This window comes from Flavobacterium sp. TN-1, assembly GCF_052828645.1.
Map to the genome: position 1 here is coordinate 346,029 of NZ_CM128253.1, position 57,671 is coordinate 403,699.

General features: G+C 30.1%; 44 protein-coding genes (2 of these 44 cut by a window edge). 12 read left to right on the forward strand and 32 right to left on the reverse strand.

Annotated features, from left to right (window positions below):
• On the forward strand, positions 1–265 hold the 3' end of the coding sequence (locus ACUXZJ_RS01400) for a peptidase U32 family protein (protein WP_063744147.1). It extends 1,607 nt beyond the left edge of the window; 265 of the gene's 1,872 nt are visible here — the last part of the coding sequence; the start codon falls outside the window, past its left edge; it ends in the stop codon at positions 263–265.
• 318 nt (positions 266–583) lie between these two features.
• Here ACUXZJ_RS01400 and fabD read toward each other — a convergent pair whose 3' ends face one another.
• Positions 584–1,453, reverse strand: a complete 870-nt coding sequence (gene fabD / locus ACUXZJ_RS01405; protein ID WP_060381616.1) for an ACP S-malonyltransferase — start codon at positions 1,451–1,453, stop codon at positions 584–586.
• Positions 1,454–1,585: 132 nt separating this feature from the next.
• Here fabD and ACUXZJ_RS01410 point away from each other — a divergent pair, with 132 nt between their 5' ends.
• On the forward strand, positions 1,586–3,211 hold the full coding sequence (locus ACUXZJ_RS01410) for a hypothetical protein (protein ID WP_063743255.1): 1,626 nt from the start codon (positions 1,586–1,588) through the stop codon (positions 3,209–3,211).
• A 362-nt stretch (positions 3,212–3,573) separates the two neighbouring features.
• Here the strand turns inward: ACUXZJ_RS01410 and ACUXZJ_RS01415 are convergent, their stop codons facing one another.
• The 14 genes from ACUXZJ_RS01415 to ACUXZJ_RS01480 all read right to left on the reverse strand — a co-directional run bounded on the left by ACUXZJ_RS01415 (position 3,574) and on the right by ACUXZJ_RS01480 (position 15,124).
• A complete protein-coding gene (locus tag ACUXZJ_RS01415; protein WP_145915570.1) occupies positions 3,574–4,212 on the reverse strand; it encodes a hypothetical protein in 639 nt (212 codons plus the stop codon).
• Positions 4,213–4,426: 214 nt separating this feature from the next.
• Complete coding sequence (locus tag ACUXZJ_RS01420) at positions 4,427–5,098, reverse strand: hypothetical protein (RefSeq protein WP_063743257.1); 672 nt, start codon at positions 5,096–5,098, stop codon at positions 4,427–4,429.
• A gap of 1 nt (position 5,099) precedes the next feature.
• Entirely contained in the window at positions 5,100–6,077 is a 978-nt protein-coding gene (locus ACUXZJ_RS01425) for a hypothetical protein (RefSeq protein ID WP_060381612.1), read from the reverse strand.
• A gap of 12 nt (positions 6,078–6,089) precedes the next feature.
• Positions 6,090–6,458, reverse strand: a complete 369-nt coding sequence (locus ACUXZJ_RS01430; RefSeq protein ID WP_060381611.1) for a hypothetical protein — start codon at positions 6,456–6,458, stop codon at positions 6,090–6,092.
• 2 nt (positions 6,459–6,460) lie between these two features.
• Entirely contained in the window at positions 6,461–6,673 is a 213-nt protein-coding gene (locus tag ACUXZJ_RS01435) for a hypothetical protein (RefSeq protein WP_060381394.1), read from the reverse strand.
• Positions 6,670–6,885: a hypothetical protein gene (locus tag ACUXZJ_RS01440; RefSeq protein ID WP_060381393.1), complete on the reverse strand. Its 216-nt coding sequence runs from the start codon at positions 6,883–6,885 to the stop codon at positions 6,670–6,672. Before ACUXZJ_RS01440 ends, ACUXZJ_RS01435 begins: the two co-directional genes overlap by 4 nt.
• 31 nt (positions 6,886–6,916) lie before the next feature.
• Positions 6,917–7,303, reverse strand: coding sequence for a hypothetical protein (locus ACUXZJ_RS01445; RefSeq protein ID WP_145915571.1), 387 nt, complete (start codon positions 7,301–7,303; stop codon positions 6,917–6,919).
• Between the two features lie 79 nt (positions 7,304–7,382).
• Positions 7,383–8,189 (reverse strand): hypothetical protein, encoded by an 807-nt coding sequence (locus tag ACUXZJ_RS01450; protein ID WP_060381610.1) that lies wholly within the window; start codon positions 8,187–8,189, stop codon positions 7,383–7,385.
• Between the two features lie 91 nt (positions 8,190–8,280).
• The gene (locus ACUXZJ_RS01455) at positions 8,281–8,727 is read right to left on the reverse strand and encodes a hypothetical protein (protein WP_060381609.1); all 447 of its coding nucleotides are present in this window, start codon (positions 8,725–8,727) and stop codon (positions 8,281–8,283) included.
• On the reverse strand, positions 8,705–10,147 hold the full coding sequence (locus tag ACUXZJ_RS01460) for a hypothetical protein (protein ID WP_063743259.1): 1,443 nt from the start codon (positions 10,145–10,147) through the stop codon (positions 8,705–8,707). Before ACUXZJ_RS01460 ends, ACUXZJ_RS01455 begins: the two co-directional genes overlap by 23 nt.
• Positions 10,148–10,152: 5 nt before the next feature.
• Positions 10,153–12,066 carry a type VI secretion system Vgr family protein gene (locus tag ACUXZJ_RS01465; RefSeq protein WP_063743260.1) on the reverse strand — a complete coding sequence of 638 codons (1,914 nt, stop codon included), beginning with the start codon at positions 12,064–12,066 and terminating at the stop codon, positions 10,153–10,155.
• Positions 12,067–12,099: 33 nt separating this feature from the next.
• Entirely contained in the window at positions 12,100–12,489 is a 390-nt protein-coding gene (tssD, locus tag ACUXZJ_RS01470; protein WP_060381384.1) for a type VI secretion system tube protein TssD, read from the reverse strand.
• Positions 12,490–12,712: 223 nt separating this feature from the next.
• A complete protein-coding gene (gene tssD, locus ACUXZJ_RS01475) occupies positions 12,713–13,099 on the reverse strand; it encodes a type VI secretion system tube protein TssD (protein WP_060381383.1) in 387 nt (128 codons plus the stop codon).
• Positions 13,100–13,696: 597 nt separating this feature from the next.
• The gene (locus ACUXZJ_RS01480) at positions 13,697–15,124 is read right to left on the reverse strand and encodes an RtcB family protein (RefSeq protein ID WP_060383795.1); all 1,428 of its coding nucleotides are present in this window, start codon (positions 15,122–15,124) and stop codon (positions 13,697–13,699) included.
• Between the two features lie 342 nt (positions 15,125–15,466).
• Between ACUXZJ_RS01480 and ACUXZJ_RS01485 the strand changes: the two genes are divergently transcribed.
• Entirely contained in the window at positions 15,467–16,075 is a 609-nt protein-coding gene (locus tag ACUXZJ_RS01485) for an HD domain-containing protein (RefSeq protein WP_060381606.1), read from the forward strand.
• A 23-nt stretch (positions 16,076–16,098) separates the two neighbouring features.
• Positions 16,099–17,121: a helix-turn-helix transcriptional regulator gene (locus ACUXZJ_RS01490; protein WP_060381605.1), complete on the forward strand. Its 1,023-nt coding sequence runs from the start codon at positions 16,099–16,101 to the stop codon at positions 17,119–17,121.
• 479 nt (positions 17,122–17,600) lie between these two features.
• Here the strand turns inward: ACUXZJ_RS01490 and ACUXZJ_RS01495 are convergent, their stop codons facing one another.
• Together ACUXZJ_RS01495 and ACUXZJ_RS01500 are read right to left on the reverse strand one after the other, a co-directional pair.
• Positions 17,601–18,788 (reverse strand): pyridoxal phosphate-dependent aminotransferase, encoded by a 1,188-nt coding sequence (locus ACUXZJ_RS01495; RefSeq protein ID WP_060381604.1) that lies wholly within the window; start codon positions 18,786–18,788, stop codon positions 17,601–17,603.
• An 88-nt stretch (positions 18,789–18,876) separates the two neighbouring features.
• On the reverse strand, positions 18,877–19,971 hold the full coding sequence (locus tag ACUXZJ_RS01500; RefSeq protein ID WP_060381603.1) for a fatty acid desaturase family protein: 1,095 nt from the start codon (positions 19,969–19,971) through the stop codon (positions 18,877–18,879).
• 105 nt (positions 19,972–20,076) lie between these two features.
• On the opposite strand from ACUXZJ_RS01500, the gene rsmG reads away from it, so the two are divergent.
• Positions 20,077–20,697, forward strand: coding sequence for a 16S rRNA (guanine(527)-N(7))-methyltransferase RsmG (gene rsmG / locus ACUXZJ_RS01505; RefSeq protein ID WP_060381602.1), 621 nt, complete (start codon positions 20,077–20,079; stop codon positions 20,695–20,697).
• 516 nt (positions 20,698–21,213) lie between these two features.
• Here the strand turns inward: rsmG and pruA are convergent.
• The 6 genes from pruA to map form a co-directional block, all read right to left on the reverse strand.
• Positions 21,214–22,839 carry an L-glutamate gamma-semialdehyde dehydrogenase gene (gene pruA / locus ACUXZJ_RS01510; RefSeq protein ID WP_063743261.1) on the reverse strand — a complete coding sequence of 542 codons (1,626 nt, stop codon included), beginning with the start codon at positions 22,837–22,839 and terminating at the stop codon, positions 21,214–21,216.
• A 123-nt stretch (positions 22,840–22,962) separates the two neighbouring features.
• Positions 22,963–23,349, reverse strand: coding sequence for a Co2+/Mg2+ efflux protein ApaG (gene apaG, locus ACUXZJ_RS01515; protein WP_060381600.1), 387 nt, complete (start codon positions 23,347–23,349; stop codon positions 22,963–22,965).
• Positions 23,350–23,418: 69 nt separating this feature from the next.
• A complete protein-coding gene (locus ACUXZJ_RS01520) occupies positions 23,419–24,666 on the reverse strand; it encodes a type IX secretion system plug protein (RefSeq protein WP_060381599.1) in 1,248 nt (415 codons plus the stop codon).
• Positions 24,667–24,744: 78 nt separating this feature from the next.
• Complete coding sequence (locus ACUXZJ_RS01525; protein WP_063743262.1) at positions 24,745–27,624, reverse strand: DEAD/DEAH box helicase; 2,880 nt, start codon at positions 27,622–27,624, stop codon at positions 24,745–24,747.
• A gap of 99 nt (positions 27,625–27,723) precedes the next feature.
• Positions 27,724–28,494, reverse strand: a complete 771-nt coding sequence (locus ACUXZJ_RS01530; RefSeq protein WP_063743263.1) for a class I SAM-dependent methyltransferase — start codon at positions 28,492–28,494, stop codon at positions 27,724–27,726.
• Between the two features lie 929 nt (positions 28,495–29,423).
• Positions 29,424–30,248 (reverse strand): type I methionyl aminopeptidase, encoded by an 825-nt coding sequence (gene map / locus ACUXZJ_RS01535; RefSeq protein WP_060381596.1) that lies wholly within the window; start codon positions 30,246–30,248, stop codon positions 29,424–29,426.
• 122 nt (positions 30,249–30,370) lie between these two features.
• Here map and ACUXZJ_RS01540 point away from each other — a divergent pair, with 122 nt between their 5' ends.
• Both ACUXZJ_RS01540 and ACUXZJ_RS01545 read left to right on the forward strand, forming a co-directional pair.
• Positions 30,371–31,645, forward strand: a complete 1,275-nt coding sequence (locus tag ACUXZJ_RS01540) for an acetyl-CoA hydrolase/transferase family protein (protein WP_060381595.1) — start codon at positions 30,371–30,373, stop codon at positions 31,643–31,645.
• Between the two features lie 236 nt (positions 31,646–31,881).
• The gene (locus tag ACUXZJ_RS01545; RefSeq protein WP_354017827.1) at positions 31,882–34,641 is read left to right on the forward strand and encodes an outer membrane beta-barrel protein; all 2,760 of its coding nucleotides are present in this window, start codon (positions 31,882–31,884) and stop codon (positions 34,639–34,641) included.
• A 601-nt stretch (positions 34,642–35,242) separates the two neighbouring features.
• On the opposite strand, the gene ACUXZJ_RS01550 is transcribed toward ACUXZJ_RS01545, so the two are convergent.
• Genes ACUXZJ_RS01550 through ACUXZJ_RS01565 form a run of 4 tightly spaced genes read right to left on the reverse strand, consistent with a single transcriptional unit; the run spans position 35,243 to position 40,295 of the window.
• Entirely contained in the window at positions 35,243–36,619 is a 1,377-nt protein-coding gene (locus tag ACUXZJ_RS01550; RefSeq protein ID WP_446195620.1) for a TolC family protein, read from the reverse strand.
• Complete coding sequence (locus tag ACUXZJ_RS01555) at positions 36,619–37,971, reverse strand: HlyD family secretion protein (protein ID WP_060381592.1); 1,353 nt, start codon at positions 37,969–37,971, stop codon at positions 36,619–36,621. Before ACUXZJ_RS01555 ends, ACUXZJ_RS01550 begins: the two co-directional genes overlap by 1 nt.
• A gap of 3 nt (positions 37,972–37,974) precedes the next feature.
• A complete protein-coding gene (locus ACUXZJ_RS01560; protein ID WP_060381591.1) occupies positions 37,975–39,627 on the reverse strand; it encodes a peptidase domain-containing ABC transporter in 1,653 nt (550 codons plus the stop codon).
• Positions 39,624–40,295, reverse strand: coding sequence for a TetR/AcrR family transcriptional regulator (locus ACUXZJ_RS01565; protein ID WP_060381590.1), 672 nt, complete (start codon positions 40,293–40,295; stop codon positions 39,624–39,626). The genes ACUXZJ_RS01560 and ACUXZJ_RS01565 overlap by 4 nt, the downstream gene beginning before the upstream one ends.
• Before the next feature lie 187 nt (positions 40,296–40,482).
• On the opposite strand from ACUXZJ_RS01565, the gene ACUXZJ_RS01570 reads away from it, so the two are divergent.
• On the forward strand, positions 40,483–42,717 hold the full coding sequence (locus ACUXZJ_RS01570; RefSeq protein WP_060381589.1) for a DUF5686 family protein: 2,235 nt from the start codon (positions 40,483–40,485) through the stop codon (positions 42,715–42,717).
• Here the strand turns inward: ACUXZJ_RS01570 and ACUXZJ_RS01575 are convergent.
• Positions 42,700–44,970: a cation:proton antiporter domain-containing protein gene (locus tag ACUXZJ_RS01575; protein ID WP_060381588.1), complete on the reverse strand. Its 2,271-nt coding sequence runs from the start codon at positions 44,968–44,970 to the stop codon at positions 42,700–42,702. The two genes, ACUXZJ_RS01570 and ACUXZJ_RS01575, sit on opposite strands and share 18 nt — an antisense overlap.
• A 172-nt stretch (positions 44,971–45,142) precedes the next feature.
• On the opposite strand from ACUXZJ_RS01575, the gene ACUXZJ_RS01580 reads away from it, so the two are divergent.
• From ACUXZJ_RS01580 to rpoN, 4 genes are all read left to right on the forward strand, one after another.
• Positions 45,143–47,563 carry an efflux RND transporter permease subunit gene (locus ACUXZJ_RS01580; protein WP_446195623.1) on the forward strand — a complete coding sequence of 807 codons (2,421 nt, stop codon included), beginning with the start codon at positions 45,143–45,145 and terminating at the stop codon, positions 47,561–47,563.
• An 83-nt stretch (positions 47,564–47,646) separates the two neighbouring features.
• A complete protein-coding gene (locus ACUXZJ_RS01585) occupies positions 47,647–49,416 on the forward strand; it encodes a MutS-related protein (RefSeq protein WP_063743266.1) in 1,770 nt (589 codons plus the stop codon).
• Between the two features lie 787 nt (positions 49,417–50,203).
• The gene (gene asnS, locus ACUXZJ_RS01590) at positions 50,204–51,649 is read left to right on the forward strand and encodes an asparagine--tRNA ligase (RefSeq protein WP_060381585.1); all 1,446 of its coding nucleotides are present in this window, start codon (positions 50,204–50,206) and stop codon (positions 51,647–51,649) included.
• Between the two features lie 78 nt (positions 51,650–51,727).
• On the forward strand, positions 51,728–53,197 hold the full coding sequence (gene rpoN / locus ACUXZJ_RS01595; RefSeq protein ID WP_060381584.1) for an RNA polymerase factor sigma-54: 1,470 nt from the start codon (positions 51,728–51,730) through the stop codon (positions 53,195–53,197).
• A gap of 168 nt (positions 53,198–53,365) precedes the next feature.
• Here the strand turns inward: rpoN and ACUXZJ_RS01600 are convergent, their stop codons facing one another.
• From ACUXZJ_RS01600 to ACUXZJ_RS01615, 4 genes are all read right to left on the reverse strand, one after another.
• Complete coding sequence (locus ACUXZJ_RS01600) at positions 53,366–53,776, reverse strand: hypothetical protein (protein ID WP_060381583.1); 411 nt, start codon at positions 53,774–53,776, stop codon at positions 53,366–53,368.
• Positions 53,777–54,287: 511 nt separating this feature from the next.
• Positions 54,288–56,282 (reverse strand): heavy metal translocating P-type ATPase, encoded by a 1,995-nt coding sequence (locus ACUXZJ_RS01605; RefSeq protein WP_060381582.1) that lies wholly within the window; start codon positions 56,280–56,282, stop codon positions 54,288–54,290.
• A gap of 11 nt (positions 56,283–56,293) precedes the next feature.
• Positions 56,294–57,496 (reverse strand): efflux RND transporter periplasmic adaptor subunit, encoded by a 1,203-nt coding sequence (locus ACUXZJ_RS01610; protein WP_063743267.1) that lies wholly within the window; start codon positions 57,494–57,496, stop codon positions 56,294–56,296.
• Between the two features lie 11 nt (positions 57,497–57,507).
• Positions 57,508–57,671, reverse strand: partial view of a CusA/CzcA family heavy metal efflux RND transporter gene (locus ACUXZJ_RS01615; RefSeq protein WP_060383794.1) — the end only. 4,150 nt of this gene lie beyond the right edge of the window; the window shows 164 of its 4,314 coding nt (coding positions 4,151–4,314); its start codon lies beyond the right edge, outside the window — the gene reads right to left on this strand; the stop codon is at positions 57,508–57,510.

Sequence of the window (57,671 nt, forward strand, 5' to 3'; positions counted from 1 at the left end):
TGGAGTTACTGAAATAGAAAAAGCGTTTGAACTACAATGGGATCCAGGAAAATCACGTGTAATGACAACAAAATATTGTATTAAATACGAATTAGAACGTTGTCCTAAATACCATCGCGAAAACATGGATCAAAAACTTAAAGAACCTTTAGTCTTAAAACAAGGCGAATTAGAATATAAATTAAAATTCAACTGCAAACCTTGTGAAATGGAAATTTGGGAAAAAGATGCCGAATTTGAAATTGAAGAAGATCATTTTAATTGATAAAAAAGTAGGGGGTTAAAAAGTAGTAACTCAACGTTTAGCCTGTTTCTTCAATGACAAGAGAAATCACATTATTAATACTATCTGATTTTCTTTACCTGTTTAATTCCTTCAAAGATCCCTTTGATCGAAAATAGAAGATTACAACCTTTTAAACCCCTACTTTTTTAATATAAGACCATTTCTGTCTAATATGTTTTACCCTAATTCTAAATAAAGTAAGAGTTTTTACACAAAATACTATAATTAAGCTCTCTTAATTATTTGTTATTTTAATCAAGATAAAACACATAAGCCTTTTTATATAAAAGAATACGATTAAGCAGAAAGAGTAGTCATTTCTTTATTGATTTTGTTTACTAATCCTACTAATACTTTGCCTGGCCCTACTTCCGTAAAACTAGTTGCCCCATCTGCAATCATCTGGTTTACAGACTGAGTCCATTTGACAGCACCTGTTAACTGAGCAATTAAATTCTTCTTAATTTCAGTTGGATCGCTTACCGCATTAGCCGTTACATTTTGATATACAGGACAAGAAGGAGTGTTAAAAGGAGTTGCCTCAATAGCTGCGGCTAATTTTTCTCTTGCAGGTTCCATCATAGGAGAGTGAAAAGCTCCTCCTACAGGTAAAATTAAGGCTCGTTTTGCACCTGCTTCTTTCATTTTCTCACAGGCCATTTCTACTGCTTTTAATTCGCCTGAAATAACCAACTGCCCAGGACAGTTGTAATTAGCAGCAACTACCACACCGTCTATAGAAGCACAAATATCCTCAACAACGGTATCTTCTAGATTTAAAACTGCTGCCATTGTAGAAGGAGTAATTTCACACGCTTCTTGCATAGCTAAGGCACGTTGCGAAACTAATTTTAATCCATCTTCAAATGACAATGTTCCATTAGCTACTAAAGCAGAAAATTCGCCTAATGAATGCCCTGCTACCATATCAGGTTTTACATCTAAAACTCTGGCTAAAATGACTGAATGTAAAAAAACAGCAGGTTGCGTTACTTTCGTTTCTTTTAATTCTTCTGTAGTCCCTTCAAACATAATGTCTGTAATACGGAAGCCTAAAATTTGATTCGCTTTTTCAAATAATTCTTTCGCTAATTCGGAAGATTCGTATAAATCTTTACCCATTCCGGTAAATTGTGCTCCTTGACCTGGGAAAACGTATGCTTTCATTAAAATATTTTTTTATGTTTAAATGTAGAATTATTGAAAATAATTCGAAACAAAAATACATAAAATTATTGAAACCAATTTTTGTAACTATTCTCTATGAATTGCGTCTAACGGCTAATCAAAAAAATGTGTATGAATTATTTTATAAAAGGATTTATCCTAATTGTATTGGGCTGCCTACTTGTTTATTTTAATTTACCGGTATTAAATTACGGTTTTGTTGAACTTCCTTTTTTACTTTTAATTCTAGTTTTTGTATGGATGATTCTTTCTACAAAACTTCAGATTTCTCGCGATGGAAAGCAAGTTAAAATGATAAATCTACCTTCAAGTATATGGTTGTATATTATAGGAATATTATTAGTATATATATTTATATTCCCTATTTTTAGTTCCCGTTTGATACAAACTGAAAAACATCAAGAATTAATAGGTAAAGTAAGTAATGGCGATAAAATTTCAAAACATATAGCACCTATTTCATTAAATGAAATTCGTGTAGTAGATGAAGATCTTGCTTATTTATTAGGCGAAAAAATACTAGGTTCGCAACCTGCTTTAGGGAGTCAAGTGCATTTAGGCGAATTTTATATTCAAAAAATAAACAATAAATTGTACTGGGTTGCTCCTTTACTTCATTCTGGTTTTTTTAAATGGTTAAATAATACAGAAGGAACTGATGGTTATGTAATGGTTTCAGCAACAAATGAGCGCGATGTGCAATTAGTACAAAATAATAGCGGAAAATCCATTAAAATTAAATATCAACCAAGTGCCTATTTGGGAGATGAAATACGTAGACATATTTATTTTAATGGCTATACGTCTACTGGATTAACAGATTTTACTTTTGAAGTAGATGATACAGGAAAACCATTTTGGGTGGTAACTAAATATGATAAAAAAATAGGATTTACTGGAAATGATGCTACTGGTGTCTTGGTAGTAGATGCACAGACAGGCATTATAAAAGAATATGCTATAACCAATACTCCTCAATGGGTAGATCGTATACAACCTATTGGTTTTATTGAAGATCAGTTAAATGACTGGGGCGAGTTCGTACATGGCTATTGGAATTTTTCTAATGCTGATAAACTAAAAATTACTGAAGGAATGAGCTTAGTATATGGTAAAGATAATAAATCTTATTGGTACACGGGTTTAACTTCTGTAGGGAAAGATGAATCATCTGTAGGGTTTGTATTAGTAGATACTCGTACTAAACAAGCTACATTTTATAAGCAGAGTGGAGCAACGGAATTTGCAGCACAAAATTCAGCCCAAGGAAAAGTACAGGAAAAAGGATATAACGCGTCATTACCTATTCCGTATAATATTAACAATATCCCTACTTACGTTATGACGTTAAAAGATAGAGGCGGTTTAGTAAAAATGTTTGCTATGGTTTCTATTCATGATTATACTATCGTTGGCGTAGGAAATACAATGCGTGAAACCCTAATGGCTTATAAAAATGCTTATAATATGTCAGGTGATGGGATAAAATTAGAAACCGCAACAGATAAAAAAACGGTTAAATCAGTAGTCACTCGTATACAAAACGATGTCAAAAATGGCAATAGTTTTTACTACTTTACCATACAAGGAGAAAACAAAATATTTATTGGTTCTTCACAATTGTCTAATCAATTGCCCATTACACACGTGGGAGATCAGGTAGAAATCACTTATGATACGGATACTGAAGAGGTTATAGATGTATCTAATTTTAAAAATCTTTCGTTAGAAAAATAAAACAGGTTCTAAACGAATTAACATTTCAACTTCCAATCTTAAAGAGAAGTTAAACAAATTAGGATTATTATCTGTAATTTATTTAACTTCTCCTTTGGGTTGACTAGAAGAATTTATGAAGAATCATTTTTTAGATGTAATATGTAATAGCTACAACTTAATTCCATTTTGTATTTCTCGTTTGCATTTGTCAAAAATTTGTGGATCAGGTTCTATCCCTAAGGCATTTGTACGCTCATTAAGTCCAAATGCATCTGCGCGACAGACCAATAAAAATAATTTTGCCACAACAGTCACCCTATAAAGATATGCTGATAAATATTATTAAAAAGGCTTCCAGTTATTTTTGGAAGCCTAATTATTTATTTTTCTTCTGTTACTTTTCCAGTTTTGCCATCCATTTTAAAAACTATAGGTAACCAGCCACTTGGTTCACCAATACTATTGTCTGGTGGTGTTTTTATTACTTTTCCTTCAACTACTGTGATGTACCATATATTCTCAGACTCACTATAATCTAATTCAAAAACAGGACTTTGATTTTCATTTTCTCTTCCTTTTCCTGTTTTTAAATCGATATAGCCCTTTTTGTCTAAAAAAGTTAAACAATCGGTATATTTAATTTTACCAAATTTTTCGTCTTCATTTACTTTTTTATCTAAAGTACCGTCTTCATCATAGTATTCAGAAATGCCTATTTTGACATTTTCTCCTATGTAAGTTTCTTTACGTTTGAGATTACCATTCGCATAAAATTCTTTGTACATTTTAAGAAATGAAGGCAAGGGTAACATTTCATCTTGTGAACCTCCTTTATTTTCAGTAAATTCCATACCAATTATACAATTTCCATTTTCCTTCGAATATCTTTTCAAACCATATTCTGTTTTTTTATACACTTCAAAATCAAATTTTTCAATCATAGTATTTTTAGTTTGTCCTTTACAAGTTACTAAGCTTATTAGGAGAGTTAAAAGTAAAATTTTTAAAAATGTTCTCATCGTTATAAAATTTTGGAATTTAAAAGTTTCCATTGCCAATGGTAAATTATTTTCCTTCTGATATTACCAAATTGTGGCTGATGGGAATAATCCATAATATTATCTTTTTGACCAGCCATATATGTAAATTTTGCAGTGATAGAAAGTCCATCAAATGTATGCTATGAAATATCATTAAAAAGGCTTTCAGTTATTTTGAAAGCCTAATTATTTATTATTTTTCTTCAGTTATTTTTCCTGTTTCTCCATCCATTATAAAATCTAAAGGCAAAGCATCTAGTGGTTCCCCTAGACCTGTAGGTATCGCATTATTGGGCTTTCCTTTGATAATAGAAATTACCCAAGATTTATGCCCCTCTTCATCATTGAAATAAAATTCGAAGAGTGGTCTTCCATCTTTGTCTTCTCTTCCTTTACCTGTTTTTAAATCGATATAGCCCTTTTTCTCTAAAAATGCTAAACAATCTGTATATTTAATTTTACCAAATTTTTCATCTTCATTTATCTTTTTATCTAAAGTACCATCTTCATCATAATATTCAGAAATGCCTATTTTAACATTTTCTCCTATGTAAGTTTCTTTACGTTTGAGATTACCATTCACATAAAATTCTTTATAAATTTTAAGAAATGATGGATTTGGGAGTTTTTCTTTTTTAACATATCCTCCTTCTGTTTTACTTCCAGACAAATTATACGAAGAACCATCATTAAATTGTTTCTTAAGCTCATACGAATATTCCGTATTATTTATTGGTGTTTTTGTGCCCTCTTTTTCTAATTCTTTTATATCTAATTTCTCTATCATTTTGTTTTTATTTTGTCCTTTACAAGCAAATAGGCTTGTTAGGAGAGTTAAAAGTAAAATTTTTAAGAATGCCTTCATATTATAAAATTTTGGAGTTTAATACTTTCCATTGCCAGTGATAGATTACTTTTCGATCAATGGGAGGAGTTAATTGATGACTATAATCCATAATATTATCAGTAGTTCTAGCTTGGTAAGTAAATTTAGCTGAAGCTGATACCCCATCAAATGTATGTGCTAGGCTCATAGCGTGCATTAATTCGTGGGCTAGTGTACCTCTGTTATGACCATCAAAATAAACTCCAAAAGTACTATTGAAATAGGAGAAACCATTCCAGTCCGCTTTTTCGCCTATAAAAAACACAGTATAATAACCGTTATATTTATTACCAAATTGATCTTTTAATTTTTGCTCTAAATAACTTCTAAGCCCACTATCTTTAGTTACTTTGTACCCTTTTTTGTTTTTATTAATTTGTCCATAGGTACAAAATTTATTTTTAAAAGTATTCCATAGTAAGTTTCCTTTACAATCTATAATTGCAGTTTCTATTTTAGGGGTTATCAATGCTTGATTTAAACATTTTTTAAAAAAATCTTGTCCACCAGCTATTGGTTCTCCCTTAACTTCAACCTCGTTTATATCCGTTTTTACTTTTACAAACACCACATTAATCTTCTTTTGAAATTTAGGAGTATTGGGGTGTATTTTTAAAGTGCCACAAATTTCACCATCTGCTTTTACATATAAGGTTTGCGTTGTGTCAAAGGCTTTGTTACAGGTTATTTTTAAAAAATTAGATTTGGTGTTCTTGCCTTTATTCAAACCGCTTATTTGCTGTACATTTAATGACAAATATTTTGTGGCTTCTTTTTCTTTAAACTCCAATGTTAGTTTTTTGGGTAATTCCTCTATTTCTATTTTTAAATTGAAAGTTGCCGTTTTACCTTCTAGTAAAGTTATTATTGGTGTGGGGTATATAAAAGCATTTTTTCCTATTTTTTGTTTCCAAGGAATGTTAAAAAGGGTATAATCACGTAGTAAACGATCATACATTCGAAGGTTTTTTTAAAAATTGACATTCCAATGATTAGTGTCTTTAAAAACGGTTACATTGTCGCTTTCATAATATTTTCCCATAATATTACCAAACCAAGTATCTCCTTTCTTTTTTGTATCTCCAGTCCGAAGCCAATCAAAACCAAATTCACCATCATAATTATCGTGTGGTCTAAAATAGACTAAACATTTAGGTTTAATCTCGGGGTTTGGGCCTATAGGAGGGCTTTCAGGCTCACCATATTTTATATCTTTTTTGGCGGTTATATTAACACTTCCTTCTAAAGAAGTTAAAGTAATAGGTCCTTCAGAATAAATGTTATATTCACCTCCAACAATTTCTGTAATTTTCCCTCCAACAATTCTAGTTCTACTCATAATTAATATTGCTTAGATTTATTAGCTGAATTTATTTGAACTTCTTCGCCTGAATGTTTATTTAATTTTTTTGTACTTGTTATATCCATTCCTTTATCTGAGCTAACGGAGGTCTTGCCTTTTTTAGTCTCACTATGCACATCTCCTTGAATAACTTCCGTCAACTTACCTGTTACTATCGTCATCATATCCATTGCAACTGTAGTATTTTTCATGGCTCCAATGGTTTCGTTTTTGTAAAGTTTTTTGGCGCATTCACACTAATATTCCCTTGTCTATCCATTGTCCAAGTGTTGCCGCTTGGGACTTCAAGGTGAATGCTACCTTGTGCGTCGTTAATGATGACTTTACATCCGCTTCGCGTTTGTATTACTTTATTGTCATTTCCGCCTGTTTCATAACCAGAAATTTCACTGTCAATGTACATTGCTCCTAGTACTAACTGTTTTTAGGTGTTGTTATTTCTTTATTTTTAATGAAGATTTTGAATCCAATACAATAAAAGAATCTTCCCCTTTTATAATTTGATTATTTACTGTAGCATTGATTTTATAAAAAATAGTATATCGTCTTCCTAAAGTAAATGATAAATGGGTAGTGTCTCTAATTGATTGTATATTTTCAAACTTATATTTCAAACTATCGTTTATTGTTAAAACAATATCCGAATTTATTTCTCCTTCATTTTTGAATTTTGGAGTTAAATATAATATTTTTAGGAATTTATTGTTTTCAATAATAAAATCAGAATTTTTAGATTCAACTATTTTGAAGTTACTTCCTTTTTTGTATTTAAAAAAGTCAATTTTTAAAGAATCTTCATCAGAATCCCAATTTGTTATCATTATAGAATTAAAAGAATCGTTTATAGTTTCATAATTATCACAACTTAATAAAATAAAAAAAAATGATAAATAATAAAATTTAATATACCTCGATATAACCATAATAGTTGGATTTAAAAGATTTAACTGAAATTCTGTTATTACCCAAAAGAAAAACACTATTTTTATCCCACATTGGTTTCCCTTTTTCATTTTTGTAATCCACAGGGTTATATCCCCACGTAAAAATTCTAAAAGTTAACGAGTCAACATCATCTAATACTGACGTTACTTTTCCATTTTTATCATAAAACTGTAAGCGACCTTCATAAACTACCCAGTGTGAATCATTTCCAATATCTACAAGAGAGTTGTAACTCGATTTGTTATCAATCATATCGGCATCAATCATCATCAAGTTTGTATGCCCTAATTTATGACTTTTATCAATTTCTATTAATTTTTCTAAATCACTATCTGAAAAATAGTCGTAAACTCTACCTCCCAATGGTCTCTTCTTTTGTTGAATTAAGAATTTGTTTAATCCAAAAAATTCCACGGTTGAAAAGTTAGCAATACTTTTTGTCATTTGTTGCATCATTTCAGGCCAGTTTACCGCGGTTATCATATCCATATTGCTTTTTTCAATTCCTTTATAAACTAGTTTGTTAAATAAGAAAGCTTCACGACTTCTAGTCGTTGCTAATACAATCCAATCAACTTCAGGTATTTGCACATTTTTATAATCTGAGCTTTTAGGGTTCATATTATACATAGTATACGCCTTTTCGTGCGGTTTAATTTTAAAATTATTAATAGTTATTTCACCCTTTCCAAACAATTCTTTGGCTATTTTTAGATAAATTGATGTATCTTTTTTTATCAATACATTGTATAATGAAGCCATTCCACATAGTGAGGCTCCATCTTGACCAATTCTCCATGTTCTTTTGCTCTTGCTTCTGCTTGCTCATAACAAATTACTTTTATTTGTCCTATTACTTTTTTATTATAATTGAAGATTTTAAATCTAAAACAAGTATTTCGCTATCACCTATTTCAGAATACCAGTTGTTTACTTTCACTTCTATATCTCCTCCTTGATTAGAAGATCTAGTTTTAAAGTCATAAATTTTATAATAAATTGTATCATTAATTTTTAATTCATATTTATTACTAGTTGATAATTTGTTTTGAGTTGATTTAAATTTTATTAATAAATATTTATTCTTATTTAATGTGTCATAAGCAATTCTTGTGTAATTAACTTTATAGCTTATTGTAGTTTTATTTTTATCATAAGATAATAATGAAATAGTTTTGGGTATTGATTTATTATTCCAATCTGAAACCCATATTTCACTTTTTATATGTTTTTTAGAATTATCACTACAAGAAAAATTAAGAGAAATTAAGAAAAAACTAATATACTTCAATATATCCATAATAATTTGATTTAAATGATTTTACTCCTATGCCTGGCGATGTTTGAATGTTTATTACCTCTTTGTCAAAATCTGTCTTCCCATCCATTCTTTTATATTCTCCAGTTTTAGGATTTCTTCCCCACGTAAAAATTCTAAAAGTTAACGACTCAACATCATCTAATACTGACGTTACTTTTCCATTTTTATCATAAAACTGTAAGCCACCTTCATAAACTACCCAGTGTGAATCATTTCCAATATCTACAAGAGAGTTGTAACTCGATTTGTTATCAATCATATCGGCATCAATCATCATCAAGTTTGTATGCCCTAATTTATGACTTTTATCAATTTCTATTAATTCTTCTAAATCACTATTTGAAAAATAATCGTGAACTCTTGCAGAAATGAGCCTTTTTTTATTGTTAATAGCATTAAAACCTAAATTATGTGAAATAGCATTGCTAAATCCTGCAACCTCTTTACACATTCGAGTTAACATATCTGGCCAGTTTACTGCTTTTAGCATATCAATATTACCATCTTCAAATCCTTTATAAACAAATTTGTCATTTAAACTTTCTTTGCTTCGTGTTGTGGCTAATACAATCCAGTCTATCTCAAACATTCCCATAGCAATATAATTATTATCTGTAGTTTTAACATCATACATACTTAAAGCCTTTTCGTGTGGTTTAATAATATATTTCCCTATAGAATATTCTCCAGTTCTAAATAGATTTTGTGCTAACTTTTTATATTCTTTTGAATCTCGTTTTAACATAGCATAATATAATGCCGCCATTCCACAAAGAGAACTACTTCCTTGTTTTATTTTCCAAAAATCCTTAACACGATCTTCAATTTGCTCATAAACAATTTCTCTATCAAACCATCTAAACCTATTATGTTTCCAAACTTTTGTTTCTCCTTCGCTTTTAGGGTCGTCAATATAAGCTCTAACATAAATAAATCTGCCGCACATATCCTCTTCATTCATAGTAATTTTAACAGTGTCCCCTGTAACTTTTAACGGTACATCTATCCATTTATTTTGTGAGTATTTTGGACTATGGTAGCGCATTTGCCATTTGGTTAGCCTACGAGTTAAAGGTGTTTCATTATCATATTGTGTGACTTGAAACGTATATTCTTTTCCAAAAATCATTCCTAGCTGAGTACCTCCTGATTTATCATTCTTTGAACCCAGATCTAAATTTGTAACTAGTTCTACTTTTTTTACTTTTCCTTGGTTTAATACTATTTTGGGAGGCTCTATTGGCGTTTTATATGATGTGCCTTTTTGGGCACCGTTAATAGAAACCGTACCCTCGGCATTGAAACTCATTTTCTGAGCAAATAAATTGTATTCTCCTGTACAATGTTCTGTTATAGATCCACCTGCAATTTCAATATAATTTCCTGATTTATTACTCATAAGAATTAATGATTTTTAGTGTTTTTACCGCTGTTTACAAATACCTCGTCTTTGGCGTGTTTATTAATATTGGTTTGGCTTGATACGGTTATGTCTTTTAAGGCTTGTTTTGTTATATCATTACTGGAGGTTTGTATGTTTTCATGTGCTATTTTTTTTATGTTTTTGGCTAGTAAGCTAAAATCGCCTATTGCATTTTGTATCATCATGGCTCCTGCTGTAGTGCTATGGTTCATTCCTGCACTTTCAGTTATATTCATACCAGCAGAGGTTGTAATATTCATGCCTGCTGTCATGCTAATATTTTCTCCAGCATTGACTATAAAGTTTTTTGGTGCATTCACATTAATATTCCCATGACCGTCCATCGTCCAAGTGTTGCCACTAGGATCCTCTATAAAAACAGAACCTTGGGCATCGTTTAGAATAATTTTAGTTCCAGATCGGGTATGAATGGCTTTTACATCATTGCCGCTAGTATGGTACCCACTGGTTTCGCTTCCGTTATAATGAGTGCCTAGTACAAAAGGTTTTTCTGCATTGCCGCTTTCAAAACCTACAAGGACTTCTTCGCCTATTTCGGGGATAAAATGAAATCCTTTGCCTGCTCCTGAGTGGGGTTGTATTAGGCGAATCCATGGGGTTTTTTGGTTTTTTCTTTCTTGCCATGGAAATTGTACGCGTATACGCCCCATGCTCATAGGATCGTTGTTGTCTACTACCCGTGCGGTTTGTTCTTCGCAATTAGGATAGGTGTTGTCGTCAAAATAAGGAGGGGTCCATAAATCGGGAATGGCTACGAACTCGTTGTAATAGCTATTGCCATCATGAAAATGTTGAATTTCTATGATGCGATAGGTTTCCATAGGGCGGTCGTTTATATCAACTAGTTTGGTTAGATCGCCTTGTTTGAGTTGGGGGTCTTTGCTTTTGCCTTTTACGATCATCAGGTTTTCTCTGAGTTCTTTTTGTTTTCGTACGGCATCTTGTAACTCTCTATCGGTTCGGTTGTTGATACCCGTGGGGTTGTGGAGTTTGTTGGGTTTTTTATGGAATACGTTTTTTGAGGCTTTTAGGGCTACTTGTTGATAGGGGTTGACTTTATTTTGTAATTGAGCCGAGGCGCTATCTCGTTGTAGGCTGGTGCCTGATTCTACATCGTAGGTGGTGTAGGTAAATTGTTGTGGTTTTACTGATATTTCAAAGGATACGTGTACTAGGTCTACACTTTCGTCTAGGTTTATGATTTTAGGGCCTACTTTGTTGCCTAACACTAGGCTCTGTCCGTTGTAATACAGGTATTCGCCATAGCGTATGGCAAGTTGTTGTAAAAATTGATAATCTGTTTGGTTGTATTGTACGGTGTAAGGCAACACATTTTGGGTGTTGTTGTTTCGGACAATGGTATGAAGGGTGTCTTTGGGGTATTGGGCGGTTATGTCTTGAAAGATTTCTTCTAGGGTTTTGTTTTCAAAACTTTGGGATTCAAGTCCTTGTTCTAACATAATGGTAGGAGCGTGTCCTGTAATATATAGTCTACCGTAACCGTCTTTTTTTAAAAGGTTTAAATGGGTTATAATGCCTGTAAAGGTTTGTTTTATTTCTCCAAATCGGTGCAGGTGGATGTGTATGGTTTTTCCTAGATAATTTTTAGAATTTTCCATGATGTAGGCTTCTTCATTGTCTAGGGAATCGGCACGGGTATCTAGGGTAAAGGTGTCGTGTTCGTTGGTTTTTTGATGGAACTGTAGGTTAAAATGGGATTTTTCTAGGAAGGATTTGCCTTCTATGGTAAGGGTGCAGTAGACTAATGGACTGGATTTGTCGGCTAAAAAGTCTTTAAAGGAACGTAATGAGGCGTATTGTGCTATATCATCAGGATGATTGAGTCTTCCGTAGTCACTGTTATAAGTATCCATAGCGTGTATGTGTTTTAGTTGTTTAGTTGTTGTTTAATCTTTCCATTTCTTTTCGTGTGTAGCTTCGTTTAGAACAAATCGTTTGGCCATTAGGCGTAGGGCTATTTGTAGCGGTTCGTTGTTTTTAGCATCAAAGTATTCGGAAAAGGAAACACAATAGGCTTTTTCAAATTTTAACTCTTGTAGTTTGCTCATGGCATCTCTTCTAAAGAATGTAATGGTACCGTTTTTGGTTTGACTGTGGTCGAGCATCCATTGTAATAGGTTGGATTTTCCGTTGCTTTCTATACGGATATTAATTTCGCCTCCTTGAGGCATTCCTTCGGGTTTTCCTGTAGCGTCTATTTGTTGTGTAAAATTATAGTCGCAACTGAGTATGTTATAGGTGTTTCCGTCTAGTTCTAATTTAGCTAAAAAGGACATGTTTGTTTGTTTTTAGGGTTGTTTATTTGAAAGAAAAAAGAAAAAAGGCGATCCCAAAAGATCGCAACTATCATTTAATGGAGTTCTTTTTAGACTAGGGTTGACCAGTGTAAAACCTAGGGGGTAATACAATGATTGATCTAGCCAATGTCATTTCCTTATGGAAAGTAACAAAGAACTGGGGGTTAAAAAGTTGCTTTTAGGGAACGCCTTTTTGAAGGGATTATACCCATTCGTTTTCGTAAGCTCCTGAACCTAGTTCAATTTTTTTAGCTGAAATGGTAAAGGTTTCTGTTAATGGATTTACGCCTGTTGAATCAAAGTTTTCTCTGAATTTTACTACGTAAGCTTCTGAAAATTTTAATTCTTTTAGAACTGCTTCGCTGTCTCTTTTAAAGAATTTTACACTTCCGTCTTTTCTTTCAAATGAGTTGGTCATCCACTCGAAGAATGAAGTGTCTGCAGTACCTTCAATTGTTAATTCAATTTTTCCTCCTCTAGTTACAGTAGAAGGTCTACCCGTTGCGTCTGTTTCTTGAAATAAACCGTAGTTTACATTTAATACTGTGTACTCTTTTCCTGCTACTGCTAATTTTGCTTTAAATGACATAATTATAAATATTTAAAAAATTAAGAAATACATAAGGATATACCTATAAAGGTATAGAGTAGGTTAAAAAATGATTTGGGGGTGGGTTTTGTTAGGTAATAACCAATTTGAGTAGGATCGTTTGGTTTTTGTGCTTTCATAACATATTTTGTTTTTAATAATAATAACCATTTATGGAAATATGATTAAGTCAAATATAGTAAACTTGTTTTATAAAAACAAGTTTTTGTTATAAAAATATTTATAAGTTTTTTAATTTAAAAAATACTGCGTAAATTTATTCTATTTCACAGCATTTTTTATAAATAAAAAGTTTTTTTAGACTATATCTTAAGAAAAAATATAGTAAAATGACGTTGAATATAAATGTAGATTAAAAGAACGTTTTTGATTACAACATTTATACCGTTATAAATAAAAAATTTCAAAGGTAAAATTTCTCTTTGTAGCATGATGATGATGCAAAGTTTTAAGTTATCATTTTTGATATGATATAAAACGTTGTTTTTAATTCATACAAGGATGTCATATAGCTTATTGCTCCGACTTAAATCAAGTGTATAAATTTACTTCAGAAAAACAAGTTAATCTTATTTTCTAATCTTCTTTACTCCCATCATCAGCCATACGAACCATTTTAGGCACAAATTTTGCAACCACATCTACTAAATCTTGTTGTGATACCATTACTTGATGAATATCTTTATACGCCATAGGTGCTTCATCTAATCCTGCTCCAATAAGGGTTACACCATGATCTTTTAAAATGGTTTGCATATCATTTCTTGTAATATTTTTAATGGCTTGGGTTCGACTCATTTGTCTTCCTGCACCATGAGATGCCGAATTAATAGCTTTTTCTTCTCCTTTTCCTCTAACCAAAAATCCTGGTGCTGTCATGCTTCCTGGAATAATTCCCATCACATTTTTTTCAGCTGGTGTTGCTCCTTTTCGATGAACAATAACTTCTTCTCCGTTATAAATTTCTTTCCAAGCAAAATTATGATGATTTTCAATTTTTGCTAAAGTAACTGCTCCTAACGCTTTTTTCATTTTATCATGTATAATTTCATGGCAAGCTGATGCGTAATCACCAGCTAAATTCATAGCAATCCAATATTCTTGACCTAATTCAGAATTTAAATCTAAATAAGCTAAATTTTGAGCTTCATGTGGCAGTTTACATACTTGTTTTGCTATTTTGGTGTAATGACCTGCAATAGTTGCTCCAAAACCTCTTGATCCTGAATGTGTCAGTAAGGCAACGTATTTCCCTTTTGGAATTTTTAAATCAAGGTCTTCTTTTTCAAATTCTATTATTCCAAACTCGACAAAATGATTACCACCTCCCGAGGTTCCTAATTGAGACCATGCTTTATCTTTGAGAGTATTTAGAAAAACATTTTCATTAAAAGCTTTGTTCTCTAAAACCAAATGATCACTCTTATATTGACCATGATAACCGTGACCCGCACCAAATTTAGAATGAGCAATTAATTCTCTTTTAAATTTTGCTTCATTTTCATAATAATACCATTCAGGAATATCATAAATAGACAATGCCATTCTACAACCTATATCGACTCCTACTCCATAAGGAATAATTGCGTTTTTTGTAGCTAGCACTCCACCTATTGGCAATCCGTAACCTTTATGCGCATCAGGCATTAAGGCACCAGCCACAGTAACAGGAAGCTTCATAGCGATTTCCATTTGTTGCTTTGCTCCGTCCTCTATATGTTTTTCTCCATAAAGCGCAAAGGCATTTGGATTAGAATTTAGGGTAATAAAATCTTCAGGCTTTTCATTCATTTGTTCGATTAAAGCAGAAGCTAATTTGCTAAAGTTTTTATCGTCTAAATAATTTTCTGGTGCCTCTAAAACCTTTTTATATTTTTCAATCATTTCTTCATGTGTAAACCCTAATCTCTTTTTATTTATCTTTAGAGCAACTCCTAAAGTTGGACCTGACTGGTATCCTAATTTAAGTAAATCATTTCCGTTTATTTTACTAGTCTCCACTATTTCATTTTTTTTATCTGTAACCTTGGTGAGATTCGAACTCACATTCCCTCTCGGGCATTACGGCTCTAAATACGCTTCCCTACTTTCCCTAACAATTTCGGTGCTTCTGTAAATTCTACCCATTAGTCCGCGCAGGTCTAACCGGAATATCCGTAAACTCTATAGTGCGTTAATTTTTCTATAGGCTTTTCCTTTTAAGCTACAAGGTCATTTTTTCTTTTTTAACTCAACAATTTTTCTTATATCATCGGGTTTTTGATTTTGATAAACAAAGATTCAAAATTAACTACGCAGTTATTTTACGTAGTTATTTTTTTTTTTATTTTTGAGAAAATGATTCTGATGAATATCCGAAACCTATTTATAGAAACTCTTTCTTCACTTAATTTTAATCACTTGGAAATTAACACAAGATGGGAATTAGTAGATAAAAATTATTCTAAAAAAAATCGTTACTATCATAATTGGATACATATTGAAGCTATGACAAAAAATTGGTTGGAGTACAAAAATCAGTTAGAAAATCCTATTGAAGTACTTCTTGGCATTTATTATCACGATGTAATTTATGTCAGTACTCGAAAAGATAATGAGTTAAAAAGTGCTCAACTAATTTTTAAAGAATTTAAAAAATCTAAAGAAATTGATTTAAATATAATTTACAATCTTATTTTGTGCACGCAAACTCATAATGCTACGACCAACGATGAAAAATGGCTCGTTGATTTTGATTTACAAATACTGGGTAAAGATTGGAAAATTTATAAGAATTATTGCGAGCAAATAAGAAAAGAATACCGAATTTATCCTAACTTTATGTATAATCCTGGTCGAAAAAAAGCCTTACTGCATTTCTTAGACAAAGAAGCTATTTATCAAACAGAACCCTTCCGAACGCAATATGAAAAACAAGCAAGAGAAAATATTAAAAGAGAAATTGGACTGCTTTGATAACTAAAGATTAAATACAAAAAATGGCTCAAAATAAAAACGCTCTTATTCGATACAAAACCATTGACAAATGTTTACAAAACAAATATCGCACTTGGACTTTGGAGGATTTAATTGAAGCTTGTTCCCAAGCTTTATATGAATATGAAGGAAAAGAAAATCCTGTAAGTAAAAGAACCATACAATTAGATATTCAAATGATGCGAAGTGAAAAGCTTGGATATAATGCACCTATTGAAGTATATGATAAGAAATATTATCGCTATGCCGATGAAGATTTTAGTATTACAAATATTCCTTTGACTGAAAACGATATTAATGTGTTAACAGAAACTGTTTCAATGCTAAAACAATTTAAAGACTTTTCTTTATTTAATGATGTATCGGATATATTGCAACGTCTTGAAGACAAAATTTATGCTGAAAAAACACATACACAACCTATTATTCATTTCGATAAGAATGAAAATTTAAAAGGCTTGTATTTTTTGGATGAAATATACCAAGCTATTCTAAAAAAAGTGGTTTTAATTATTACCTATAAATCATTTAAATCCAGAGAAGCTCAAACATTTATCTTTCACCCTTTCATTTTAAAGGAATTTAACAACCGTTGGTTTGTAATTGGTAAAAAGAAAAACAATCAACCTATTTCAAATTTAGCTTTAGATAGGATCATCAAAATTGATTATGATTTTAAAGTTCCTTATTTAAGCAACTCTTTTGATGCTGATATGTATTACAAAAACATTGTGGGTGTCACTATGAATGAAGGAATACAAACCCGCGTGATACAACTTTGGATAGATGCCTATAACGCACCGTATGTTATGACGAAACCTATTCATAATACGCAACGATTAATACAGCAAAATGAAGATGGCAGTATCATCATTAACTTATTTTTAAAAGAAAATTTTGAATTAGAACGTATTATTTTGGGTTTTGGCTCTAGCATAATAGTTTTAAAACCAGAGAGTTTGAGAAAAAAAATAAAATTTATTCTAGAAAAAGCACTTAAAAATTATCCGTCTATTTTAGAATGATTTTTTCATTAGTGCCTATATAATTTGTTTTACATATTGTCCTATTTTTCATAAAACAATATAGAGATTGCCTTTTTTACCCCAAAACAACTATGTTATCTTACTTCGTCTTGTGCTTTACTTTTACCAATTAGAAAAATGATGAAAGAATGGATAGAAAAAGCAAATCACCTCAATATTGAGAGGTTATATCTCCTTACCATAGAAGTAACAAAATAGTTCATAGAACAGGATTTGGATCATAATTCTTCTTTTTTATCTTATATTCTAGGTAAACTGAATAAACTCAAAATGGATAGATAGTATAGAGGCTGTCTTAAAATATTTCATTTTTTTCATTTATCCTATTGATTTACTTCTATCTAACCAAACGTAGGATCAAACAATGTATTTTATCAAAACCGATTACATCATATTAATGATGCTCATGTGACTAATTAACTATTGAATATTTTAGGACAGACTCTTTTTTATTTTATTTAAACTAGAGCTTCTTTTATTCGTTTAATTGCTTCTCTTAAGAGTTCTTCACTGGTAGCGTAAGATAAACGAATACAGTTTGGATTCCCAAAAGCATCTCCTGTTACGGTAGCTACGTTAGCTTCTGCTAATAAATACATAGCAAAATCATTAGCATCTTTTATTTCTTTTCCTCTTAGGGTTTTTCCGAAATATTCAGAAACATCTGGAAAGAAATAAAAAGCACCTTCTGGCATTGTAAGTTTAAATCCTGGAATTTCTGATAATAGTTGATATACAATTCCTCTTCTTTTTTCGAAAGAGTCTACCATATATTTGATAGCTTCGGGATTAGCTTCTACAGCGGCTTTTGTTGCGCGCTGTGCTATGGTATTAGCTCCACTAGTAACTTGCCCTTGCATTTTTGTACATGCTTTAGCAATAAATTCGGGTGCTCCAATGTACCCCATTCTCCATCCTGTCATGGCAAATGCTTTTGCTACTCCATTTACCGTAATAACATTATTTTCCATCCCTGGAATAGAACCTATACTATAATAGTTGCCTGTATAATTAATATGTTCGTAAATTTCATCTGAAACTACGTAAATATTAGGATATTTTTTTAATACTTCTGCCAATGCTTCTAATTCTTCTTTACTGTAAACAGAACCTGAAGGGTTACAAGGTGAACTAAACCACATCATTTTCGTTTTAGGGGTAATAGCGGCTTCTAGTTGAGCTGGAGTTATTTTAAAATTAGAGGTTACTGACGTAGGTACTTCTATAGGTGTACCTCCAGAAAGTTTGATTATTTCAAAATAAGATACCCAGTAAGGAGCTGGCAAAACGACCTCATCTCCATCGTTTAGCATTACTTGAGCAATGTTGTATAATGATTGTTTAGCTCCTGTAGAAACTACAATTTGAGCAGGTGTATAGTGTAAATTATTGTCTCTTTTAAATTTAGCGCATATAGCTTCTTTTAGATCTAAATATCCCTCTACTGGTGGGTATGCTGAAAAATTATCATCAATAGCTTGTTTTGCTGCTTCCTTTATAAAATCAGGTGTATTAAAATCCGGTTCACCTAAGCTTAAACTGATAATATCTTTACCTTGTGCTTTTAATTCTCTTGCTAAAGCAGCCATTGCTAAAGTTTGTGAAACAGCTAGGCTATTAATTCTTTCTGATAAAATGTTGTTCATTGTGTTGATATATTATGTAATTATCAATTCTTATTTTTCTTAACTATTTACCAATCATTTTGAACTGATAACTAAAGGCTAAGATTTTTTATGCTAATTGAGGTTTTTGTCCTAATTCTTTTAAATGTCTAAAATGAGAAATAATGGCTGCTCTAGTTGTTTTATACTCATAATATGGTAAATTACATTCTTTGGCTGTTTGTTTTACTATTTCTGCAATTTTATTATAGTGAATATGGCTTATATGTGGGAATATATGGTGTTCTATTTGATGATTCAAACCACCTGTATACCAATTTATTAACCAGTTTTTAGGCGCGAAATTAACAGTTGTAAACAACTGATGGATGGCCCAAGTATTTTCCATCTCACCTTCTACATTGGGTACAGGTGTTTCTGTGTCTTCTATTACGTGAGCTAATTGAAAGATAACACTTAAGATTAATCCAGCCGTATAGTGCATAACCACAAAACCTAAAACTACTTTCCACCAAGTAATCCCTAAAACCATAGGAATGACCAACCAAATAGAAAAATAAATAATTTTAGTAATGATTAGGGTCGTCCAACGAATAGCTGGATTTATAAATTCACCATAAGATAATTTACGTTTTAAATAACGTTTCATCTGAAGAAAGTCTGTTGTTATAGCCCAATTAAACGTTAACAAACCATAAAGAAAAATGGAGTAATAATGTTGAAATTTATGAAAACGGTGCCATTTTGCTTGCTTACTAAAACGCAAAATACGTCCTGCTTCTAAATCCTCATCATGACCTGGAATATTAGTATAGGTATGATGTAATACATTGTGCTGAACTTGCCAATTGTATACATTTCCTGCCAAAATATAAATGCTTCCTCCCATTATTTTGTTCAACCATTGTTTAGAGGAATAGGAGCCGTGATTACCATCGTGCATTACATTCATTCCTACCCCTGCCATTCCTATACCAATAACTATATTTAATAATAGGTAAATCCAAAAAGGCATTTCCATACCAATTAAAAAGAAATAGGGTGTTAAGAAAATAGAAAACATGATAATTGTTTTTAAATAAAGTTTCCAGTTTCCTGTTTTTTGTATATTATTTTCCTTAAAGTAGTTATTAACTCTTGTGTTTAAGGTTCTAAAGAACTTCATCGAATCAGTTCTTGAGAAAATAGGTTCTTTTGTCTGCATAATTATTAAAAATGTTTTCAAATTTAATTATTAATAAATTGAATTGATAACGAAAAGAGAGAATTTTTAAACCGTAAATTGTTTAATTTTGTAAAAAAAATAAAAATGGAGCAAATCCTCACATATTTCCCTGACTTATCTGAAACACAAATTAGTCAATTCCGAGCATTAGAGGCATTATACAAAGATTGGAACTCTAAAATTAATGTAATTTCTAGAAAAGATATTGATGAACTGTATGAAAAACATATTTTGCATTCTATGGCAATTGCCAAAATTCAAGAATTTAAAGCAGGAAGTAAGATTATGGATGTTGGAACAGGCGGAGGATTTCCAGGAATCCCTTTGGCTATTTTGTTCCCTGAAACACAATTTTATTTAATTGATGTAATTGCTAAAAAAATAAAAGTAGTAAATGCGGTTGCAGAAGGTATTGGACTAAAAAACGTAAAGGCTGAACAAAAAAGAGCGCATACTGTTAACGATAAATTTGATTTTATTGTAAGTCGTGCGGTAACCAATATGCCTGATTTTGTGGAATGGGTAAAAGGAAAAACTAAGAAAAACAATAGTCATCCTGACAGAGCTAATGGAATTTTATACTTAAAAGGAGGTGATTTAAGTGAAGAGTTACAAGACTTTCCTGAATCAATTCAATACAACATATCAGATTTTTTTTCGGAAGATTTTTTTGAAACCAAAAAGGTGGTGTATTTGCCGATATAAATTTTTCAGATGATATATATTTTGGGGGTTATACCCCTTTTTTTATAAATTTTAATTTTTGTACTTCTCTACCAACAAGACCTTAGTTATTAAACTAGTGTTAATTAAAATTTCTTAAAAATTGCTACAAAATATAAGTTCACTTATGTAATACCTGAGTTATTCTTTTTCATTCCAATAAATTACAGTTATAACAAATATTAAGATTATTAATTAAAAACAGATGAGATGGCATAATATAATTTTACCGCTTTTGAAACAAGAAAATTATTTAACAAGAATTACTAATAATCAATCGTAGACTTCGTATATTTTTATAAAATTTTTCTTCTTTTTTATTATTTTTATGATGATTCACATCGTTTGATACTGTTGTTAAAAATATAAAAGAGTAGCTCAGGACATAGTTTGTAACTTCGACGGTAGGAGAAACACATTATCAGTACTATGTAATTTCTCCTTTAGGTCGAAATAATAAGTTTGTCCTCTTTTTTTAGAATGACTTTTTATATTTGATTATCCTAAGAAAGGATATCTATAATCTATTGGTGTTACGAAGGTTTCTTTGATTGTTCTAGGAGAAACCCAACGTAATAAGTTTTGTGCAGAGCCTGCTTTATCATTAGTTCCAGAAGCTCTAGCTCCTCCAAATGGTTGCATTCCTACTACTGCTCCTGTTGGTTTATCATTAATATAGAAGTTACCCGCACAGTTTTGCAACGCTATTGTAGCTTCTTCAATGGCATAACGACAGCCACTAAAAACGGCACCTGTTAACGCATATTCTGAGGTAGTATCTATTAATTTTAAAGTATCTGTCCAAGCGCCATCTTCATATACATAAATAGTCAACACGGGACCAAATAATTCGGTTTCCATAGTTGCGTATTTTGGATTAGTTGTTAAGATTACGGTTGGTTCTACAAAATATCCTTTTGATTTATCATACCCTCCTCCAAAAATAACTTCGGCATCGGCATCGGTCTTAGCTTGGTCAATATATTTAGCTAATTTATCAAATGATCCTTCATGAATAACTGCTGTTACAAAGTTGGAGAAATCTTCTGGCGAACCTTGCTTGAATGTTGCTAATTCTTTGCCCATTTCTTCTTTGATAGCAGGCCATAAAGAAGCTGGAAAATAGGCTCTTGAAGCGGCTGAACACTTTTGTCCTTGAAATTCAAAAGCACCACGTAATGTATTAGCTACTACTTGTTTTACACTAGCTGTAGGATGTGCTAGAACAAAATCTTTACCTCCAGTTTCTCCTACAATTCTAGGATATGTTTTATAGGTATGGATGTTTTCTCCGATTTTCTTCCATAATTCTTTAAAGATAAACGTAGAACCTGTATAGTGAATACCCGCAAAATCAGGAGAGGCTAATATTGTGTCTGTTACCATTACAGGATCACCAAAAACGACATTGATTACACCATCTGGAACACCTGCTTCTTTAAAAACATCAATGATTATTTTTGCTGAAAAAACTTGGCTATCTGATGGTTTCCAAACTACTACATTTCCCATTAAAGCTGCACTTGCAGGCAAATTAGCCGCAATAGCTGTAAAGTTAAAAGGGGTAATTGCATATACAAAACCTTCTAACGGACGATACTCTACTCGGTTCCACACAGACGAATCAGAAGCGGGTTGGTCTTTATAGATTTGCACCATAAATTCTACATTATAACGCAAGAAATCTATTAATTCACAAGCGGCATCAATTTCAGCTTGATGAATTGTTTTAGATTGCGCAATCATAGTGGCTGCATTAATTTTTGCACGATAAGATCCTGCAATCAATTCAGCTGCTTTTAAAAAGATAGCTGCTCTTTGCTCCCACGCCATGTTAGCCCATTTTGTACGACTTTCTAAAGCATTTGCTATGGCTTTTTGTACATGTTCTTTCTCTGCTAAATGATAGGTTCCTACTACATGTTGATGATCATGTGGTGGAGTCATATTACGTGTATTCCCTGTACGAATTTCTTCACTACCAATATATAGAGGAACATCTACTTTTGAATTCCACATTTCTTGATAAGCTGCTAATACTGCGGCTCTCTCTGGAGAATTTGGAGCGTACGATTTTACGGGTTCATTAACCGCTTTTGGTACGTTAAAAAATCCTTTAAGCATTGTATTGTTATTATTTAAATTATACGTTCATTTTATTTAATACTAACAAAAATACAAAATGCCTTTTAAAAAAGGCATCTTATACCTTTTTTTTTAAATTTTATACAATTAAGTTGTAAAGAACTAACTTAATGCAAAAGGAGCATTTAGATAAAAGATAGGTATTACAACATTAAATTTTTTTGTAGTAGCAAAATTAATCATTGTAAAATACCCTGTCATGCTCCCATGTGGAGAAGAAAGCAAACAACCTGAACTATAGGTATACTTTTCTCCTGATTTCAGGATGGGCTTTTCTCCAACTACTCCTTCTCCTTCTACGGTTTCATGATAGTTGAGTGCATCATATATGTCCCAATGACGTGATAGAAGTTGCACTTGATCTTTACTATGATTTTCAATGGTAATATGATATGAAAATGCAAAATGCACGGACTGGTTTTTAAAGTAAGTCCCTTCAAAAATTGTCTCTACCGAAATTTTGATTCCTTTTGTAACTTGAGTAACCATTTTGCCTTTTGTTGTAAGTACAAATTTAACGAAAAATAAAGCTATTTTTATTTTTAATATTTGTTAAATTTAATTGGTAATATTTTGTGAACTTGCTTCTCCTACTCCTATTATGCGATCAAAACGTTCTCCGTTAGCTCGATAATACACAAAAGCTTGATATTTATTTTCTGTTTGATAATAATTTCCGTCAATGGCGTTCTGATGATCTATTTGATTTTTTGTATTTACTAAAGTATAATTGTAGTTTATAAATCCTTGTTTAATCATAATGGCTTTTTCATAGATTCCTTTACTTACATTATAATCCATTTTATTTTCATCTGTCATTTGATAATTATTAAATAGACCTGTTACATAAATAGTGACATCTTTTAGATAATTGGGTGCAAATAAGGAAAAATAAACCCACGTATAATCTGTTTCTACATCATTATTGTCTCGTGCAAAAATGTTTCTATTCTGAAAAATTCCATTAATATCTGGAAAAAAGGTATATCCTTTGCCTTTTCTAACTTCATTGGAATATAACAAGGTTTTATACAGACCTGAATTTGAATCTACTCTTGCTATATTGTTAGTAGGTGTTTTTATGTCTTTATTATCGTAATAATAATATTCATTTCCTGCCCAAAATTGTGTTTCAGTATTATAACGATAGATCAAATCATTACCAATCGTATATTGTGGTTTTATATTATACTTAGCTGTATTCCATCGTCCATTTTGAAAGAGTGCAATTTTTATATTTTGTAATGGATTTTGAAAAAGGATGTTTTTAGATTTTATAGCAAATTCAACATTGTGTTTTTCTGCTATATCATTTAGAGTTCTGGAGCGTTTGATTTGAATGGGTACTTCTACTCTTTTTTCATAAATTATAAACTTTCTTGAAAAGATTATTTCTTTATTTTTATTTAGAATAGACAGTATATAATTTCCACTTTTTGTAATTTGACAAAAATTATTCGGAAAATTCAAACGGTAATGTGAATAACCTTGCAGGGTATTAAAAGAATTTTGATAATCTTGAATTCGTTGATTATCATTCCCTGTTAAATATTCGTTTCTAGTTAGATCAGATGTGTTCCAATCATAATTACAGTGGGTTAAGCTAAAATAATAGTCCTCCTCATTTCCATATAAATCATCAAAACTAAATTCAAATTCGTCTCCTAATTCAAAAAAAGGAAATACTACATGATTACTTTGTTTAAATGCAATGGTTTTAATATTAAATGGCGCGGCATTTTCAACTAATTGACACCAAGCATAATGACTAAAAAGTACGAGTATTAAGATGTAAATTGATTTCATAGTTTATGACTTAGTTAAAACTACATTAATTAGCATATTGAAAACTAAATTACTACTTTAAACCTATTATTGTTCAATTTATTGCAAGAAATATGCTAAATTTTCGGTTATTGATTCAGGAATAACACTTTCATCAATAATACTGTCGGATAATTCTTTTTTATTTTGTTGTAATTGCAATATTTTTTCTTCGATTGTATTTTGTGTGATAAAACGAACCACATTTACTTTATTTTCTTGTCCGATTCTATGAGCTCTTGCTATGGCTTGTTTTTCTGCAAAAGGATTCCACCAAGGATCTAATAAAATAATATAAGAAGCTTTTGTTAAATTAAGTCCTACTCCTCCTGCTTTTAAAGAAATAAAAAAGAATATGATTTCATCATCTGTTTGAAATTGTCTTACGTTATTTTCTCTTTGTTCTACGGATGTAGTGCCTGTTAATGAACAAAAACGAATATTATTTTGAACACACCAATCTTCATAAATAGCTAAATGACTTACAAACGAGCTAAATATTAAGGTTTTATTCTTTGCTTTTGCCAAAGTATCTAAATATCCAGTTACATCATAAAACTTACCCGATGCCATTGTTAGACTGGGATCAACTAACTTAGGATGATTACTCCATTGACGTAGTTTCATTAGTACATTTAATATATGTATCATAGAAGATGAATCTTCTAATTTAAGGAGGTAGTTACGAGCTTTGGATTTTTCTTCTTCGTATTGTTTTTCTTGTTCTTCATCCATTTGACAGTATACTACTTGTTCTATTAAATCGGGAAGATCTTTTAGCACTTCTGTCTTGGTTCTTCTTAGAATATAGGGATTTATGATATTTTTTAGTTCTTCTATTTTACTTTCATCTTTATATTTTTCAATTGGCTTTTTAAAATATTGATCAAAGAAAGGGAACTCTCCTAATATGGCTGGATTTATAAATTGCATTTGTGACCATAAATCTGCTAATGAATTTTCAATAGGTGTACCACTTAACGAAATTCTATGTTCTACTTGTAAGGTTGTTAAGGCTTTGAATATTTTAGAATTTCGGTTTTTTATTTGTTGACTTTCATCTACGATTAAATAATGAAAAGGAATTTTTTGTAATGATACGTTGTCTCTACTTAATATAGAGAAGCTGGTAAATATAAGATCGTAACGATTTAACTTTTTCCCCAATATCTTTCTATCTGTTCCTATGTATTTTATACATTTGAAATGGGGTGCAAATTTTTTAGCTTCATTATACCAGTTGAATACTAATGAAGAAGGCACTACAATTAATGCTCTTAATGGCTCTTCTTCTATTTTTGACTCCGCAAATAGATCTATTTCAGAGGTTACAACTGATTCTTGTAATCGTTTATTTTCTTGCACTGCAATAAGCAAAGCTAATGTTTGTAAGGTTTTACCCAATCCCATATCATCAGCTAGACAAGCTCCTACTCCGTTTATATAATGATTTAAAAGCCATTGTACTCCTTGGATTTGATAAGGTCTTAGAGTGGCTTTTAACGAGTCTGAATGCTCGTAAATCAAGGTTTGTTTTACATCCTTTTCTGTTTCTAAAATAACGTTTTCTAAATTTAAATTCTGGAAATGACTTTTGGGTAAACTAATTCCTCCATCTGTTCCCTTTGTCCCAAATTGAGCTAGTACACTATAGTGTTTCATCCATTCTTGAGGAATGATAAAATAGGTATCATCTGGAAGTAAAAACCATTGGTTTCCATTTTTAATATTGGATACAATATCTAAAAAAGGAAAATTATAGTTTCCACAGGAAATTGTCATCTTCAAATCAAACCAATCAGCTTGCTCAGTACTTTGTAAAGAAAGTGTTGTTTTATTGGTTTGAATTTTTTTATGATCAATTAAAAATGGATCTAAAAGAAAGCCTAGTGCTTGTAAATTTTCTTTTTGTTTCAAAATAAATTCTATACTATCTAATTCGGCAGAGGAATTAGACAAGTAAAAGTTTCCTTCTCTATTTTTTTCAAATCCAAAATCAATTAGTTTTTTTTCTATTGCTAATTCTTTTGAAGGATTTCTTTTGTACTGAAGTACTTTTACGGTATTGTCTTCTTCAAATTCTATAAAGGAATGCTGTTTTTTATTCGTATTGGATAAAAAAGAATATCCTTTGTAATCAAAAAGAATCTGAATAAAAAATTGTTTGTTTAAAAAATCATGACTTCCTTTTATACTATAAGCAACTATCTCATCAAAAGTCTGAATTTCAAAACCTTCTGTTTTTATGGTTACTTTTCTTATAATATCATAAATGAATTTTTTGAAATACTCGGTTTCCATTCGTTTAGGAATATGTACCGATTGGTTTTTTAAAAATGGCTTTAACTTCAATCCGTCTATATCAGAGATTGAAACTAGATGTTTGTCTAAAACAATCCAACAAGGAAACTGGGTAAGTATTTTTATGTCATGTTGGTTTGGGTATATTGTTTTTTCATTATCAACAAGAGTAAGTGTATAAATAATTCCTTCTTCATTTTTAGTAAAATGTAATTGAGCAGGTATTGTTTTATTGGCAAAATGTACCTGATTAATATAAAATTCTTTTTTTGAATTTAAGTTTACACTAAAAGGGAGTTCTAAATCCTGAATAGCCTTTAGAATAGCTTCTATTTTTCTATTTAAGTACTCTTGTAAAAGTTTTTTGATAGTTTTATCTTCTTTTAGTAATTTTAATGAAGTTATTTTTTTATTCTTTGTAAATTTTTTAAGAATATTTTCTGTTTTCAAATCAATTACTAAAATCCATATTTTTTTTTCTTCCTCACTTAATTCTTTTGAAATACTTTTTAAAGTTTCTTCATTAGCTGTTTTAAAAACATACAAAGGGAGTTGGTTTGTATTGATTAAATACAAAAAGGGAACCCAACGTTCTTCTACTTCATTCCATGATAAATCGAGTGCTAATGAAAAAGACATTTTTTTAAATTTTTATAATTGGTATTATTTTTTCATTTAAAAAGGAGGAATTTCATCATTTTTAATAAAACTCCTCCTTTTAGATAATTTATTTTTCTTTTATTTAAAACAAACGGGAATAATTTCGCCTTTTGCTAAACAATATTTTTGAATCAATGAGTCTCCCAATATTTTTGTATAATCTACTTCTTTAACGGTAAAACCTATACTTCTTAATTTATCAAAATAATCTAGTCCATATACACGCACATGATCATATTGTCCGAATATTTTTGCACGTTCTTTTGGATCTGTTATTGTATCATCAGCAAAGGTAGTTTGTCGTGAATAATCCTGTGGAATCTGAAAAATTCCCATTCCTCCTGGTTTAAGTACACGATATAATTCTTGCATGGCTTTTGTGTCATCTGGAATATGTTCTAAAACATGATTACAAAAAATAATGTCATACGAATTATCTTCAAACGGAAGATTGCATATATCTGCTTTTACATCAGCTAATGGTGAAAATAAATCGGTAGTAACATATTCTATATTCATTTGTTTTTTAAACCGTTTATAGAACTCTTGTTCTGGAGCAAAATGCAATACTTTTTTTTTATTCTTAGCTATAAAAAAATCAGTTTCATTTTGAAGATATAACCACAACAAACGGTGTCTTTCTAATGAAAGTGTACTGGGTGAAAGAACATTATTCCTTTGATTACCATAACCATAGGGAAGAAACATTCTGAAACTTTTTCCGTCTATAGGATCTGTAAATTGGTTTCCTTTTAATACAAATGCTAATATGGGGCGTACTATAAAACTAATTCTTATCAGAATTGGTCTTGGGATTACATTTAAAAAGAATTTAAATATTTTTTTCATTTTTTGTTTTATGGTAATTTAAAATCGTGGTATCATTTTTTTGAACTAAGAACAAGTATGAATGTTATTTTTCTTTCATAAAAATCATTAGTTTAGACACTATTTTTTAAATATATGTTTAGTCTTTTGTTGATTGTTTGAAAAATTTCAGAAACAACTTCCATTTTTTTTCAATTATGGGTCAGATTGTAACCTTTTCATCTTTAAATTCAATAAAAAAATATTACTTTCTTTAAGATCTAAAGGGTCAACTTTGCTATTGTTAAGAGATAAAGTTATCCAATTTATAACATTTTTTTATTCAACGAGATATTTTACAAAACGAGTATGGTCTTAATATTGTTTATTAAAACTTACCTCTTAAATCCCTTTACCAAGAATAATCTCATCTAATATAAATTTTATTTTTTATTGAACCTCATATTTTATTTTGTTTAATATGTGAAAGGCATTAGAAATGAATCCATATATTTTACTAGGTTGATTATTTACATCAATAGTTTCCGAACTTAATTCATGATTATTTTTTCTTCAAAATAAAAATTAGTTGTTTTTTTAAGAATGATATTGGTTTCTTTGTGTTAATAATCTTCTAGGAAAAATATTTTTGTAGAAATATTTTTCTTAATATCAGTATCAAGTTCTAAATTATCAAAAAAACTAACCAATTCTATCTAACTTTTATCTATTGATTTTGTTTGGGATACTTTCAACGAAGTGCTATCGAATTTATTAATTTCTTTTACTATTTTCTTGATAATAATGTGTTGCTATTCATAAATTCCTCGTCAAAAGAATTTTTATTTTGATTAAATCCTTTTATTATTGAGTACGTAACTTTACTTACAATACTTTTACTAGAATCATTTTGTCCAGCTATTAAGGTAATTCCATCTATGATTATATCCGGACTTTCTATTGAAGGATTATCAAAATACTAATTTATTAGCTCTAAATTCATCCTCTTCATTACTTTGTATGCCTAACGCTTGATAAATGTATGCAAAGGTTGAAAGGAGTTCTGGTTTTCCATCAATTATGGCTACATCGTGCTCAAAATGGGCAGAAGGTTTTCCATCAGCAGTGGTAATGGTCCAGCCGTCTTTATGTTGCTTGATATTTTTAGTTCCCATATTAATCATTGGTTCAATTGCTACTACTAAGCCTTCTTCCAATAATTTTCCACGTCCTTTTTTACCATAATTAGGCATTTCGGGTGCTTCGTGCATTGTTTGCCCTATACCGTGCCCTACCAGTTCACGAACGACACCATAACCATGACTTTCACAATATTTTTGGATTGCATGACCAACGTCTTCTGTTCTGTTTCCTGTTTTTAATTCACGAATACCAATATATAGTGATTCTTTTGTGGTTTTTAAAAGCATTTTAGTGGCTAGATCCACCTCTCCTACTTCAAAAGTATAGGCATGATCTCCATAAAACCCATTTTTTAAGGCTCCACAATCTACTGAAATAATATCGCCCTCTTCTAACGGTTTATCCGTTGGAATTCCATGAACTACCTGCGAATTAGGACTCATACATAGTGAGTTAGGAAAACCGTACATACCTAAGAAAGCAGGTGTTGCTCCGTGATCACGAATAAAATTTTCAGCTAATTTATCTAAATATAGGGTACTTACTCCAGGCTTGATTTCTGAAGCTAACATCCCTAAAGTTTTGGATACAACTAAAGCACTTTCGCGCATTAATTCTATCTGCTCGCGTGTTTTTAATATTATTTTACTCATTTCTTAAAAGTAAGTTTGCAAAAATACAATAATAGTTTTAATAAACACTCTATTTTTAAGCATGAGATTTATCATATTACGATACTTAGTAAACACTTAAATTTGGGATAAAATTTTAGGTTATGAGTAAATATGTATCAGCAGCGGAAGCTGTAAAAGTGGTCAAATCTGGTGATCGAGTTTATATACAAGCGGCTGCAGCTGCTCCCAGTATATTAACTAGGGCTTTAACGGATAGGGCATCGGAGTTAAAAAATGTAGAAATTTGCCATTTGCATACAGAAGGGGAAGCTCCTTATGCAGATCCTGCTTTAGCAAATAGTTTTCATGTTAACTCTTTTTTTATAGGAGCCAATGTGCGTCATACTCTAAAGGAGGGAAATGGTTCTTATACCCCTGTTTTTTTAAGTGAATTACCTAATTTGTTTCGAAAAAAAGTGGTTCTATTAGATGTTGTTTTTATTCACGTATCACCACCAGACAAACATGGTTATTGCTCGTTGGGTACCTCTGTGGAAGCCAGTTTAGCAGCTATAGAAAATGCTAAAATTGTTATTGCTCAGGTAAATCCTCAAATGCCAAGAACTTTTGGAGACGGAATCCTACACGAAACCGAAATAGATTATATGGTAGAGGTTAATCATCCTATATTTGGTCATGAGATAGCTCCTATTTCTGCTGAAGAAGAAAAAATAGGAAGTTATGTAGCTAGTTTAATAGAAAACAAAAGTACCTTACAAATGGGCATTGGTTCTATACCTAATGCTGTATTATCTAAACTTACGAATCATAAAGATTTAGGATTACATACTGAAATGTTTAGTGATGGGGTAATTGACTTGATTGAAAAAGATATTATTAACTGTAATTATAAAGGGATATTACAAGGAAGAGTATTGGCTACTTTTTTAATAGGTTCTCAACGATTGTACGATTTTGTAAATGACAATCCTTTTATTGAAATGAAAGAATCTTCATTTGTAAATGACACGGCTAGAATACGAAAAAACAAAAGAATGGTGGCTATTAATTCAGCTATTGAGGTGGATTTAACAGGGCAAGTTTGTGCTGATTCTATAGGAATGAAAATGTACTCGGGAGTGGGCGGACAAATGGATTTTATTCGTGGGGCTTCACTTAGCGAAAAAGGAAAAGCAATTATTGCTTTACCCTCTATTACGAAAAAAGGTGAGAGTAGAATTGTTCCCTTCTTAAAACAAGGAGCTGGTGTAGTGACTACTCGTTCACATGTGCAGTATATTATTACAGAAAATGGTATAGCTGACCTATATGGAAAAACACTCAAACAACGTGTAGGTGAAATGGTAAAAATTGCGCATCCTTCTCATCAAGAACGCATTGAAAAGGAATATACAGAATATTTAAAAAATATATAATAATAAAAAGAAAGCTGTCCCTAAAAAATGGGACCTTTTTTTTAGTAATAAACGAAATATTTTTTAAAATCGTTTTATACCATTTAACACAAATTATGTCAAATTTGCAAATTGTGCTCTATTTTAGCGTATGTAGGTAATTCTGCTTATATGAGAGTGTCATATTTTTTGATTAAACTTTTAAAATAATTTATTTTGAGTTTATTTGTGCTTTAAAATAAAAAACGAAAAAAATCATGCCCAATCTGTATTTTCGCGTACTTCTTATCTTTATTCCATTTTTTACATTTGCTCAAGATGTAAATATAACAGGTAAAATTGTTGATTCAGAAAGTAAATTAGCTCTTGAAGCAGCTACTGTATATGTCACAAAAGTAAAAGACTCCTCAATAATAGATTATACGATTACCAATGCTAAGGGAGCTTTTGAATTTAAATTCAAACCTATTAAAGAGGCTTTTTATTTAAGGGTTTCACATCAAGGATATGAAGATTATAAGAAGAAATTTCAACAATTAAACTCAAATTTAAAGTTAGAGAGTATAGAAATTACAAAAGCATCAAAAGTTTTAGACGAAATTGTAGTAAAATCGGAAGCGCCACCTATTAGGATAAAAAAAGATACTTTAGAATTTAATGCTAGCTCCTTTAAAGTCCGCCCTGATGCAAATGTTGAAACGCTTTTAAAACAATTGCCAGGCGTTGAAGTAGGAACAGATGGGAAGATTACGGTTAACGGAAAAGAAATAAATAAAATTTTGGTTAACGGAAAACCTTTTTTTGATAAAGACGGGAAAATAGCTATTCAAAACCTACCCTCTGAATTGATTAAAAAAGTTCAAATAACAGATTCAAAGACAAAAAAAGAGGAATTGTCAAAACAAAAGGCAAAGTCTAATGAAGCAAGTATTAACCTAATTATCGATAAAGATAAGGAAAAAGGCTTATTTGGTAAATTCATGGGAGGCTTAGGCACAAAAGAACGCTATGAAAGTAGTGCTTTAGTGAATTATTTTAAGAATAAACGAAAAATAAGTGTTTTAGCTTCTTCAAATAATATAAATGCCGCAGGGTTTTCGATGGACGAAATTTTCGACAATATGGGTGGTGGTAGGAGCAGCATTTATTATAACGATTCGGGGGTTTTGGGTATAGGTAATATTCATTTTGATAATAATAAAGGAATTACGCAGTCTAATTTAGTAGGCATTAATTATACAGATGAACCATTAAAAGATTTTTCAGTAAATGCAAATTATTTCTTTACAAGTTCTAATTCAAATAATACGAATAAAACACGTTTAGAAAATTTTTTAGCTACCGGCAAATTTATTACTGAATCTGAATCGGTTTCAAATGAAAGTAGATTTGTAAATAAGTTAGGAACCGAATTTGAATACAAGATTGATTCTACTTTTGTAATTTCTATTAATCCTAATTTTCTTCTTGCTAAAAATGATTTGTCTAATAAAAATTCAGAAGTTTCAAGAAATGAAACAGGGACAACTCTAAATGAAAGCAATGGTAGTAAAACAAGTATGAATGAAAGTAATAATTTTACTAATTCGTTAACAATTAATAAATCATTTAGAAGAAAAGGACGAAATTTAAGTTTGAATTTTGATAATGATATTACAAATGAGTTAGGTAATGAAGTAAATAATTCATTTACAAAATTTTATTTAAGTCTTTTAGAAGACCCTAGAAATCAAATTTTTAAAACTAAAAATAATAAACAAAACTATCATTTTACTTTAGAATATCTTGAACCTATAAAAGACTCTTTACAGTTAAGTATAGGATATAATTTTGAGAGGAATAATAAGAAAAATGATACACAAAGTTTTGATTTTAATGCTTTAACACAATCGTACACTAATTTTAACGATCAGTTGAGTTCTGTTTTTTCATCAAATTTAAGTGAAAATTCAGTGTTTGGTGGATTGGTGATTAATAAAAAGAAAGTTAGTTTGAGTTTTTCTTTAGGGACTACGGTTGCTAATTTCACTGCAAATTCATTCTACTTATCAAACTATAATGAGGTTAAGAGAACGTTAGCTTATCCCTATGCTATTATATATTTTGATTATAATTTTTCAAAAACAAAGTTTATTTATTTGAATTATAATTTTAGAAATGAATTTCCAGAAGCAAATCAAATTTTACCTGTTATCGACTTGTCAAATCCATTGAATACATTTGTTGGTAATGAGAATGTTTCTGTAAATAAATCTCATAATATATATGGACAATTTAGAAACTTTAATAGTTCAAAAAAAGCAGGTTATAATTTTTACTTTGGGAGTAATTTATATGAAAACCAAATTGTAATTTCAACTGATTTTGATGCAGATAGAAAGAGAATCACTACATACAAAAATACAAGCGGTACATTTAATACTTGGGTAGGATTAAGTGGAAATAAAACATTCAAAAAAGATGCTCATACCCTTAAGTTTACTTTAGGTGCAAATATTAATTATGATTTATCTAAAGGTTTTAACAATGGTCTCGAATTTGAAGCAAGGACGGTTAAAATGACACCAAGGGTTAATTTGAATTATGATTTTGGAGAGCTTTTTTCTATGAATTCAAGTTATTCGGTGCCAATTTCAAAGACAAATTATACTAATTATTTTATAAATTCTGCAAACATAGTTACTCATAAATTAAATTTGCAAACCACTAATTATTGGCCTAAAAACTGGATGTTTGGTAATGATTTTTCTTATAATTACAATTCAAATATTGCTGATGGTTTTAAAAAAGACTTTTATTTATGGAATACAAGTTTGTCTTATAGCTTTTTTGATAAAAAGATGATTGCAAAAGTAAAAGTGTACGATGTGTTAAACCAGAATCAAAATGCAACCAGAGTTGTAACCAGTGCAGCTATACGTGATGAAGAAAATATTGTTTTAAGACGTTATGCGATGTTTTCACTAACTTATAAAATTGAAAAATTTGCTAGTAAAGAAAAAACCAACTCGAAATAGATCCAGTTTTTAGAGCTGAGGTTTGTTACAATATAGAGTGAACAATTTTTATAAGATACTTTTTTTATCAAGGCAAGATTTTTAAGCATAGCTAAAACTACAATATTTTTAGTTATGGAAATTCTGTTAAATAAAAATGCTGCCTTTAGGAGAAAAAATGAGACCTTTTTTTAGTAATAAACGAAATATTTTTTAAAATCGTTTTATACCATTTTACCTTTGGAATTTCCTCATAATGCTATTTTTTTAACCTAGAGACTTTCCAAAAAGCTCGGAATCTTGTTTATTTCTACCAAAGGGTGAAATCACACAATACTGATTATAAGACTCTTACTTACGGGGTAACAAACTACACTTTTTGGACAACCTCCTTTTCTGTTTTCAATGTAAAAGCATATTTAGGAAAAAATTTCGTGCATTTTATTTTTAAAATATATTCGTATAGGAAAAGATTTATTTTTAAATATCTTTACATTAAAGTTGGACTAGGTTCCTCTTTCTAACGGGTATGCCTCAACCCTTTAATACTTTTTTGAGGCATCCTTTATTGAAAAATAACACGAAACAAAAAATGAAATACAGAACCTAGTTCACAACTTTTTTATAAATCATAACTGCCCCATGATCTATAAACACTAATCAATAAATTATAAAACCTGTTTTCTAAAGTAATATTAGAAAGTTTAGAACTTATTAAGGAATTTTCTCTTGAGTTAATCAAGAACAAGGAACTTTCTCCCATTGTAAATAAACGTTCTTCTGCTGACAACATTTTTTGAAAATCAGACACCAGCTTTTTATTAAGTTGAAGTTGTTTTTCTAATGATTTTTTTTCTTGACTTAATGCTTCTATTTTGTTTTTTAATTGTTGTTTTTCAAATTGTAAACTAAATTGTATATCTTGTATTTTCAAACTTGCTAACTTTAAATTTCCTCTTTCTTTTCTTAAAAACAAAGGCATTATAAAATTGATACCTAACTTGTAATCTTGAAAACGATACTTCCCAAAATAATCGGGTTCAGAAAGATAATTATAGCTAAAATCTAACTTTGGTAAAAGCGCATTGGTTTTTAATCGTTGTTCAATAGTTAACATTTCTATTTTAGTATTCAATGCTTTTATTTTGGGATGATTTTCAATTTTTAACTGATTTGATTCTATTCTGGATAAAGTATTTCGTATTGTTGTTTCTAATTCTATTTCGGGATGAATACTCTCATTAATTTCTAGAGGAATATTATTTTCGGTCCAGATATAATTAGATACTTCTAGTTTCGCTTTTGTTAATTTTAGTTTTGCGTCTTCCAAGTTTAACAAACGATTTTTTACTATTGTTCCGGCTTCTATACTATCTATGGCGGGTTTATCACCTTGCTCTATAAGCTTTTGAACTCCTTGAAATCGAATAGAAGCATTTTTTAAGTAAGATTCATATAATTGTACTTCGTGATAAACACGCTTCCAATTAAAATAACTTATAGATGCCTCATACAATAGATCTAAAGCTTGCAAATCACGTTCTGCGGTATTAAGTGTAAGTGCTAATTTGGCTTTACGAATATCCGCCATTCGCTGATTTATGAATAAACCTTGCCCGATAGGTACATTAATTCCTAAAGATGTCAATCCTTTATTAGGTGTTTTTATTTCTGGATTTACAAAAAGTCCTTCGTTATTGTTAAAAGCGGCTTTAAATTCAATTCCATACCAAGTTGGAATTTTAAAACTGCTATTAAAAAGAGAGTAATAATTTTTTTCTTTAAAATTCTTTTTGTCAAAATCAATTTCAATTTTAGGATCAAAGGCACCACGTGCTTGCATTAATTGTGTCTGTGATTCTGATATGTTCAGATTTGCTTGTTTTACGAGTGGATGATATTTTTTCACATATCCTAAGAACTCGTCATAGCTGAGTTCTTGGGTTTGTGCTACCATTCTTATTGAACTAAAAAAGAGTATTAAAAATAGTTTTTTCATTACTTTTTCTTTTCTTCTTTTGATTTATTATCCACTTTATAAAAATTAGGGGGAAAACCATTTAAAGTTCTCCAAATTTCAAACCAAATAGGTACATCATTTAATAGTGCTAAAGTTTTTGCACCTGCTCCTATACTTAACAAATGAGGCCACTTCTTATCTTTGGGATTAGGTGCTATAAGTACCCTATATTTTCCATTATCACTAATAAAGTTTTCTTTTGCTACAATAACACCTCCAAATGTACCATAAGATACACCTGGCCATCCACTAAATACAATAGTAGGCCATCCATCAAACCATACTCTAACTTTTTCTCCTTTATTAACTAAAGGAAAGTCAATGGGGTCAATATATGTTTCTACTGCAATTTCAAAATTAGCAGGCATTATGCTTACAATGGAGGTACCTTCTTTTATAGTTTCTCCTACGCCTGATTGTAAGGCTCTATTTACATAACCATCCTGCGGTGCTGTAATGTAGTATAGTCTATTTCTAATTTTATAATTAGTATATTGATTTTTCAATTTATTTACTTGTGCCTCTGTATCATATTGCGAACTCAAAGCTGTTTGTTTATCACTACTTGCTTTAGCTACTTTTTCAGCATATTCAGCTTGAATACGATGAAGTTCCATCTGGGCATTCAACACATCATTTTTAGCGGCAATGTATTTATTTTCTTGGGTATTGTTTTTTGCTTCTAGATCTTGAAGTTTCATTCTTTTTTCTTCTACATCTGTTAGAGGTTTTAATCCTTCTTTATGTAAATTTACTGAACGATTAAATTGTGTACGAGCAATTTTTAGTTGATTTTTTACAACTTCTAAATCAATACTATCACTTTTTGTTTTTAAATAGGATTGTTTAAGTTTGTTTTGAGCTTGTTTATATTTTAATTTTTTTTCTGTTTCTATGGCTCCTATTTGTTTTTCTAGAACTTTAACTTTTTGATCATAGGATACTACAGCACTTTCTTTTGCTCTAACCTGATTAGCTGTGTTTTGAACCAAATTAGGATCAAGGTAGTCTTCTTTAATTTCTGAAATATAAACAATGGTATCTCCTTTTTTGACGAAATCTCCTTCTTGTACAAACCATTTTTCTATACGTCCTGCAATGGTTGTTTGAATTTCTTGAGGTCTCTGATTGGGCTTAAGTGTAGTTACATATCCTCCTCCTTTTATATTTTGTGTCCAAGGAAGAAAAAGGAAGGATAATAAAAGAATTCCTGTACTTACAAAAATTCGTTTTATTATTTTATATTGTTTATTCTCCGCAAATACTTTAGTTGATTTATATTTGGTCAAATCAACTGATTTTTCTATTCTGTTGTGAGTTATATTAAGCATGACTTATACTAAATGACCGTTATTTATTTTAAATGTTTTATTACATTTTTGTTCCCAATAGGGGTTCTTACTGATCACTACTAGTGTCCAATCATTTTCATTACTGGTTAAATAATCAATTATTTCTTTTGCTGATTTGTCATCTGATTTGTCTACTGGATCTTCAAGGAATAAAATCTTAGGTTGTTGAATAATACAACGTGCCAAAACTATTTTTTGGGTTACCGACGAATTAATTTGTTTTCCTTCAGGAAAAAGCTGGGTATCTAGTCCGTTGGGAAGATTTTTAATTACTTCGGTTAATTTTACTTTTTCTAAGGCATCTAATACTTGTTCTATAGTAATAGAAGGATTATTACAAGTAATGTTTTCTAGGATAGTTCCTTCAAAAGGAGCTTCATTGAGTGTAATAATACCTATTTGGGTTCTAAATTCTTCTAATGCGTATTTTTTATAATTGGTTTCATTGAGATAAATGGTTCCTGATGTGGGTTCTATTAAACGTGCTAACAAACGTATAAGTGTTGTTTTTCCTGCCCCATTATCTCCTTTTATTAGTATTTTATCTTTTGATTCTATTTTGATATTAATGTTAGATAAAGTAGGAATATCAGATCCTTTGTATGTAAAGGCTAAGTCTTTGGTTTCTATTTTTATAGTAGTTATTTTATCTAATTTATATAGTCTTTTTTCTGTTGTCAGTATTTCTACTTCTTTATCAACAACTGCTCCTAATTTTTCTAGGGAGGTAAGAACATCGTAAAATAGTTCTAAACCTGAAAATAATTTTTCAACTGCTGCTACAATACTTAGGATTACTATTTCTGCTGCTACAAACTGACCTATATTCATCTGTTGATTTAACACTAATACTCCTCCTATTATTAATAATCCTGCTGTTAGTAAAATTTTAAAACCTACTAATTGGATAAACTGTTTACGAAGGATTTTAAAATGGTTTTCTCTTTGTTCTAAATATTCATTTACTAGCTTATCATTTTTTTCTAAGGAGAATAAAAATAAATTTTGATTTTTAAAACTAATATGATTCCGTGCAATTTCTTGTAACCAATGTGCTACTTTGTATTTGTATTTAGATTCTTTTAGACTGGTTGCTAATCCAGCTGTAAAATTCATTCGGTAGATTAAGTACAATAGCGTCATTAATATAATTCCGAAAAAAATAAAAAATGAATGGTATAGGGATAGTAAGACAATTCCAAATAGGATTTGTAATAAAGCTGTTGAAATGTCTAGAAGTAATTTGGATACACCTTTTTGAATATTTAAGGTATCAAAAAAACGATTGGCTAATTCAGGTGGGTATTCGTCACGAAATTCGCTTGTTTTTATTCTTGGAAATCGATAAGCAAACTCAAAAGAAGCACGAACAAATATTTTTTGTTGTAAGTTTTCGGTAATTCTAAATTGCATAATTTTCATAATGCCAACTAAGGCAACGCCTATAATTACAACCATCACTAATACTATCCAAGAAGTACTTACTTGTCCTGCTTGTATAAAATTAATGATAGACTGTATACCCAATGGCAATGATAAACTTATTATCCCTGAAAAAATAGCGTACAAAAAGATTTGAGAAATATCTTTTTTATCTAAAGAAATGAGTTTTTTAAATCGTTCAAAGGGTGTCATAATATAGTTTTTTTAGCTAAATCAATAAAAAATTCAGACACATCATCTTTTTCATTAAAATCTGTAATCGTTTTAAAATGTTGTTTAATGAATTGTTGATGTAGAGCTCCTTCTACTATAGTGGAGGCTAATGTTTTGGCATATTTATAGGAGGGATTTATTTCATTAATAATATCAACTATTCTCGTTACAACTCTTTTATATACCACAAAATAACCTTCTTTATTTTCCTCATCTACTTCTTTAGTTAAAAAAGTTTTAGTAAACTCAGAAACGATAATCCTGTTTAAAATGGTTTCATTTATATACGATGTACTGGCATCATCTTGTATATTTTGAGATACAATTTTAATAGTTTTTTCTAACTTTTCTATTGAGTCTGAAATATTTGTTGTCTTAAAAACAATATGATATTCCATCCATGCCCAATACCAAGAAGACAAGTACAGGGTTAGCTTATGCTTATTTTCGAAATAACGATAAATAGAACTCTCATTTGACTGAATACGCTCTCCTAATTTTTTAAACGTAAATAATTCGAAACCTATTTCATCAATAAGGATAATACTATGTTCGATAATCTTCCTTCCCAATTCTGAGGTTTCAGGATCCTTGACATATAATTTGTCATTAACCGCTATTTTCATATTTGACAGAAGATGTTTCATCTTTATTTTTTTGAACAAATATATAAAAAAATAATAGTATTACTATTGAAACAACAAATTTAACTTTTATTTAATTATCTAATACTATTACAATTGAGAGTTTGACTTTTATTCTTTAAAATTAAAACTGTAATCTAAAAATCATAAAATATAAAAAGCTTTTTGTAATTTTGGTAAAAAGCTCCCAATGCCTAAACTTAACTACCTAATATTCTTTATTTTATTATTCCCCCTATATTTATATGGTCAGGAGAGTGCTGATTACTACATAAGAAAAGTTTTACTTCATCAATATACAAACCAAGGGCTTAAATATCAATTAACAAGTTATAACAACCTAATCATTACAGCCGATCCAAAAGATTCTTATGGACATATAGATACTATTTATAAGTTTAAGAAAGGAAATAAAGTCATTAAAGAAATAGATTCTTCTGATTATAAATTTAAAAAGATCATTTCAAAACAACATTTATATCAAGCAGAAAAAATTTCTATAATTACAAAAAATAATAAAAACATTAAGGAAGAAATAATTGCTACGCGCATGGCTGGTTTTAAGGAACCGATAGTAGAATATTTTACCTTACAACTTCATCCTTTTAATTTATATAATTCTAAATTAGAAATTGCAGAAAAAGAATATATCAATCCCATTTCGGAAAAAGGTTTAACGAAGTATTTATTTTCTATTACTAATTATGTTTCTGATCAGAATCGTAAACTGGTTCAAATAACGTTTTGTCCTAAAAACAACAAAAATCCAGATTTAGTAAAAGGAGATTATTTTATAGATACTGAAAATTTTAATATTGCTAGGGCATATTTTTATACATTAGGAAAGATTGAATGCCATTCTTATCATCATTATAATTATAATAAAACCGTAAACACTTGGTTTCCTTTGCGCACGCAATTAATCTTAAAAAAAGGAAATAGTAAATATCCAGTAAAAATTTTAGGCGAATATATAACTTTTGAGGGATCTGAAAAGAAATATAATCCTACAGGAAAAAAATATGCTTCTGATTTTATTGAAATAATCGTTACTACTCAATATTCTAAATTTACTTTAGGCGACTTTGTTATAAATAAGAAATACTTTCCTATATCGTTATCAAATAAAGCGAGCAAAAGAAAAGAATCTACTTGGTTTGAATCTTTTCAAGATTCTATTGATAAACGAAGTTTACCTACTTATCTTTCTTTAGATAGTTTAATAGATGCTCGAAAATATGAAAACAAGCTAAAAATTGGTCGTAAAATCATAAAAGGATATTATCCTATAGTTTTTTTTGATTTGGATCTAAGGTATCTTTTTAGATACAATAATCACGAAGGGATACGCTTAGGCTTAGGAGGTATTACTAATGATCATTTTTCTAAATATTTTAGAACAGAGGCATATTTTGGCTATGGTACTAAAGATTATGATTTCAAAAAAGGGGCTTCTGTTTCTTTATTATTAGATCGTAGTGCTGAAACATGGCTGGGTTTTGGTTATCAAGATGATATAACAGAAATAGCTAATAATAACTTCGAAATAAACAAAAAAGCTTTCAAAATTTACGATTCAAGACCTTTTAATTTAACTACTTTTTATAATCATCGTACACTAAGAGCTTTTATAGAAAACAAAATAATACCTAAAACAGAATCTATTCTTCAGATAACAAAGAGCAATATTACGCCTTTATTTAAATATCGTTATGAGACGAATGGTAACTCTTATAAAGAATTTAATATAAATACTTTTTGTTTTTCTTCTCAATGGAATCCTTTTAGTAAGTATATGCAAACCCCCAGTGGTAGAATTGAATATAGAAAAGAATATCCTAGATTTACGTTTCAATTTTCAAAAACGTTTCCTAATTCGCTAAATGATGTATTTCAATATACTCGATTTGATTTTCGATTTGAATATCAAAAAAAGGTATTTAATAATCATAAAATTGATTTTCAGTTAGAAATGGGTTACATAGATGGAAAGGTTCCTATTACCCATCTATATAGTCATTCTCCTAATAATTTACAAAAAGAAAAGATTATTGAACGAGTTAACTTTGCGGGTAGGGATAGTTTTGAAACAATGTTTTTCAATGAATTTTTTTCAAATAAACAACTTTATACTCATATTCAGTATCAGTTTTCAAAATGGGAAATTAATAGACAAATAAATCCTATTTTTAACGCTGTACTTAGATATGGAATAGGAAATCTTAATGCAAAAGAGAATCACAAAGACATTACTTTTAAAACATTAGATAAAGGGTATTGGGAGTCAGGTATAGAAATAACCCAAATCTATAATGGCTTAGGAATATCAAGCTTTTATAGATTTGGGCCTAATCAGTTACCTACTTTTAAAGATAATCTGGCTATAAAACTAAGTTTAATAATTGATTTAGGGTTTAATAATTAATACAGATGGTAAATTACTTAACCATAAATTATTAGAGGCTACTAATTTCTTCCAACTTTCAAGACTAATTAGCATCAAATCTTGTTTAACCAAAAAGGCTTTTTGAACTTGACTTTCTTTAACTATAGAAATATTGTCTGGAAATTCTCGATCTAGTGATTCGATTGCATTTTTTATCAGATAATTGCTTTCTAGTTGATGTTTTAGATCTACTACATTTACCTTAGAATTATTATTGTATACAAACTTTTGAATATAGTCTACTAAAAAAGCATCTTCTGAACAAAAGAAGGGTACAAAGATCTTATCTAAAGATTGCAATTCATTATCAGCTAATATTCCCAGAGGTGTTTTATTTTTAGATATTATCTGCTGGGTTCTCTCATCAAATATGGAATTAGCAAACAAACCTTCTTTTCCTGTCAACTTGTCTAATAGTCGATCTGGATTTATTAATCGAGTTGTAAAACCAATTACTTTTCCTAAAAGAGAACCCTCGAAAATAGATTTCCCTAAACCAACTAAAAGTAAATCGTAATCTCCTTTACCTGCTACTTCAGCAATATCTGTTTCTATATCTACGGTCGCCTTAAAAATAGTTAATATTTCTTGGTTTAAATTTTTAGATTCTTCTAAAATGGGTACAAATGATTCTTTTTCATATTCTTCTGTATTATAACCGTGCATTTCATCACTTACAGAAAGGTGCATGGCCGTAATAGCAGAATTTTCTTTTTGTTTTTTGGTAAGAGCATTGGCTACTTTCAGTAATGATTTACCTTTTTCATGATTTCCGAATGAGATTAATATTTTAAATTTATGTAATCCTTCTGTAATTTCAGGAAGTATTTGATCTTTCGTTTTAAAAATAAAATTAATTAAATCTAAAGCAGGACCTGTCATGAAGGTTGTTACTAAAGCCATAATAACCATCATAGTAAAGATTTCAGAAGTAAGCACTCCTAAATCATACCCTATATTTAGTACTACTAACTCCATTAAACCACGTGTATTCATGAGTGCTCCTATTACAAAGCTGTCTTTCCATGTTTGTCCAACGAATTTAGATGTTAGTGCTCCTCCAATGAATTTACCTGTTACAGCAACTAAGATAATGAAGCCTGTTACTTTCCACAAGTAAGGTTCATTAATTAATCCAATTTGTGTTCTTAATCCTGTAAAAACAAAAAATAAAGGGAGTAGCAGTATAAGGGAAACATCTTCTACTTTATCAATAAAGATATGTCTAAATTTAGCAATATCTGGCATAATAGCTCCCATCATAAATGCGCCAAATAAGGCGTGAATTCCTATTATTTCAGTACAGTATGACGAAATAATTAGAGTTAAAAAAAAGATTGCTACTACAGGTTTACTCAAACTTTCACTTTTTGAATACAAATCCCCTACTCGTTTCAAAAATGGTTTTACGAAAAACAACATAATTAAAACATAAATAGCGGCTAACGCAATTATATACAATGAACTAGCAAAAGTCCCCGCTTTAACAATAGCAATGACTGCTGCTAACAAACACCAAGCTGTTATATCATCAGCTGCTGCACAAGTAATTACAATTGTACCTAACTTGGTTTTATGCAATCCTCTTTCTTGTACAATACGTGCTAAAACAGGAAAAGCTGTAATACTCATAGCAATTCCTAAAAACAAAGCAAAAGATAAGAATTCTACTCCTTGAGGTGCAAATTTATGATATACAAAATAAGCTAATACCATTCCTAAAGCAAAAGGAATAATGATACTAGCATGACTTATTACTACCGCATCATTGGCTTTATTTTTTAATACTTTTAGATCTAATTCCATTCCTATTACGTACATAAAAAGAATGAGACCTATCTGACTTAAAAATTGTAAATTACCCAACGACTCTGAAGGAAAAATAAGAGCTGTAATTTCAGGAAAATACATCCCTACTACAGAAGGTCCTAAAAATATACCTGCAATAATTTCGCCTATTACAGATGGTTGTCCAATTTTTCTAAAAATCCAACCAAAAAAACGTGCCACTATTACTATTGTAATGATCTGTGCTAATAAAATTGCTAAAGGATGTTTGACATTATGAATAAGAGACTCTAAAAATTGCCCCCATAACGTATTACTCGAATTAGGAGCTATAATTTTTCTACCTATTTCTAAATTTTTTCCTTGCTGTACAATCCAATACATTAAGGTTGTAAAGACTCCCGTAACAGTAAAATAAAAAATAGCGTTTTTAAGTTTTTTCATTTTTTCGTAAATACATAATGCTTACAAATATGATAAATTATGCAGTCATATAAAACAATCTCTACAAGATTTAATTAAAAAATAATTCTACAATATCTTATCCATAAAAGTTAGGCAAATTGACCTAAAAAATAAAATTGGTTTTCTAAATTTGTAATCGCTTTTATAGAATATGAGAAAATTATTAAGCCTTGGTTTTTGGGAATTAATTGCCCGATTTATTTTACGTAACAAAATTGCAGTCCTATCAATCGTTATTATACTAACAATAGGACTGGTTACTCAGTGGAAACACATTCGTTTTACTCAAACAGAGGCAAACCTAATACCTCAAGACGATAAAATAAATATTGATTACACACATTTTTTAAAAACTTTTGGAGAAGAGGGAAACCTAATAGTCGTGGCTACAAAAGATGCTAAATTATTTACTCCTAAAGTTTTTAGAGCTTGGAGTGTTATGATACATAACATTCAAAAACATCCTGAAGTGGATTTAGTTATTTCACCTGAAAATCTAAAAACACTTAAAAAAGACGAAACACAACACTCTTTTAAATTAAAAAATCTAGTTGATATTAAGCAAACTAATAAACAAAATTATCTAAACAATATAAAAAAACAATTGTTAGATAGCCTTCCTTTTTATGAGGGTCTGTTATACAACAAAAAATCAGGAGCTATTCGTTCTGCTATTTATATTGACAAAAAAATAGTAAATACTAAAAAACGAAAAGATTATGTACTAAACAAACTCATTCCTGAATTTGAAAAATTTGAAAAGAATACAGGACTCATACTCCACAAGTCTGGTATGCCTTATATTCGCACACTAAACGCTAAAACCATTATAGATGAAATTGGTCTTTTTATAGGTGCAGCCTTATTTGTCACAGGACTCATTTTCTTTTTCTTTTTCCGTTCATTTCGAGCTACTGCAATTTCACTTTTAATTGTAATTATTGGCGTTATGTGGTCCTTCGGATTATTAGGTTTACTAAATTATGAAATAACGGTTTTAACAGCCCTAGTTCCTACTCTTGTAATTGTTATTGGCATCCCTAACTGTATTTTTTTAATTAACAAATATCATCAAGAATACTACAAGCACAAAAATAAAACAAAAGCCTTACAACGCGTTATAACCAAAACAGGTACTGCTACCCTAATGACAAACCTAACAACAGCTTTTGGTTTTGCAACCTTTATTGCCACAAATAACACTTTATTAGTTGAATTTGGAATTATTACATCTATTAATATTTTGGCTATCTACGTACTATGTATACTTATCATACCTGTTTTTTTTAGCTATATACCAGCTCCTATTTCAAGACACTTAGGACATTTAGAAAGAGAATACTTAACCTCTTTTTTTAAATGGATTGTTAATACCGTAAAATATAACAAAGTAGGCGTATACACCATTTCCGTTTGTTTACTAATCATTGGAATGATTGGTATTCATAAAATCAAAATATCGGGTTCAATAATAGAAGATATGCCTAAAAAAACGGCTTTTTTTAATGATATTCGTTTTTTTGAAAAAGAGTTTGACGGTGTAATGCCTTTGGAAATTATGATTGACACCAAACGTAAAAAAGGAGTAATGAAGCTTTCAATGCTTAAGCGCATGGAAGAGTTACAGGAAACAATTCATGACATTCCTGAACTTTCAAAACCACTCTCTGTTGTTAATTTAGTAAAATATGCTAAACAAGCATACTATAACGGAAATCCTGATTTTTATGAGTTGCCAACTACTCAAGAGCAAGCCTTTATCCTTTCGTATGCTAAAAATGCAACTAAAAATTCGAAAGAAAATTTAATGAAAAGTTATGTAGATAATACAGGTCGCTATGCACGAATAACTACTTTTATTAAAGATGAAAACGGTGAAAAAATGGAGGCAATTGAAACACAATTACGCGCCAAAATTGACAAACTTTTTCCATCGCCACGCTATGACGTTATTATTACAGGAAAACCCTCTGTATTTCAAAAAGGAACGCAATATTTATTAGACAATCTCCTTTCCTCTTTATTAATGGCTTTTGGTTTAACAGCTGGCTTAGTAGCTATTATGTTTCGTTCATTCAAAATGGTATTAGTATCAATCATACCTAATTTATTACCTCTATTAATGACTGCTGGATTAATGGGCTTTTTAGGCATACCATTAAAACCCTCTACAATTTTAGTTTTTGGAATTGCTTTTGGAATGTCAGTAGATGATACATTACGTTTTTTAGCTCAGTATCGTTTAGAACTTTCTCGTAACGATTGGAAGATTAAAAAATCAGTCTTTGCCACATTTGATGATGCAGGAATTAGTATGTTTTACACCTCAATAGTACTTTTCTTTGGTTTTTCCGTATTTATGTTATCAAGCTTCGGAGGAACTATAGCTCTTGGAGGATTAGTAGCCTTAACTTTGAGTTTTGGAATGTTATCTAACCTCGTTTTATTACCTTCATTAGTCCTATCACTAAACAAAACATTAGCTAACAAACAAGAATTACCCGAACCAATTATTGATATTTTAGAACCTACTGATGAAGAGGTAGATGCTTTCGAAAAAAAAGAAATTTAATCTAGTCCTATTCTTAATAAAATCCTCTTTTTAAGATTAAATATATTATAAAGATTCTTCAATTAAAAATTGATTAACCAAAAATGAAATACAACCAACTTATAGATCAAAACACTCTAATTGTTAATAAACTAAATACAAAATTCACAGTAATAAGCTTAATGCGTTTTCTTTTTATTGTCTCTTTTCTATTTTTTAGTTATAACTACTTTAAAAATAAAGATTCTTTTTTTCTTGTGCTTGGTCTTTTTTCTATTCTCCTTTTTTTTGTTTTGGTTAATCAACATCAAAAAATAAAATGGAAGAAAAAATTACATCAAAAACTGATTTTAATCAATAACCATGAAATTCAGTATCTAGCAGGAAAAAGCATTCCTTTTGAAGAAGGAACAGAATACATAAACTCGAATCATTTTTGCTCCTTTGATTTGGATTTATTTGGAAGAAAATCATTATTTCAAAATCTTAATAGAACCGCTACCTTCGTAGGAAAAGAAAAATTAGCTAACTTACTTCAAGGAAAATTAAGTAATGAAGAAATAAAAGAAAATCAAGATGCAATAAAAGAATTGTCTCAAAAAATTGAATGGAGGCAACATTTATTAGCTCTAGCTCAGTTTAGCGAAGATCATCAAGAAAAATATGAAAATCTAATTCATTGGACCAATAAGAAAGAAAAAACATTTACATCATCTATTGTTTTTATTTCTTTTTTATTGCCCACAGCCATCCTATTAACCTCTTTAGCAACTTTTTTTTTTCAAAATGCTTTCTTTTATAATTTAACCTCTGCTTTATTCATCGTCAATCTATTAATAACAATAAGTCAATTAAAAAAAATTAAGAAAGAAATAGCTAATTCGGATAAAATCTTACAATCTATAAAATCATATACTTCTATCCTTAAAGTAATTGAATTTGAAAAATTTGAAAATTTAAAACTCATTGCACTTCAATCCAAACTACAAAAAGAAAATCAATCAGCCTTTCAAAACAGCCAAAAATTATTTACTATAGTCACTAATATTAATAGTGTACAAAACGTTTTAGGAGCTGTTTTTGTAAACGGTTTTTTTCTTTATCATATTCATACACTAAGAAAATTATATTTATGGAAAAATCAATTTTCAAAGGAAATAAAAACTTGGCTACAAATTGTAGGTGAGTTTGAAGCTCTTAATAGTTTAGCTAACTTTTCATATAACAATTCAAATTTTGTATTTCCAGAAATTAATACAGATGGAGAAATTAATTTTGAAAACATTGGACATCCATTACTACAATCAAATAAAAGAATATGTAATACATTTGTATTAAAAGCTAATGAATTTGTTATTCTTACAGGTTCAAATATGGCTGGTAAAAGCACCTTTTTAAGAACCTTAGGTATTAACATGGTTTTGGCAGGTATTGGAGCACCTATTTGTTCTACTAAAGCAAGTGTACACCCTTACGATGTTATAGTCTCCATGAGACAATCAGATTCATTATCAGATGGCGAATCGTACTTTTTTGCTGAAGTGAAAAGATTAAAACAAATTGTCGAAAAATTAGAAAACGAAGTTTGTTTTGTTTTACTTGATGAAATCTTAAAAGGAACCAATTCTGATGATAAACAAAATGGAACTATTGAGGTAATTAAAAAAATCATTTCCCAAAAAGCAATTGGTTGCATTGCTACACATGATTTAGAAGTATGTAAAATGAGTGAAACCTATAAAAACCAACTTTTTAACAAATGTTTTGAAGTAGAAATACAAAACAATGAATTATCTTTTGATTATAAACTACGAGAAGGTGTTTGTAAAAATAAAAGTGCCACTTTCTTAATGAAAAAAATGGGTGTAATATAAGACTTTAAAACTATTCTCCTAACATCTCATTTACCCCAGAGTATTTGTTAGACTTTCTGATGAAAACAAAAAGAATAAAAAAGGAAAATACATAGATTTTTTTACCGTAATTGCAGTTTTAATACATTGAGAACAAGAAACGAAATTCTTTTTTGATTCAAAATCATTTTCATTTATAATAAATCTCTAATGCGTAATCTAGATTTTATATAATTGAAAAAATCATACCTTTTAAACTTTGAAATTTCCTCATAATACTATTTTTTTAACCTTGAAACTGCCCAAAAAGTTCGCAATCTTGTCATTTCAACTAAAGGGAGAAATCACATAATATTGATTATGAAACTCCTCTTTATCGGAGTAATAAACTGTATATTGATTTATTATTTTTTGTACAGCCTCATATTAGGCAAAGTTAGTCTGAATTGATAGTAATATAAAATTAGAATAGACATCAACTATAAAGTTTTAATTCCCAATTTCATTTGTATTTTAGGGATAGAAAAGGCAAAACATTTTCTTTTGAGTCTTTAGTGGCATATTTAAACGATTTGCATACTTATTCCATTTTTGAGAAATAACACATTTTTCCTTTTTTTCTTACAAAAATATAAAGCCAAAGTAGAAATAACTAAAGCCAAAACAATTCTCATCGCTTTTATTTTTTACTAAAGATAATAACTTTCACTTTTTGAGCAAATCCACTATATTTGCAGATTATAAGATTAAAAAATCTTTTTAGATTCAGTCATTCTGAATTCTAATTTTTAAAACCTATAGATATAAAATGAAACATACCAAAATTAAGGACTTACTAAACAGTACTAAAACATTACATGAAGTAACCGCTAAAGGATGGGTAAGAACTTTTAGAAATAATCAATTTATTGCTTTGAACGATGGTTCAACGATTCATAATATCCAGTGTGTAGTAGATTTTGAAAATACGGCTGAAAATACTTTAAAAAGAATTACAACAGGAGCTGCTGTAGCAGTAACAGGTGAATTAGTAGAGAGCCGTGGTTCGGGTCAAAAATACGAAATACAAGTTACTAAATTGGAAATTTTAGGAGACAGTGATCCTGAAAAATTTCCAATGCAACCCAAGAAACACTCTTTAGAGTTTTTACGTGAAAATGCGCATTTACGTATTCGTACGAATACATTTGGCGCAATCATGCGTGTACGTTCAGCCTTATCTTTTGCTGTACATCAATATTTTCAACAAAGAGGGTTTTACTATGTAAACACACCTATTATTACAGGTTCTGATGCTGAGGGTGCAGGTGAAATGTTTCGCGTAACCGCTCTACCTTTTGAAAATACTCCTAGAAATGAAGATGGAAGCATTAATTTTAAAGAAGATTTTTTTGGTAGAGAAACCAATCTAACCGTATCAGGCCAGTTAGAAGGCGAAGCATACGCAATGGCATTAGGTCAAATCTATACTTTTGGTCCTACATTCCGCGCAGAAAACTCAAATACGTCACGTCATTTAGCTGAATTCTGGATGATTGAACCAGAGGTAGCATTTAATGACTTAGCGGATAATATGGATTTAGCAGAAGATTTTATTAAATATGTAATCAAATATGCTGTTGATAATTGTCCAGAAGATCTAAAATTCTTAGAAACCCGTTTGTTAGACGAAGAAAAACAAAAACCACAAGCAGAGCGTAGTGAAATGGCTCTTTTAGAAAAGTTAAGTTTTGTCTTAGATAACAATTTCAAACGTGTGTCTTATACAGAAGCTATTGATATTTTAAAAGATTCAACACCTAATAAAAAGAAAAAATTCCAATATTTAATTGAAGAATGGGGAGCCGACTTACAGAGCGAACACGAGCGTTTCTTAGTAGAAAAGCATTTTAAATGTCCTGTAATCCTTTTTGATTACCCTGCAAAAATCAAAGCTTTTTATATGCGTTTGAATGAAAATACAGAACCAGGAAAAGAAACCGTACGTGCTATGGATATTTTATTCCCTGGTATTGGAGAAATTGTAGGAGGCTCACAAAGAGAAGAACGTTTAGATGTCCTAACTGAAAAAATGAAAGCATTAGGAATTCATGAAGAAGAACTATGGTGGTATTTAGACACACGTCGTTTTGGCTCTGCTGTTCACTCAGGCTTTGGTTTAGGTTTTGAACGCCTAGTGTTATTTGTAACTGGTATGAGTAATATTCGCGACGTAATTCCTTTCCCAAGAACTCCACAAAACGCTGAATTTTAATAAATAACAGATTCGTTGAATTGGTTATTCCTATTTATTTTGAAATAACCAATTCAACAAATAATCGAATAATTAAAAATGTTAAAACAAAATTTAAACTTAAAATTATCTCAAAAACTTTCCCCTCAACAAATTCAGTTGATGAAGTTAATTCAATTACCTACTCAGGCTTTTGAACAACGTTTAATGGAGGAAATGAACGAAAATCCCGCTTTAGAAGGAGGAATCGTAGAAGATGAAGAAAGGTTTGAAAAAGACGAGTTTGACACCGATGAATATGATGACTTTGATGATTCAGAAAGCATTGATGCCAATGATATTAATATAGATGAATATTTAAGCAACGACGAAACACCTGATTATAAAACACAAAGTAATAACTATAGTGATGAGGAGGAGGAATATGAAGCCCCTTTTGTTGCTTCTGTTAGCTTTCATCAGGATCTAATCAATCAGCTTAATACATTTGTTTTAACTAATGAAGAGAATGACATAGCCGAATTTTTAATTGGAAGTATGGATGATGATGGCTATTTAAGAAGAAGTATTTTAGATATTGTAGATGATATGGCGTTTACGCAAGCTATTTATACTGATGAAACTCGTGTAAATAAAATTCTTTGCTCTATCATTCATGAATTAGAACCGTCTGGAGTAGGGGCTCGTGATTTACAAGAATGCTTACTACTCCAATTAAAACACAAAACTCCAACTGAATCTATTGAATTAGCAATTAAAATAATAGAAGAACAGTTTGATGCCTTTACTAAAAAACATTATGAAAAATTACTCCAAAAGTACAGCATTTCTAAAGAACATTTAAAAAAAGCAATTGACGAAATTGAGAAATTAAATCCTAAACCAGGAGGATCTTTTTCAGGCAATAACAAAATTACAGAACATATAGTTCCTGACTTTGTGATCCGTATTAATGATGACGAATTAGAACTAACTTTAAATGGTAGAAATGCTCCAGAACTTCATGTTTCTAAGGACTACCAAGAAATGATGAAAACCTATAAAGATTCTAAAGACAAATCCAATGCACAACGCGATGCAGTTCAATTTATTAAGCAAAAATTAGATTCTGCTAAATGGTTTATTGATGCTATCAAACAACGTCAGGAAACATTATATGTTACCATGAATGCTATTATGCTTTTTCAAAAAGAATACTTTTTAGAGGGTGATGAAACGAAATTAAAACCAATGATTTTAAAAGATATTGCTGATATGATTGGTTTAGATATTTCTACTGTTTCTCGTGTTGCAAATAGCAAATATGTAGATACTCCTTATGGCACTAAATTACTCAAAGATTTTTTTAGCGAGGCCATGATGAATGATCAGGGTGAGGAAGTTTCAACTATAGAAATCAAAAAAATCCTTCAGCAAGTTATTAAAGAAGAAGAAAAAAGTAAGCCTTTACCTGACGATCAATTAGCTGTTATTTTAAAAGAGCGCGGCTATCCTATTGCAAGAAGAACCGTAGCTAAATATCGCGAACAATTGGATATTCCTGTTGCTAGAATGCGTAAAAAAATTTAGTCCTCTATAAAAAGCTGTCTAAGAAAAACCTATCATATTTCGTCCCTTAACTTTAAAACTGTAAGAAACTTTCTGTTAGCCTATAGAATTTCTTGTTCTAATCAAAACAATTAATTCCATAATTTTTTAGACTGCTTTTATATCATATAAACTAAAAAAAGAAACAAATTAATCTATTTTATGATCCATAAATGTATAATAGGTGTTTTTATAACCTGATATTTTTGTACTCGTAAATCGCACACTTTCCCCTACAAATTCATATTCATATTCATTTACTTCTGGCTCTTTGTATTTATCAATGATTTCATAAAATCTATCATTTTCAACCCACCATCTTCCTTTATAAGTAGCTTCATTTACATTATCTTTTTCATCTATACGAACCAAAGAAAACACGCAACTTCCATTAGCAAAACGACAGGTTTTCCATTGATTACTAATTCCTTTTTCTAATTGTTCTACTTCAGTACCTTCCCAACAGCCTATAAATCTAGGATCTATAGTTTTAGATTCCGATTGAGCAGTACTAATAGCTATATTTAACAACGTCGTTAATAAAAACAATATTCTTTTCATCTTCATACACTTTTTAATAAACCCCCTCCATGGGATTCTAACGATTATCATAGAGTAAATAAAAAATAATGTTTTTTAGTTTTTGTTTATGTTCTACAAGATATGTATTTTTTTTATTTAAAATATTTTTTATCCATTTTTTTTACAAATAGATCTATTATTTTTTTTTATTATCTATAGAAATTTTAAAAATAATTTCATTTTATCTTATTATTAACAAATGTTTTTTTAAAACAAGAATCTAATTAATTGAAATCAGGTAGTTCGAGCACGAAGCGCACCGAGACACCAACACTAATTTTTGTTGCTTTTGTAGGATAGTGCCTGGATCAACATGCGGTTTGTCACTCCGACGAAGGAAGAGTCTCATAATCAACATTATGTAATTTCTTCCTTTGGTCGACAAGATTGCGAACTTTTTGAATAGTCTCAAGGTTAAAAAAATAGTATTATGAGGAAATTTCAAAGTTTAAATGGTATTACATTATTTCACCAATAATTTGAATGTTTTTTATACTCTAAATTTCATTTGTTGAATTCTAATTGCATTTAAAATAGCTAATAAAGCAACTCCTACATCTGCAAAAACGGCTTCCCACATGGTAGCTATTCCTCCTGCTCCAAGAATTAAAACAATAGCTTTTACTAAAAAAGCTAAAGTAATATTTTGCCAAACAATTTTTTTGGTTTGTTTACCTATTTCTATTGCCATTGGAATTTTACTTGGCATATCATCTTGAATAACGACATCTGCTGTTTCTATAGTTGCATCACTTCCTAAACCTCCCATAGCAATTCCTATATCACTTAAAGCAATGACAGGAGCATCATTTACCCCATCTCCCACAAAGGCAACGGTTTCTTTTTGAGCTATAATTTCTTTTACTTTATTTACTTTATCTTCTGGCAATAAATCGCCAAATGATTGATCAATATTTAATTCAGAGGCTACGAATTTTACTACTGTACTCTTATCCCCACTAAGCATTGTGGTTCTTACACCGAGTGATTTCAATTTATTAATTGTGACTTGCGCATCTTTTTTTATAACATCAGCTATTGTAAGATAACCTACAAAATGTTTGTCATAAGCTACTGCAATTAGGGTATAAACAATACTTTCTGGATTTATATCGTATTGAATATTAAATCTATCCATTAATTTGAAATTCCCCACTAATAATTCTTTTTCATTTACAAATGCTCTCAAACCATGCCCTGCTATTTCTTCTACATTTTTTAACTCAACAGAAGAAGGATTAGGATTGCCCACAAACTGTTGAATAGCGGACGCGACAGGGTGTGTACTTTGGCTTTCGAGCGCATTTACCATTTCTAAAATTTCATTTTTATTGAATTTAGAATTAAAAGATACTTCTTGCACTTTAAAAACCCCTTCTGTCATGGTTCCTGTTTTATCCATTACCACATTTTGAATATTAGCTATAGTATCCAAAAAATTACTTCCTTTAAATAAAATTCCATTTTTAGAGGCAGCTCCAATTCCTCCAAAATATCCTAGAGGAATACTTATAACTAAAGCGCAAGGACATGAAATTACTAAAAACACTAACGCTCTATATAACCAATCATTAAATACATAATTAGAAACAAAACTAATTGGAATAATACAAATTAAAATGGCTAGAACGACAACAATTGGAGTATAAATTTTAGCAAATTTTCTAATAAATAATTCGGTTGGTGCTTTTTGTTCGGTAGCATTTTGTATTAATTCAAGTATTTTAGACAATTTACTATCTTTGTAATCTGTGGTTACTTTAATTTGTACTACTGTGTTTAGATTTATCATTCCAGCTAAAACGGTTTGTCCTTTTATTTTTGTATCAGGTTTGCTTTCGCCAGTAAGAGCTGCTGTATTAAAAGTTGCTTTTTCAGAAAGAAGTTCACCATCTAAACCTAATTTTTCACCTGGTTTTAATTGTATAATATTTCCTATTTTTGCTTGAGAGGCTTTTATTGTTTTAAAAATATTGTTTTCAACAATGGTTACTTCGTCAGGTCTTTGATCTAATAGTAATTTTATATTTAATTGAGCTCTAGTAACTGCTAAGGTTTGAAATACTTCTCCTACCGCATAAAAGAGCATAACAGCCACTCCTTCTGGAAATTCTTTTATAGCAAATGCGCCTATTGTAGCGATGGACATTAATAAGAATTCTGAAAAAATATCTCCTTTAATACTACTTTGAAAAGCTTCTTTCAAAACAGGAATTCCTACAGGCAAATAGGCCAATATGTACCAACTTATTCTTACCCAACCAGAAAACCATGATTGAGGGATATAATTTTCTAAGCATATTGCTATTATTAGTAAAACAAAGGAAACTAGAGGAAAAAAAAACATTTTAAGAGGACTACTATTATCATTATGATGATGTCCTTCATGATTTGAATGTGCTGTTTTTGTAGTACAACATCCCGATTTTTTATCGGAATGTTGATCTTTTTTCGGATTTGGGTTATGAATATCTTGATTTTTCATTTTAACAGGTTTTAATGTTCGTGTTTTCCTCCTCCTTTAGATTGCGATAGTAAATAAAATGCTCCTTTTGTAACAATTTTAGCATTATTAGGTACAGGTTCAATTAGTTTTATTTCAGTATATCCTAAGTCAGTTGTACCGGGAAGAATTTCTAATGCTTTAAAATGAATTTCATTTTCTTCTTCTTTTTCATTTCCATGTATTTCTTTTGTACTGTCTTTATGAGAATCTTCTTGAATATATATATAATATTTTTCTCCATTTTTAACTATTGCGTCTTTTGGTAAGGCTAAAACGGTTTGATTTGTTACGTTAATATTTGCAGTAACATACATTCCAGTAATCAGATCTTTGCTATCATTAGAATTAATTTTAGCATGTACAGCAACCGTTTTACTTTCGTTAGAAAAAGATTTGTTAATACCAAATATTTTACCTTTAATAATTTTATTGGATTGATTTGTTAGAATAAAATCAATTTCTTGACCTATTGCAATTTTATCTAGATCTTTTTCATACACATTTAGATCTAGGTGCATTTCGCTGTTATTAACAACTTCAAACAGAGCTAATCCTGTATCTGCAAACGATCCTTTTGTAATATTTATCTTACCTACATATCCGCTAATAGGAGCTAAAATAGGGATTAACGAAGTCGTTCCCTTTAAACTTATATTTAAAGCTTGTAGCTTGTTTTTTGCGACTTGTGCTCTGGCATTTTCAATAGCTAATTTTGATTTTACTTCTTGAAAAGTTTTTTTTGGGTTTACATCTTCTTCTGTTAATGTTTTTTGGCGATTATATTCTAATTGTAAATATTCAATATTTGCTATAGCTGTTTGATAATCTTCTTGAATTTTAGTTACTTCTAAGTTTTGAATAGTTCCGAGAATTTTTCCTTTTGTTACATAAGTACCTTCTAAAACATAAATATCTTTTACCACTCCATTTATCAAGGTGGATACGTTGGCTCTGTTTTGTGGGGGCACAGTTGTATAACCACTTGCTTTTATAGCACTGTTTAAGTTTTTGCTTTCTATTTTACCTGTTTCAATACCAATCGTTTTATATTGTGTTTTAGTTAATGCTATTTCATTTTCGGATTTTGTTTCATCAGCTTCTTCTTTTTTCTTTTCATTACAAGAGGAAAAAAGAATTAAGATTAAGGCATTAAGTAATACAATTTTTTTTAATTGTGATTTTATATGATTCATTTTAGTATCTATTAGTTATTAGGGATTGATGGATATTGTAGAGCAATTGCACTTTGATTATACGCATTTGTTACTTCTATGTTTTGTTTTTTAATATCAATTGCTTGATTTAAAAAATTAATATAAGACCAGTAACTTAAGTCTCCATTAGCATAGCTTTTTTGTGCTGACACAA

What these genes read in the sequence shown, in the direction of transcription:
- ACUXZJ_RS01410 (WP_063743255.1), top strand. Translation starts at nt 1,586, where the DNA reads ATGAATTATTTTATAAAAGGATTTATCCTAATTGTATTGGGCTGCCTA.
- ACUXZJ_RS01600 (WP_060381583.1), bottom strand. Translation starts at nt 53,776, where the DNA reads ATGAAAAGAATATTGTTTTTATTAACGACGTTGTTAAATATAGCTATT.
- ACUXZJ_RS01530 (WP_063743263.1), bottom strand. Translation starts at nt 28,494, where the DNA reads ATGAAAAAAATATTTAAATTCTTTTTAAATGTAATCCCAAGACCAATT.
- ACUXZJ_RS01500 (WP_060381603.1), bottom strand. Translation starts at nt 19,971, where the DNA reads ATGCAGACAAAAGAACCTATTTTCTCAAGAACTGATTCGATGAAGTTC.
- ACUXZJ_RS01545 (WP_354017827.1), top strand. Translation starts at nt 31,882, where the DNA reads ATGCCCAATCTGTATTTTCGCGTACTTCTTATCTTTATTCCATTTTTT.
- ACUXZJ_RS01445 (WP_145915571.1), bottom strand. Translation starts at nt 7,303, where the DNA reads ATGATAACAAATTGGGATTCTGATGAAGATTCTTTAAAAATTGACTTT.
- ACUXZJ_RS01605 (WP_060381582.1), bottom strand. Translation starts at nt 56,282, where the DNA reads ATGAAAAATCAAGATATTCATAACCCAAATCCGAAAAAAGATCAACAT.
- tssD (WP_060381384.1), bottom strand. Translation starts at nt 12,489, where the DNA reads ATGTCCTTTTTAGCTAAATTAGAACTAGACGGAAACACCTATAACATA.
- map (WP_060381596.1), bottom strand. Translation starts at nt 30,248, where the DNA reads ATGAGTAAAATAATATTAAAAACACGCGAGCAGATAGAATTAATGCGC.
- ACUXZJ_RS01420 (WP_063743257.1), bottom strand. Translation starts at nt 5,098, where the DNA reads ATGAAGGCATTCTTAAAAATTTTACTTTTAACTCTCCTAACAAGCCTA.
- ACUXZJ_RS01570 (WP_060381589.1), top strand. Translation starts at nt 40,483, where the DNA reads ATGCCTAAACTTAACTACCTAATATTCTTTATTTTATTATTCCCCCTA.
- rpoN (WP_060381584.1), top strand. Translation starts at nt 51,728, where the DNA reads ATGTTAAAACAAAATTTAAACTTAAAATTATCTCAAAAACTTTCCCCT.
- fabD (WP_060381616.1), bottom strand. Translation starts at nt 1,453, where the DNA reads ATGAAAGCATACGTTTTCCCAGGTCAAGGAGCACAATTTACCGGAATG.
- ACUXZJ_RS01490 (WP_060381605.1), top strand. Translation starts at nt 16,099, where the DNA reads ATGGCTCAAAATAAAAACGCTCTTATTCGATACAAAACCATTGACAAA.
- ACUXZJ_RS01540 (WP_060381595.1), top strand. Translation starts at nt 30,371, where the DNA reads ATGAGTAAATATGTATCAGCAGCGGAAGCTGTAAAAGTGGTCAAATCT.
- asnS (WP_060381585.1), top strand. Translation starts at nt 50,204, where the DNA reads ATGAAACATACCAAAATTAAGGACTTACTAAACAGTACTAAAACATTA.
- ACUXZJ_RS01565 (WP_060381590.1), bottom strand. Translation starts at nt 40,295, where the DNA reads ATGAAACATCTTCTGTCAAATATGAAAATAGCGGTTAATGACAAATTA.
- ACUXZJ_RS01520 (WP_060381599.1), bottom strand. Translation starts at nt 24,666, where the DNA reads ATGAAATCAATTTACATCTTAATACTCGTACTTTTTAGTCATTATGCT.
- ACUXZJ_RS01585 (WP_063743266.1), top strand. Translation starts at nt 47,647, where the DNA reads ATGAAATACAACCAACTTATAGATCAAAACACTCTAATTGTTAATAAA.
- apaG (WP_060381600.1), bottom strand. Translation starts at nt 23,349, where the DNA reads ATGGTTACTCAAGTTACAAAAGGAATCAAAATTTCGGTAGAGACAATT.
- ACUXZJ_RS01435 (WP_060381394.1), bottom strand. Translation starts at nt 6,673, where the DNA reads ATGAAAAATACTACAGTTGCAATGGATATGATGACGATAGTAACAGGT.
- ACUXZJ_RS01455 (WP_060381609.1), bottom strand. Translation starts at nt 8,727, where the DNA reads ATGGATATATTGAAGTATATTAGTTTTTTCTTAATTTCTCTTAATTTT.
- ACUXZJ_RS01440 (WP_060381393.1), bottom strand. Translation starts at nt 6,885, where the DNA reads ATGTACATTGACAGTGAAATTTCTGGTTATGAAACAGGCGGAAATGAC.
- ACUXZJ_RS01580 (WP_446195623.1), top strand. Translation starts at nt 45,143, where the DNA reads ATGAGAAAATTATTAAGCCTTGGTTTTTGGGAATTAATTGCCCGATTT.
- tssD (WP_060381383.1), bottom strand. Translation starts at nt 13,099, where the DNA reads ATGTCATTTAAAGCAAAATTAGCAGTAGCAGGAAAAGAGTACACAGTA.
- pruA (WP_063743261.1), bottom strand. Translation starts at nt 22,839, where the DNA reads ATGCTTAAAGGATTTTTTAACGTACCAAAAGCGGTTAATGAACCCGTA.
- ACUXZJ_RS01555 (WP_060381592.1), bottom strand. Translation starts at nt 37,971, where the DNA reads ATGCTTAATATAACTCACAACAGAATAGAAAAATCAGTTGATTTGACC.
- ACUXZJ_RS01415 (WP_145915570.1), bottom strand. Translation starts at nt 4,212, where the DNA reads ATGAGAACATTTTTAAAAATTTTACTTTTAACTCTCCTAATAAGCTTA.
- ACUXZJ_RS01450 (WP_060381610.1), bottom strand. Translation starts at nt 8,189, where the DNA reads ATGGCTTCATTATACAATGTATTGATAAAAAAAGATACATCAATTTAT.
- ACUXZJ_RS01550 (WP_446195620.1), bottom strand. Translation starts at nt 36,619, where the DNA reads ATGAAAAAACTATTTTTAATACTCTTTTTTAGTTCAATAAGAATGGTA.
- ACUXZJ_RS01430 (WP_060381611.1), bottom strand. Translation starts at nt 6,458, where the DNA reads ATGAGTAGAACTAGAATTGTTGGAGGGAAAATTACAGAAATTGTTGGA.
- ACUXZJ_RS01465 (WP_063743260.1), bottom strand. Translation starts at nt 12,066, where the DNA reads ATGGATACTTATAACAGTGACTACGGAAGACTCAATCATCCTGATGAT.
- ACUXZJ_RS01425 (WP_060381612.1), bottom strand. Translation starts at nt 6,077, where the DNA reads ATGTATGATCGTTTACTACGTGATTATACCCTTTTTAACATTCCTTGG.
- ACUXZJ_RS01525 (WP_063743262.1), bottom strand. Translation starts at nt 27,624, where the DNA reads ATGTCTTTTTCATTAGCACTCGATTTATCATGGAATGAAGTAGAAGAA.
- ACUXZJ_RS01485 (WP_060381606.1), top strand. Translation starts at nt 15,467, where the DNA reads ATGAATATCCGAAACCTATTTATAGAAACTCTTTCTTCACTTAATTTT.
- ACUXZJ_RS01460 (WP_063743259.1), bottom strand. Translation starts at nt 10,147, where the DNA reads ATGAGTAATAAATCAGGAAATTATATTGAAATTGCAGGTGGATCTATA.
- ACUXZJ_RS01575 (WP_060381588.1), bottom strand. Translation starts at nt 44,970, where the DNA reads ATGAAAAAACTTAAAAACGCTATTTTTTATTTTACTGTTACGGGAGTC.
- ACUXZJ_RS01560 (WP_060381591.1), bottom strand. Translation starts at nt 39,627, where the DNA reads ATGACACCCTTTGAACGATTTAAAAAACTCATTTCTTTAGATAAAAAA.
- rsmG (WP_060381602.1), top strand. Translation starts at nt 20,077, where the DNA reads ATGGAGCAAATCCTCACATATTTCCCTGACTTATCTGAAACACAAATT.
- ACUXZJ_RS01495 (WP_060381604.1), bottom strand. Translation starts at nt 18,788, where the DNA reads ATGAACAACATTTTATCAGAAAGAATTAATAGCCTAGCTGTTTCACAA.
- ACUXZJ_RS01610 (WP_063743267.1), bottom strand. Translation starts at nt 57,496, where the DNA reads ATGAATCATATAAAATCACAATTAAAAAAAATTGTATTACTTAATGCC.